A 57352-nucleotide genomic window follows, 5' to 3' on the forward strand; every position below is an offset into this window, starting at 1 on the left:
CGGTGCAGGGCGCGCAGGGGGCTTTCGCCGGGATCAATGCCGCCGCCCGGCAATTGCAGTTCGTTATGCGGGGCACCCTGAAACGTCATCAGGATCGCGCCATTGCGGGGCAAAATGACGTAAACGCCAGCCCGCAATCCGTATTGCTGCCCGGCTTTTGGCGTGCTGCCATACCGTCTGATCATGGCTCTCCCCTTGGACCAATGCTTGCGGTCCCTATATGGTGTCGGTATGCCAAATCCGACCCTGTAAGGAAAGCCCATGACCCTTGGCTCTCGTATCGCGTGGGACGACACCGTCCTGCCGTTCCAACTTGACGCATCTGACATTCGTGGCCGTGTGGCCCGTTTGGACGGCGTATTAGAAGACGTGCTTAAGCAGCACGACTACCCTGCCTTGATCGAAGGGCTGGTCGCTGAAATGTGCCTGTTGACCGCGCTGATCGGTGAAACGATGAAGTTGCGGTGGAAGCTATCGCTGCAGGTGCGGGGATCGGGTGGCCCGGTGCGCCTTATCGCGACCGACTATTATGGCCCGACAGAGGATGGCCAGCCGGGGCGCATTCGCGCGTATGCGGCCTATGACAAGGATACGCTGGACGAAAGCGCCGATGCGTTCGAACAGATCGGCAAAGGTTATTTCGCCATTCTGATTGACCAAGGTGAAGGCACGCAGCCCTATCAGGGCATCACGCCATTGGCTGGTGGATCACTGTCCGCCTGTGCGGAAACGTACTTTGCCCAGTCAGAGCAGATTCCGACCCGCTTTGCCCTGACCCATGGGCGCAGCACCCTGCCTGGCGAAGGCGAGCATTGGCGCGCTGGCGGTGTCATGCTGCAGCATATGCCAAAGGCATCGCCACTGATGCACAAGGACGGCCCCTCTGGCGAGGATGGTTTGCTGGCAGCAGAGGATATTCTGGACGCCGACGAAGGTGAAAACTGGCGCCGTGCGAATATGCTGTTGGATACCGTGGATGCGTTGGAACTGATCGGCCCGACCGTCCCGCCGACGGACCTGCTGGTTCGCCTGTTCCACGAAGAACAGCCACGCGTTTATGATGCGCAGCCTGTTACCTTTGGCTGCACCTGTTCGGCTGATCGTGTCCGGCAAAGTCTGTCCATCTATTCGGCCAAGGACATCAAAACGATGACGACGGAAGAGGGTATCGTGACCGCTGACTGCCAATTCTGCGGCGCACACTACGAGTTTCAGCCTGAAACCCTCGGGTTCGAGGCTGTATCCTCCGATGGCGCAGAGTGATCTGAAAAGCCGACTGCAAAAGGCGCTGGCCCGTCCGGGCCGGCCCTCGACTGACTTCGATCTGAACAAGGATCTTGCTGTCCCTGTCGGCCGCACATTGCGGGCGGCAGGGGTGCTGATCGCTGTTTCGCCTGTAGCAGAGACAATGTTTCTGACAATGCGGTCTGCCGCGCTTAAGCATCATCCGGGGCAAATCGCCTTTCCTGGCGGCAAACAGGACGCCGGCGATCCAACAACTGTCGATGCCGCTTTGCGTGAAGCCGAAGAAGAAATCGGCCTGCCGCGCGAGCAGGTCGAGGTACTAGGCACTATGCCGGGGCATGAAACAGTGACCGGATTTATGATGACGCCTGTCATAGGGCTGATCCGTGGCGACTTTACTCCCGTACCAGAGGCTGGCGAAGTCGCTGAGGTATTTCAGGTCCCCCTGGCTCATGTCACTGATCCCGCGCGTTTTTCAATTCAGGCCCGCCGCTGGCAAGGGCAGATGCGCCATTATTATACGGTACCACTTGGCCCCTATTATATCTGGGGTGCTACAGGCCGAATCTTGCGGGCTTTCGCAGACCGGATGCAACCATGAAGATTGCAGCAGACTGGCTGGTGGACCCAGATGCACAGCGCGTTTGTTCAATGCTGACGCAAGGCGGGCACCAAGCCTGGTTTGTCGGGGGATGCGTGCGAAACGCCTTAATCGGCGCAGCGGCCAGTGATCTGGATTTAACGACTGATGCGCAGCCCGAAACAGTCACTGAATTGGGCAAAGCTGCCGGTTTTAAAGTAATTCCGACCGGTATCGACCATGGCACTGTTACCGTGGTTGTCGGTGAAAATCCGTTTGAAATCACGACCTTTCGCCGCGATGTTGATACCGATGGGCGGCACGCTGTCGTTGCCTTTGCCGATACGCCGGGTGAAGATGCCCGCCGCCGCGATTTTACGATGAACGCCCTATATGCCGCGCCAGATGGTACGCTACACGATCCCTTAGGCGGAATTGCTGACGCTTTAGCGGGGCGCGTCCGGTTTATTGGCGATGCCGATTTGCGGATCCGGGAAGATTACCTGCGCATACTACGATTTTTCCGCTTTTATGCTTGGTATGGTGATCCGTCCGCCGGGATTGATGCGGACGGACTGGCCGCATGTGCAGGCAACGTCGATGGAATTGACGGGTTATCTGCGGAACGCATCGGGCAGGAAATGCGCAAACTTTTATCAGCGCCCGATCCGGCCCCCGCAATTGCAAGCATGGCTGCAACCGGTGCGCTGCTGCGGGTTCTTCCGGGGGCGGGGCCGAATGCGCTAACGGTGCTGATACATTTGGAACAAATGGCTGGATTAGAGCCTGATTATGTTCGTCGCCTCGCCGCGCTGGGCGGTGATCCGACAAGGTTAAGGCTGACGAAAGCCGAAGCGCGAACTCACGACATTTTACGAAATATGGAAGCGACAGCAGGCGAAGCTGGCTATCGCTACGGTGCCAAGATCGCGATCGACCGCGCACTCGTCCTATCGGCATCGCTGTCGCAGCCTCTGAGCGATAGTGATGTTGCTGCTGCGCACCGCGGTGCTAAACAAATCCTTCCCGTCAAGGCTGCCGATTTTATGCCCGCTTTGCATGGTCCTGCACTGGGTGCGGCGCTAAAACAGGCAGAAGCCCGCTGGATTGCATCCGGCTTTACGCTGACACGGAACGATCTGCTGGCATAAGGCTTTCCCTTCTGCAACTTGCGGCCTACATCAAAGGTCTGAGAGACAGAGGTCTTTTCGTGTTCAGATTTTTCGAGCGCCTTGTCGATCCCTATACGCCGTATGAGGAGACCGACACACCGCCCACGCGGCTTGCGCCGTTTTTGTGGGATTATACCCGGCCGTTTCACCGCATTTTTGTTGTAACGGCTGGCCTGTCGACGATTGTCGCCTTCATAGAGGTCGGCCTGATTGCCTATCTTGGCCGCTTGGTTGATCTGCTGGACAAGGATCCGGGCACCTTTTGGGAAGACCACGGTGTAGAACTGGTTGCGATGGCGGTGTTCTTTTTGACATTGCGGCCTGTGATCCAGACGGCGCATACCGCGCTACTGAATCAATCCATCATGCCGAACCTGACGGCACTGGGTCGCTGGCGCGCCCATCGACAGATCATGCGTCAATCCATTGGCTGGTTCGAAAACGACTTTGCCGGACGGATCGCCAATCGTGTCATGCAGACGCCGAACGCCGTCGCATCGGTAATGAACCAGTTCTTCGAGGCAGTCGCATTCGCTGCCGCCTATCTGATCGGTGCTTTCATCCTGCTTGCCGACGCGGATTTGCGGCTGGTGTTGCCATTGTTGGGCTGGTTTATTCCCTATCTGTTTCTGTTGTGCTGGGTGATCAGGCGGATCAAGCCCGCTTCGCAGGCGTCATCAGATGCGCGCAGCGTCGTAACCGGGCGGATTGTGGATGGTTACACCAATATTCACGCGGTCAAGATGTTCGCCCACCATGATGCCGAACTGACCTATGCCAAAGGCGCGATCGAGGAATCGCGCACCACGTTGATGCGCGAGATGCGGCTTTATACAATCATGGACCTTGCACTGGTCTTTCTGAACGGCGTGCTGGTGGTTGGCGTTGTCGGCTGGGCATTGTCGCTTTGGCTGGGCGGGCTGGCAAGCGTCGGTGTTGTCGCCTCTGCCGCGGCGCTGGTGCTGCGCTTGAACGGCATGAGCGGTTGGATCATGTGGGCTGTCAGCCAGTTGTTTCAGGAACTTGGCGTGGTGGCGGAGGGGCTGGAGACGATTGGCCAGCCTGTCACGCTAACCGATGCGCCCGGCGCTGTGCCCCTACGGGTTACATCAGGGGAGATAAAAGTAGCTTCGCTGTCTCATCATTATGGCAAAGCCAAAGGCGGCCTGGACCAAATCAGCCTATCCATTCCGGCGGGCCAGAAAGTCGGCCTAGTCGGTGCATCAGGTGCCGGCAAATCGACCCTGATTAAGCTGCTTTTGCGGTTTTACGATGCCGAAGGCGGCGCGATTTACATAGATGGTCAGGATATCGGTAGCGTGACCCAAGCATCGCTGCGGCAGGCTATCGGCATGGTGCAGCAAGACAGCGCGCTGCTGCATCGGTCTGTGCGGGAAAACATCCTGTATGGTGCTCCGGCTGCATGTGACGCTGCGATGATTGCCGCCGCTAAACAAGCGCAGGCTCATGATTTCATCAAAGTGCTTGCCGACGCCGAAGGCCGCAGCGGCTATGATGTGCGCGTCGGTGAACGCGGGGTAAAGCTGTCGGGTGGTCAGCGGCAGCGGATCGCGCTAGCGCGGGTGATCCTGAAAGACGCGCCAATTTTGCTGCTGGACGAAGCGACAAGTGCGCTGGATTCCGAAGTAGAGGCCGCAATTCAGGACACGTTAGAGACGCTGATGCAGGGTAAAACCGTGATCGCCATCGCGCACCGTTTGTCCACCATTGCCCGGATGGACCGGATCGTCGTCATGGACGATGGCCGCATCATAGAGGACGGCACACATGACGAACTGCTTGCGCTGAATGGTCGTTATGCGCGGTTCTGGGCACGGCAATCGGGTGGATTTTTAGGGGACGACATATGAGATTTTCTGACTGGATCGACCCCTTTTCCCGTGCCGAAGGTCCGCCGCCCGGCACTTTGATCGCCTTTCTGCGCTGGGCCCTGCGGGGCAGCTTTGGCGCGATGGGGGCAGGGGCTGTCGTCAGCACGATTGCTGGCGTGCTCGAAGTTTTGGCTGCGTTGATCCTTGGCCGTGTCATTGACTCGGCCTTGGCTAGCGATAGCACGACATATTTCGGTGAAAACGCGTGGCTGCTGATTGGCGTCGCGCTGTTTTTCGTCGTGTTCCGGCCGCTTGTGCTGGGTCTGTCGGGGATGATGCAATCCGTCGTGGTGGCACCCGCCGTCTATAATCTGGTGCTGTCACGGCTGCACCGCCACACGCTGGGGCAGGCTGTAACGTTCTTTGATAACGATTTTGCCGGGCGTATCAGCCAGAAACAAATGCAGGCGGCGCGGGCCACGACGGATTTGGGCGTCGATACGATCAACACCGTGTTTTACGCGCTGGCGTCGGTCGTTGGCTCGATCATTTTGCTGACTGATATCGACATCTGGTCTGCCGTCGTGCTGGCGATCTGGATGCTTGCCTATATCGGCCTGATCCGCGCCTTTATGCCCCGCATCCGCGAAACGTCAAAATTGCGCGCCGGATCGCGTGCGATGGTGACGGGGCAAGTCGTCGACACGATCACAAACATCAAAACCGTTAAGCTGTTCGCCCACGCCGATCATGAAGACCGCGCTGCCACCGATGCGATGGAAAAGTTCCGTCTGGATTCCCTTGGCTTTGGCTGGGTGTCAGCCGGATTTCGCTTTTGGCTGATGACGCTGGCAGGTGTCCTGCCCGTTCTGCTGGTCGGGATCACGCTTTACCTGTGGCAGCAAGGCGCGGCATCGGCGGGGGATATCGCAGTTGCCGGCACGATTGGTTTGCGGCTTGCACAAATGACAGGCTGGGTCAGTTTTACCCTGATGGGCATGTATTCAAATGTTGGAGAGGTCGAGGACGCTGTCAAAACCCTGTCCAAGCCCCACGCTTTGCCTGATGCGGACAATGCAATTGATCTGGACCTAAGCGCCGGACGTATCGCGCTGGATGACGTGACCTTTACCTATGGCGGTGGCACGGGCGGTTTGCGCGATGTGACGCTGCATATCGCCAGCGGCGAAAAGTTAGGGATCGTAGGCGGGTCTGGCGCAGGGAAATCAACGCTCGTGGCCTTGCTGCTGCGCCTTTATGACCCGGAAAAGGGTATGGTTTCCATCGACGGGCAAGACCTGCGCCGTGTGCGGCAGGAAAGTTTGCGGCGCAAAATCGGAATGGTCACGCAGGAAACAGCGATGTTCAATCGGTCAGCCCGGGACAACATCCGCTATGGTGCCCCGGATGCGACGGATGATCAAATCAAGACCGCCGCCGCTCGGGCAGAGGCCGAGGAATTCATCGCCAACATTCGCGACCACGCCGGGCGCAAAGGCTATGACGCGCATCTGGGCGAACGGGGGGTGAAACTGTCCGGCGGTCAGCGCCAGCGTATCGCCATCGCCCGCGCGATCCTGAAAGATGCACCAATCCTGATTCTGGACGAAGCAACAAGCGCGCTGGATTCCGAGGTGGAAGCAAGCATTCAAGGCGCGCTGGACGCCGTGATGGAAGGCAAAACCGTAATCGCCATCGCGCACCGCCTGTCCACCTTGCGCCAGATGGATCGCATAATCGTGCTGGATGGGGGCCGTATCGTCGAACAGGGCGATCATGATGACCTCTTGGCGCAAGAAGGGCTTTACGCGCGGTACTGGAACAGGCAATCGGGGGGCTTCATCAGCGTAGAGGACGACGCGTGAGCCTGATTATCGAAAGTCTGACCCATTTAGGCGCCGGCCGCGCCAATGACGGCACGCTCGTGCCCCGCACTTTGCCGGGTGAAGAGGTGGCCTTACGCCCCGATGGCACAGCGCAAATCCTGATGCCGTCAGCAAAGCGTGTCGCGGCACCTTGCCGCCACTTCAAGACCTGCGGCGGCTGCGCCTTGCAGCATGCGGCCGATGATTTTGTAGCCGATTGGAAGCAGACCGTTGTGGCGCGCGCCTTGTACGCGCACGGGCTGGAGCCGGAATTTCGCCCTATGCACACATCGCCTACGCAATCGCGGCGGCGGGCAAAGTTTTCAGGGCGGCGCACGAAGTCAGGCGCGATGGTTGGATTTCATGCCCGCGCATCCGATGTGTTGGTCGCGGTGCCGGAATGCCAGCTTGTCACACCGCGCCTTTTAGCCGGTATCCCGATGCTGGAGGCGCTGACTGTCATTGCCGCATCCCGCCGCGGTGAAATTGCACTGACGGTGACCGACAGTACCGCGGGGCTGGATGTGTTGGTGCAAACGGACCAACGCCTGACTGATCAGTTACGCATCGAATTGGCCGGGTTTGCCCAGCACCACAAACTCTCGCGGTTGACGTGGGTGGATGAAACCGTTGTTACCCTGCGCGATCCGGTGCAGATCTTTGGCCCCGGGGCCGTAACGCCGCCGCCCGGCGCATTCTTGCAAGCAACCGAGGATGGCGAGGCGACACTGCGTCGAGGTGTCATGGAGATCATCGGCGGCGCCCCCAAGGTGGTGGATTTGTTTGCCGGCTGCGGCACGTTCTCGCTTCCTTTGGCCCAAACGGCAGAGGTGACGGCGGTTGAAGGCGAGGCGACGATGATTGCCGCATTGGATCGCGGCTGGCGCAGTGCAAAAGGTGTCAAGCGCCTGACCGGCATCACCCGCGATCTGTTCCGCCGCCCGTTGGAACCAGACGAGTTGAACCGATTTGACGCTGCGGTCATTGACCCGCCGCGGGCCGGTGCTGCGGCGCAGATTGCGACCTTGGCTGATAGTCAGATCAGGACAGTAGCCATGGTTTCGTGCAATCCCGTTACCTTTGGCCGGGACGTCGCATCGCTGGTGGCTGCAGGCTTCACCTTAAACTGGGTTCACGTTGTTGATCAGTTTCGTTGGTCACCTCATGTCGAAATGGTTGCGTCGCTCACGCGGGCGTGATGATCGGTGCTGTCTTAACGCTTGGCCGCCGGGCAGATGCTGGTGTACCGAAGGGTGAAGGTTGACCGAAGATCAACCATGGACAAATTGCGGGCATGTTATGAATTTGAACCGACGTTTAATGATGGCCGCGGCCATGGGCGCTTTGCTGACGGCGTGTGGCAAGCCTGCTGTCAGCAAGTTTCGCCGCTACGATGGGCCGCCGGTGACGCGGGTTCAGGTGTTCAAGCGACAGCGCAAGTTGCAGCTGTTAAGCGGTAATCGTCTGCTTAAAGAATACAAAATGGAGATGGGATTTGCGCCAGAGGGGCACAAGCAAATCCAGAATGACGGCCGCACCCCCGAGGGCGCGTACCGCATTGACCGGCGTAATCCCAACAGCCGTTTTCATCTGTCGCTGGGCATTTCCTATCCGAATTCCGACGACATCGCGCGGGCAGAGGCGATGGGCAAGCGTCCGGGTGGCGATATCTTTATCCACGGTACGCCGACAAACTATATCGGTCAGGACGACTGGACCTGGGGCTGTATCGCCGTCACCAATGACGAGGTCGAAGAAATCTATGCCATGGTCAAGGATGGCACGCCGATCTTTATCTACCCCTAAAGTGCCGCGACCCTATTGGGTCAGCGGCGGCAGGGATGCAAAGGTGTCGGTCGTAAAGGCCGGTGCCTGAACCACAGGGCCGGTCCCCATCGTCATGACCCACCAGATCTTGCCGGCGGGTTCCTGAAACCAGGACAGGCCCATTTTGCGTGCCGCAGGGTCAAGCACCACGCGGCGCGTATCCGCCTGTTTCATCCAGGCTGCGAGCGTTTCAAGTTCTGTTTCATAGGATTCAGAGATGTTTTCGCCCAACACTTGGCCTTGAAAGCCAACCCGCTGTGCGCGTTCCAGCGGCGACGATCCGTCGGAGCCGAACAACCAGGGCCGGTTCTGGATCGACATATCGCGGGCATGGGTTGCATCGGCCGCATTCAACTGCGGATCAAGCTCGACCGCAGGAACACCAGCTGCAGCGCGCAATGTGTTTACGCTGTCCAGCATCCGGAACTGAATGTCATCTGTGTCATCGGGCCCGATGCGATAGACTTGCGGCAACGGCAACCCATCAGGGCCGATCTGACCCTTGGGTGCACCGCCGCAAGCGGCCAGGCCAAGGGCCATCATCCCATAGATCATTTGACGTCGTAGCATTTTCGTACCCTTTTGCTCGCGGTTGCGCTCTCTTACCCAAGACGCGCAGCCACTTCAAATGCCACATCGGTGAGGATGCGATTTCTCGTATAGGAATAGATTGCATGCCACATCAACGCTGCAGCGGTTTTGATCCAAGCGCCCCGGACAGCATGAAGCTGATGATGATAAGCGGAAGCCCGGCACCGAAAGTCCAGCGCAGCCCGGCATGTTCGGCGATGAACCCCAGCAGGGGCGGCCCAAGCAGAAAGATCACAAAGGAAAACTGCGCCAGTGCCGCGACGTTCAGCGCGGCAGACCGGTCACTGCGCTGGGCGGCCGCCGACATAGCCAGCGGAAAAATGACAGCTGTCCCCATGCCGAGAAGGGCAAATCCAAGCAAGGCGATCAGGGCAGAGGGTGCCAGAAAGACAACAATTGCACCAATAGCCATTGCCGCCTGCATGACTTGTGCGACCCGGTCGGGCGCAAAGCGATCCACAATCTTGTCAGCGTGATAGCGAGTAATAGCTTGGGACAGCGCGCTGGTAGCGACAGCAAGTCCGCCAAGGAACGGCAGGGCGTCAAACACGGACCGCATGTAAATGGCCGACCAGTCTATGCTCGCCCCTTCCAGCAGCATCGCAGAGAGCGATACTCCGACTAAGACCATGATGGCTTTGGTCGGGCGGGCAATCGCCGGCCCCGTATCGGCCGTTTCGGTTCCGCGCTTTAGCGCAGGTTGGAAATCGCCAAGTAGTAAATGGACGGCGGCAAAGGTAATTGGCAGAACAAGGGCCATGTGTACCGCAGGGGTCATGCCGATTTGCGCCATGGCTGCGCCGAACAATCCCGCGGCGAAGAAGCCAAAGCTCCAGAATGCATGGGCGCGATTCATCACACGGCGGCCCAAAGCGGCCTCTACCCGGTCAGCTTCGACGTTTACAATGATTTCGATGGCCCCCATCGTCAGGCCGGCCGGGATCAAAAGGAAATACAGCGCCAGCGGGCCTGTCGCATGAACAGCAATAGCAAAGCAAAGCGACATCAGCGGCAAAAGCGCGAACAACGCATTTCGATGCCCAAGGCGCGCAATGACCGGAGCGGCCAGCGTCAGGGCGATCAATGTCCCGGTAGAAATACCGATCAAGGCTAGCCCAAGCGCGCCCTCTTCGATCGCCATTGTGCGTTTGATGTCAGGCAGGCGCGGAAAAAGGTTGCCCAACGCAAAACTGTAGATCGCAAAGGCGGCGAAGACGCGTTGGTGCGGGGCAAGACGAGCGGAAATCGACATGGAAGGGTGCTTTCGGCGTTTGATCCGGCGCACTTAACCACGGTTATCTTTGCGGGCCAACGGGTGCCTGAAGTAGCGCTTCGCGCTACTGCCTTCGGCGAGAGTTTATTTTGCCAGATGAAGGACATCCCGGCCGGAGCTTTTTGAGCCCCGGCGTGAGCAATCACATCAGTTTGACCCGAATGTTTGGTCTTCTGTTTGCAGCCAGCCTTGCAGGTTCCGGTCAATCACACCGCAAAGTGCGTCGATGTGGGCCGGGTCGTCATTAAGGCAGGGAATATAGGTGAAGTGTTCACCGCCCGCCTCTTCGAAGCTTTCCTTAATCTCTTCGTTGATTTCTTCAAGCGTTTCGATGCAATCGGCGCTGAAGGCGGGGGCGCAGACGGCGATGCGCTTGATACCCTCTTCTTTGGCTAGCCGCGCAACTTCGTCAACAGTATAAGGCTTGAGCCATTCTTCAGGGCCAAAAACGGATTGGAAGGTGGTGCGAATTTCGGTTTTGTCCCAGCCGAGGCGTTCGCGCAGCAGGCGCGTCGTTTTTTGGCATTCGCAGTGATAGGGATCACCTTCTTTCAGGTAGCGTTCCGGCATGCCATGGTAGGAGCAGATCAGTACTTCGGGTCGCTGGTCGATGCTTGCATAGGCACGTTCGATGGATTGGGCCAACGCCTCTATGTAGGTGGGTTCTTCGAAGTAGGGGGCGACGACGCGGGCGATGGGCTGGCGTTTTTCCTGCATCAGGGCCTGGAAAAATTTGTCGTTTGCCGTGGCGGACGTTGCGCCGGCATAATGCGGGTAGAGCGGAAAAAAGAGGATTTTAGTGCACCCGGCTTCAACCATTTCGCGCACTTTGGACGGGGTCGAAGGGTTGCCGTAGCGCATACAGAAATCGACGCGCACGTCGTCGCCGTACTGCGCAACCATTTTGGCACGGATCGCGGCGGTCTGCTTTTTCGTGATGGTCAGCAGGGGGGATTCGTTTTCTGCCTCGTTCCAGATGGATTTGTAGTTTGCACCCGATGCGAAAGGGCGTTTCGACAGGATCACCAATTGCAATAGAGGCTGCCAAAGCCAGGCGGAGTAGTCGACGACGCGTTTGTCGGACAGGAATTCAGACAGATAGCGGCGCATGGACCAATAGTCGTAGCCATCTGGTGTCCCAAGGTTCGCGACAAGCACACCGACGCGCGCCGGCTTGATCGCCGGGTGATCGGGGCCCGCGTGCGCTGGGCAGGTGGCTGGGCGTTCGGGAGGTGTTTTGTCGAACATGCTGGCTTTCCTTATGGTCCCGCAATTGATGCCTAGATCAAGGGAGTTATCGCGAGGTCAATTTTTATCGGTTTTAAGTGGTGTTTCGTCGGTTCCCAATGCGTCAGCCAGTCGCGCCGTGGCAGAGCCAGGGCGCAGGGACTGCGGCTGGTTTGCTGCAGGGGCCCAGCCGGTCAGGGTCACGATTTCGAAGGTGGCTGTGATACGGCCATCCGGGTCTGCGAAATGTTCGGTATATATGTGCGCCGCATCTTGGAGGATGCGGGGACGCGTCGGGCGGCGCAGGCGGGCTTGCAGGGCGTTCGTCTCTCCCATGGCGCGCAGATCGCGCATGAGTGCGAAGGCGTCACTATAACTGATGTTGATCGTGTCACTGTCCGCAACCGGCAGTGCAAAGCCTGCGCGTTGCAGCAAACCACCAAGGTCGCGAATTTCGCCCATCGGCGCGATGCGCGGGGAAAGCCCGCCGGTCAGGCGGGACTCTGCCTCTGCCAGGCAGGTACGAAGCTGGTGCAGGGTTTGACCGCCGAACAGCGTTCCGATGAACAGCCCGTCGGGGGACAGTGCGCGGCGGGACTGCACAAGCTGGCCGACAAGGTCGTTCGCCCAGTGTAGGGATAGGTCGTGGATCAGTAGATCGTGCGCGGCTTCGGACACGGGTAGCGTTTCGGTCACCGGAATGGTCGGCGCGTCGGGCACGATGTGTGACCAAAGCGCTGGTGTCGGCGTTACGATCAAGGGGGATGTAAATGACCTGTTAACCTCTTCCAGTCTTTGCTGAACGTCATCGGCAACTCGTTCGCGCAGGAACATTTCTGTTGCGCGGGCGCGGTTGCGAGACAGGGCAAAGGTATCGGTCAGGATCTGCATCTGGCTGATCTAGGAGGATTGTGTGCGAATGCAAAGTGTCATCAAGGCAATCTATCCTTCACAGTGCGTGGCATGCGACACCCAAACGGCCGAAGACCACGGTTTGTGCGGGTCGTGTTGGCGCGAAACGCAGTTCATAAACGGGTTGATTTGCGACTCTTGTGGCACACCGCTGATGGGGCAGGGTGCCGGTCCCGTGCATTGCGATGATTGCATGACGATCCCGCGGCCTTGGGATCAGGGCCGGACCGCGCTTGTTTACGACGGCATCGGGCGGCGGATGGTGCTGAGCCTGAAACACGCAGACCGCACCGATCTGGCCGTGCCTGCGGCGAAATGGATGCTGCATGCGGGGCGGCAGATGATCCGGCCTGATATGGTTGTCGTGCCAGTGCCGCTACATTGGACGCGGCTGATCGCCCGGCGGTATAATCAGGCAGCCTTGCTGTCGCGGTTGGTGGCGCGCGGCTTGGGTGCACCGCATGTTCCTGACGCGCTGCGGCGGGTAAAGCGTATGGCCAAAATGGAAGCAGTCGGTCGCGATGCCCGCTTTGCTGCTTTGGCAGGCGCTATCGTGCACCATCCAGCGCGGGCGCATCTGATCGCGGGGCGTGATATTTTGTTGGTGGATGATGTGATGACGTCAGGGGCCACATTCGCTGCTGCGACGGAGTCGTTACAGGCTGCAGGCGCACAGCGTGTCTGTATCCTTGCACTGGCGCGGGTGGTGAAGGACACCTAAGTAAGCATCCAAGCCAAGGAGCCTGCAAATGAAAAACGTAGAGATTTACACTAAATCGACCTGTGGATATTGCCACGCCGCCAAGCGGCTTTTGACGTCCAAGGGCGTCAGCTTTTCCGAAGTATCCCTGTCGCAGAACCCCGACAAAAAAGCCGAGATGATCCAGCGTAGCAACGGCGGTCGTACCGTGCCGCAGATATTTATCGGTACGACCCATGTGGGCGGCTGCGACGATCTGTTTGCGCTGGAAAGCGCGGGCAAACTGGACGCGATGCTGGCGGCATGAAGGCGGCGTTGATCCAGATGACGGCGGGGGATGATCCCGCCGTTAATCTGGTCGCGACGCTGCAATATATCGGCGAAGCTGCCGCGCAGGGCGCAACCCTGATCTGCACGCCCGAGGTGACAAATTGTGTATCGCAAGACCGGTCGCGGCAGCAGGATGTCCTGCAGCTGGAGCAAGACGATATCACTTTGAAAGCCTTGCGCGATCAGGCTGCGCAGCTTGGTGTCTGGCTGTCTATTGGGTCGCTGGCGCTTAAGACAGGGGATGCGGACGGACGCTTTGCCAATCGTAGTTTTCTGGTCGGACCCGATGGCAGGATTGCTGCGCGCTACGACAAGATTCATATGTTCGATGTGACGGTGTCGGATACGGAAAGCTATCGTGAATCTGCCGGGTATCGGCCTGGCGATCGCGCTGTACTGGCGCGAACGCCGGGTGCCGCGCTGGGCCTGAGCATTTGCTACGATCTTCGCTTTGCGCAGTTGCACCGTGATCTGGCACAGGCCGGGGCGGAAATTTTGTTGGTGCCTTCCGCATTTTCGCCTGTGACCGGCGCAGCGCACTGGCACACATTGTTGCGCGCCCGCGCGATCGAGACGGGGTGTTTTGTACTGGCAGCGGCGCAAACTGGCATGCATGCCGCCGGCAGCGGGCGGGCGCGGCAGACCTATGGGCACAGCCTGGCCGTTGACCCTTGGGGTACGGTTCTGGCGGATGCAGGGATAGAACCCGGCGTCACGCTGGTTGATCTGGATTTAGCTTTGGTGGCACAGTCGCGGGGCCGCATTCCGTCGCTGCACCACGATCGCCCCTATCTGGACCCGAAATGACCGATCAGACCCAACACCTTGCCGTCACACTGTTCAGCGAATTGCTGGCGGTTGACCAACTGGCACGGGCGAGCATGGCGCGGGTGTTGCCCAAGGGGATGGAGTTGTCGCATTTTTCAGTGTTGAACCATCTGGCCCATATCGGCGCAGAGCGCACACCGGCCCAATTGGCCCAGACGTTCCACCTGACGCGTGGTGCGATTACCAATACGCTTAGCAAGCTGGAATGGGCCGGGTGGGTGCATGTCCGACCTGACTGGGACGATGCGCGGCGCAAGATGGTGTCGATCAGCCCGGCGGGTCTGTCAGCGCGGGACGCTGCAATAGCCGCGATAAGCCCCCTTGTCGCCGATGTCGTGGCCAAGGTCGGCGAGGATCGCGTGCGTGCGACCCTGCCGGTGCTGCGCCAATTACGGGCAAAACTGGCGGATCCGGCCTGAAGGCCGGTGCCTCCGGCGGGAGTTTATCTTGCCAGATGAAAGGGATCAGGCCGGTTTTGTTGCGGCGGTTACGTAGTTTACGGATAGATCGTCTGGCGACGTGGACCATGTGAAGGCCAGAAAGTTGAAGACATAGCCGGTGCGGTCGACAGGGGTCAGCCCGGCTTTTTTAAGCAAATCGAACAGCTCGTTCGGGGTGATGAACTTGTTCCAGTCGTGAGTGCCTTTGGGCAGCCAGCGCATGACCCATTCAGCACCCACAATCGCCATAGCAAAGGATTTGGGATTGCGATTGATGGTTGAACACAGATGCAAGCCGCCAAGTTTGAGAAGCTGCTGGCAGGCGGTCAAGTAGCCTAACGGGTCGGCAACGTGTTCGACGACTTCCATGTTCAAGACCACGTCAAATTGTTCGCCGGCTGCGGCCATCGCCTCGGCTGTGCCGTGACGATAGTCGATCGTCAGGCCGGACTGTTCGGCATGGATTTTTGCCACTGGAATGTTGCGCGGAGCGGCGTCGACGCCGACGACGTCTGCGCCTAGGCGCGCCATCGGTTCGCACAAAAGGCCGCCGCCACAACCGATATCAAGGATGCGTAGCCCAGCAAAAGGTTTGTCGGTGCCCAGGTCGCGATTGTATTCAGCAGCAATTTGCCGCGTGATATAATCCAAACGGACTGGATTCATCATATGCAGGGGCTTGAACTTGCCGGTCTCATCCCACCATTCTTCAGCCATGGCTTCGAATTTGGCGACTTCTTGATCGTCGATGGTGTTTGTGGTCATTTTGACCTCCGGCTTTGCAAGTGGCATCTGCAACGGGGCATGGTTGCGCCCGCTACTACCCTATATAGGTGATCTATGGAAAACGTCCCGAGCCAAAAGAGCGCAGTCGCGTATTTATACCCGCCGGTTGATCCATTCGATCAGCGCATTCTGGAGGTGGGCGACGGTCATAAAGTTTATGTCGAGCAATGCGGCAACCCTGCAGGTATTCCTGTGGTCGTACTGCACGGCGGTCCCGGTGGCGGATGTAGCCCGGCGATGCGGCGGTATTTCGACCCGGCCAAGTATCGTATCGTACTGTTTGACCAGCGCGGATGTGGGCGGTCGCGTCCCCATGCCAGTGTCGTGGCCAATACGACGTGGCACCTTGTTGCCGATATAGAGCTGATCCGCATCACGCTTGGCATCGATCGCTGGATCGTGTTCGGCGGTAGTTGGGGGGCAACGCTTGCGTTGATCTATGCGCAAAGCCATTCGGGCAGTGTGGCCGCTTTGGCGCTGCGCGGCGTGTTTTTAATGACGCAGGGCGAGCTTGACTGGTTTTATGGAGGCGGCGCTGGGCGGTTCTGGCCTGACCTGTGGCAGCGGTTTGTCCAACTGGTCCCAGAGGATGAGCGTGGCAATCTGGTCGAAGCCTATCACAGGCGTCTGTTTTCTGGCGATATGATGACAGAGACAAAATATGCACGTGCCTGGGCGCAGTGGGAAAATGCACTGGCCGCGATTGATAGCGATGGGCGGGTGGGAGAAAGCCCTGCGGATTATGCCCGCGCGTTTGCAAGGCTGGAAAATCATTACTTTTACCACAATGGCTGGCTGGACGCAGACCATCAGATTTTGGCGCGCACGGACCGTTTGGCGCGTATACCCGGCGTAATCGTACAGGGGCGTTACGACATGATATGCCCGCCCTTATCGGCCTATACCTTGGCGCAGCAGTGGCCGCTGGCCAAACTGACCTTTGTCGGGCGCGCTGGGCACGCTTTGTCAGAGCCGGGGATCAGCGCTGAACTGGTGCGCGCAATGGACGGATTCGCTGCTGACAGGACGCGGCTGGGGCTATAATCGACGCCGGCCTTGCAGCGGGCCGCATTTTGGTTTATCTGGTCTCTCAACAGCGGCGTGCTGGCCTCCACCCCCAGCGCCCAACCGGAATTCGCAACGGGCCGCGCGCCCGTTTTTTTGTGCTTGGAGATATCCATGAACGACCTGATCGCCAAAGCGGCCATCGACCGCCGGATCGCAGAGATTATCACCCCCGTCATCGAGGACATGGGGTTCGAGGTCGTACGCATCCGTCTGATGACTGGCAAGGAATCGACGCTTCAGATTATGGCCCAGAAGGCCGACGGCACGATCGAAGTGGATGAATGCGGCCAGATCAGCACCGCTGTCGGTGCTGTGCTGGACGTCGAGGACCCGATCCTTGATGAGTACACGCTAGAGGTCAGCAGCCCCGGCATTGACCGGCCACTGACCCGCTTGAAGGATTTCGATCAGTGGCAAGGGTTCGAGGCAAAGCTTGAAACCGATCAGCTGATCGACGGTCGTCGCCGCTTTAAGGGCGAGCTGGCCGGCGTTGAGGGCGACGAAGTTCTGATTACAATTCCGGCCGGCGATCACGGCAAGGAAGAAGTCACCATCGGTTTGAAATTTGACTGGTTGTCGGATGCAAAGCTGGTGCTGACAGATGATTTGATCCGCAATGTACTGCGCGGACGCAAAGACGCGGGCCAGATCGACGAGGCCCAATTCGACGAGATTGAAACCATCATTGATGGGGATGAGGAGAACACCTGATGGCCATTACGTCTGCAAACCAGCTGGAGCTGCTGCAAACCGCCGAGGCGGTTGCCCGCGAAAAGAATATCGACCCCGGTCTGGTGGTTGAGGCGATGGAAGAATCGCTCGCCCGGGCAGCCAAGTCGCGTTACGGCGCTGAGATGGACATCCGCGTCAGCATCGACCGCAAGACCGGCCGTGCAACCTTTACCCGCGTGCGGACCGTCGTCGAAGAAGACGAGTATGAGAATTACCAATCTCAGTTTACGCTGGAAACAGCGAAGGACTGGATCAAGGACGCAAAGATCGGCGATACGCTGGTCGAAGAAGTTCCGCCCGTTGAACTGGGCCGGATCGCGGCACAGTCGGCCAAGCAGGTTATTCTGCAAAAGGTCCGCGAAGCCGAACGCGACAAGCAGTACGAAGATTTCAAAGACCGCGCCGGCACCATTATCAACGCGCTGGTCAAGCGCGAGGAATACGGCAACGTTATCGTGGACGTAGGTTCTGGCGAAGCGATCCTGCGCCGCAATGAAAAGATCGGCCGCGAAGCTTACCGCCCGAACGACCGCATCCGTTGCTACATCAAGGACGTGCGCCGCGAACAGCGCGGGCCACAGATTTTCCTGTCGCGGACTGCGCCGGAATTCATGGCAGAGCTGTTTAAGATGGAGGTGCCGGAAATCTATGAGGGCATCATCGAGATCAAGGCCGTCGCCCGTGACCCCGGCTCGCGCGCAAAGATTGCCGTCATTTCCTATGATGGCAGCATTGATCCCGTCGGTGCCTGCGTTGGTATGCGCGGATCGCGCGTGCAGGCTGTCGTAAACGAACTGCAGGGCGAAAAGATCGACATCATCCCGTGGAACGAAGACATGCCGACGTTCCTTGTGAACGCGCTGCAACCTGCTGAAGTCAGTAAGGTCGTTCTGGACGAAGAGGCCGGCAAGATCGAAGTCGTGGTCCCCGAAGAGCAGCTGTCGCTGGCCATCGGCCGCCGTGGTCAGAACGTGCGTCTGGCATCTCAGCTGACCGGTCTGGATATCGATATCCTGACGGAAGAAGAGGAATCCAAGCGTCGTCAGGCCGAATTCGAACTGCGCACGAAGCTGTTCATGGATACGTTGGATCTGGACGAATTCTTTGCTCAGTTGCTGGTGTCCGAAGGGTTCACGAACCTTGAAGAAGTCGCCTACGTCGAGGCTGAAGAGCTGCTGGTCATCGAAGGTGTTGACGAAAGCACGGCTGGCGAATTGCAGGCGCGTGCCCGCGACTATCTGGAAGCGCAGAGCAAAAAGGCTCTGGATCACGCTCGCGAGCTGGGCGTCGAGGATTCGCTTATCAGCTTTGATGGCCTGACACCGCAGATGGTCGAGGCGCTGGGCGAGGATGGTGTGAAAACGCTGGAAGACTTTGCAACCTGCGCTGACTGGGAACTGGCTGGCGGCTGGACTGTTGTTGATGGACAGCGTCACAAGGACGAAGGCGTGCTGGAAAAATTCGATGTCAGCCTGGAAGAGGCACAGAACCTGGTGATGACCGCCCGCGTTATGCTGGGCTGGGTCGATCCGGCGGACCTTGTTTCCGACGAGGAAGACACCGATATGGAAGAGGAGGCAGAGGCGTAAGCGCCTCTGACTTTACCCTATGACCCGTGGTGGATTGAAAAAGAACCTGGATGACGGACCGGAACGCCGATGCATTGTCACCGGCGAGACGCAACCGAAGGTGGGGTTGATCCGCTTTGTTGTCGGACCCGACAATCAAGTCGTGCCTGATATCTTGGGCAAGCTGCCCGGACGTGGTATGTATGTTGCATCCACCCGCGACGCGCTGGACAAGGCCAAGAAAGGTCAGTTCAGCCGATCTGCAAAAGCGCAGGTTCAAGTCCCGGATGGATTAACGGAAGAAGTCGAACGCCAACTGGTCCGGCGCACGCTGGACTTGATCGCGATGGCCCGCAAGGCCGGGCTCGCGGTTTGCGGGTTCGAAAAGGTAAAGGGCTGGCTGGCCGGGGGCGAAAACGTGCGCGTCCTACTGCAAGCCGGTGACGGATCAGAGCGTGGCAAAGCCAAACTCTGGACGCCCGAAGGGGCAAGATATTACAGCTGTTTGACCGCAGCTGAATTGGGTTTGGCTTTCGGGCGGCAAAGTGTGATACATGGCGCGCTCGCGACTGGCGGACTCAGTGACCGTGTTGTAGAGGAAGCCGCAAGACTGCGCGGACTCCGCGAGATTGACGACGGCAATATGGCTGTCGGGAAGGATACATAGCTAGATGAGCGATACTGACGGCAAGAAACCATTGGGCCTTGGCGGGTCGCGTCCGAGCAACGTGAAGCAAAGCTTCAGCCACGGTCGCACGAAGAACGTTGTTGTGGAAACCAAGCGCAAGCGCGTTGTGGTGCCGAAACCTGGCACGCCTGCGCCTAAAACCGGCGTAGCCGCTGGCCTGCCCGCTGGCGGTGACCCGTCCAAGCGGCCCGCAGGCATTTCCGATGTGGAACTTGCCCGCCGCATGAAAGCGCTGGCGCTGGCCAAATCACGCGAGGCCGAAGAAGCAGCCAAGCGCGAAGCCGAGGAAAAAGAGCGCGCTGAAGAGCGCGAGCGTCGCCGTGCTGAGATTGAGGCCAAAGAAGCCGAAGATCGTATCCGCGAGGAGCGTGCAAAGGCGAAAGCCGAAGAAGAAGAAGAGAAGCGTCGCGCTGCCGAGGCGGCAAAGAACGCACCTGCACCGCAGGTTGCCGCACCTCCGGGTCAGGCCGAAGTCGATCGCCCCACATCCAGCGGACCGCGTAAGGCGACCGAGCGTGACCGCGAAGCGCAGACACGCGACACCACCAAAGCCAAACCTTCCCGTGAAGGCGATGGCCGCCGTGGCGGTAAGCTGACGCTGAATGATGCGCTGACTGGCCGCGAAGGTGGTCGACAGCGTTCGATGGCACAGATGAAGCGTAAGCAAGACCGTGCCCGCCAGAAGGCGATGGGTGGTCAGGTCGAGCGCGAAAAGATCGTCCGCGATGTACAGCTGCCCGAGGCAATCACCGTCGGCGAATTGGCGAACCGGATGGCCGAACGGACCTCTGACGTCGTCAAGGAACTGATGAAGATGGGTATGATGGTCACGCAGACCGAAACCATCGACGCCGATACTGCTGAACTGCTGATCGAAGAATTCGGCCACAAAGTTGTACGCGTGTCCGATTCCGACGTTGAGCAGGTCATTGAACAAGCCGAAGACAAGCCGGCTGACCTGAAGCCGCGTGCGCCGATCATCACGATCATGGGCCACGTTGACCACGGTAAAACCTCGCTTCTGGATGCGATTCGCAAAACGCGGGTTGTGGCTGGTGAAGCAGGTGGCATCACGCAGCACATCGGTGCCTATCAGGTGACGACGGACAATGGTTCCGTTTTGTCGTTCCTTGATACGCCGGGCCACGCCGCGTTTACTTCGATGCGTTCGCGCGGTGCTCATGTCACTGACATCGTGGTGCTGGTTGTTGCGGCTGACGACGCCGTGATGCCTCAGACCATTGAGGCGATTAACCACGCCAAGGCCGCAAAGGTCCCGATGATCGTGGCAATTAACAAGATGGACAAGCCGACCGCGAATCCAGACAAGGTTCGGACCGACTTGCTGCAGCACGAAGTCATCGTCGAAAAGATGTCCGGTGATGTTCAGGACGTCGAGGTTTCGGCCGCGACTGGTGCTGGTCTTGACAAATTGCTGGAAGCCATCGCGCTGCAGGCTGAAATTCTGGAACTTAAGGCGAACCCCGATCGCTCTGCCATGGGCGCAGTGATCGAGGCGCAGCTGGATGTTGGTCGCGGACCTGTTGCGACCGTTCTTGTGCAAAACGGTACCCTGCGTCAGGGCGACATCTTTGTCGTGGGCGAGCAGTGGGGCAAGGTGCGTGCGTTGATCGACGATAAAGGCGACCGCGTCAAAGAGGCAGGCCCGTCTGTGCCTGTCGAAGTTCTGGGCCTGAATGGGACACCAGAAGCCGGCGACGTGCTGAACGTGGTCGACACCGAGGCGCAAGCGCGTGAAATCGCTGATTACCGCATGAAGGCCGCGAAAGATAAGCGCGCCGCCATCGGTGCCGCGACGACACTGGAACAGCTGATGGCAAACGCCAAAGCCAACCAGAGCGTATCCGAGCTGCCAATCATCGTGAAAGCCGACGTGCAGGGTTCTGCCGAGGCGATTGTGCAAGCGATGGAAAAAATCGGCAACGACGAAGTCCGCGTCCGGGTGCTGCACTCTGGTGTAGGCGCGATTACGGAATCGGATATCGGTCTGGCAGAAGCGTCGGGTGCACCCGTGATTGGTTTCAACGTGCGTGCCAATGCGACGGCGCGGAACGTGGCCAACCAAAAAGGCGTGGAGATCCGTTACTACTCGGTCATCTATGCCCTTGTGGACGACATCAAAGCGGCGGCCTCTGGGCTGCTGTCGAATGAAATTCGCGAAAAGTTCATCGGCTACGCCAATATCAAAGAGGTCTTCAAGGTCTCTAATGTTGGTAACGTCGCGGGCTGTCTGGTCACCGAAGGTGTGGCGCGTCGTTCCGCAGGCGTGCGCCTGCTGCGTGATAACGTCGTGATCCACGAAGGCACACTGAAGACGCTGAAGCGCTTCAAGGACGAAGTATCCGAAGTGCAGTCGGGTCAGGAATGCGGCATGGCGTTCGAGAACCACGAAGATATGCGCCCTGGCGATGTGATCGAAATCTTTGAACGTGAATCGGTCGAGCGGAACCTGTAAGGGGCTCAAGTAGAAAATTGGAAAAGGCCCGTCAGCGCTGCTGACGGGCCTTTTTATTTGAGTTTATTTAGCCAGATGAATGGGATGCGTCAGTGCATTGAGTTAGCCGCCGAAAGTAAGGCTATGGGTAAAGGCAAGCTTGACCGCACGCGTCCTACAGCCAGTCGCGTAGGATCGGGATGAGCGGAATGTCTGCAGGCGGCATGGGGTATTGCGTCAAGTCGTTCGCGCGGACCCATTTGAGGGTCTGGCCTTCTCGGCCTTGCGGCGTGCCATTCCATTTTCGGCAAGCGTAAAGCGGCATCAACAGGTGAAAGTCGTCGTAGGTGTGACTGGCGAAGGTCAGCGGCGCGAGGCAAGAGGCCCAAGTATCTATCCCAAGCTCTTCTTGCAACTCGCGGATCAGGGCGATTTCCGGGGTCTCACCTGGGTCGACCTTGCCGCCTGGAAATTCCCACAGCCCTGCAAGTGATTTACCAGCAGGGCGTTGGGCCAGTAGAACCCGCCCGTCGACGTCGATCAGCGCGACAGCAGAGACGAGAAGAACCTTCACGAGCGATAGTCGGCGTTGATCGTGATATATTCGTGGGTCAGATCGCAGGTCCAGACGGTCGCTGCGCCGTGTCCAAGGCCAAGATCGACATTAATGTCGATATTCTGACCTTTCATATGCGCAGCGGCGGCTTCTTCGGAGTAGCTAGGCGCGCGCCACCCATTTTCAGCAAGCACCATATCGCCTAGCTTGATTGTCAGTTTGTCGCGATCTGCTGCAGCGCCGGATTTACCGACGGCCATGACGATCCGGCCCCAATTGGGGTCTTCACCCGCAATTGCGGTTTTGACCAGTGGGCTGTTGGCGGTCGCCATAGCAACAAGGCGGGCGTCTGCATCGGTTGCAGCACCGGTGACGGCGATGGTGACGAATTTGGTCGCGCCCTCGCCGTCGCGGACGACTTGGTGCGCAAGATCGAGCATGACAGTGTGCAGCGCGTCCTCGAAAGAGGCGTTGCCGGTGACGTCAACGTCAGAGGTGCCCGTCGCGGCAAGCATCAAGCTGTCAGAGGTCGAGGTATCGCTGTCGACGGTGATATTGTTAAAGGTCTTGTCAGTCAGGCGCCCCAGCATGTCCTGCAGCGGCTGATAGGCGATCCGGGCATCGGTGAAGATGTAGACCAGCATCGTCGCCATATCCGGGGCAATCATGCCCGACCCTTTGGCAATACCAGCGATCTGGACCGGCTTTCCGTCGATCATGACGGTTTGCGTGGACCCTTTCGGAAAGGTGTCTGTTGTCATGATTGCGCGTGCGGCGTCGGTCATGGCGGTCGCGGACTGGGCGGCTTTCAGGTCGTTGATTTTAGCAACAATGCGGTCATGGGGCAGGGGTTCGCCGATGACACCCGTCGACGCGGTAAATACGCGCGCAGCGTCAATGCCGGTGGCGGCGGCGACAGCTTGCGTAATGGCGGCGACGGATTCGAGGCCGGCCTTGCCGGTAAAGGCATTTGAGTTTCCGGAGTTCACCAGAATTGCGGCCGGACCCGTGTCGGGGCCTAGTTTTGCCTGGCAATCCAGAACCGGTGCGGAACGCGTGGCGGAACGTGTAAACACACCCGCAACGGTGCTGCCGGGGGCGAGCACCGCCAGCATCACGTCAGTCCGGTTTTTGTATTTCACCCCCGCTTGCGCCGCCGCGAAGGTGACGCCGTCAATGACGGGCAGGTCAGGAAAGGCGGCGGGGGCAAGCGGGGACAATGGCATGACTTACTTCTCCAGCAGGTCGAGATTGGTCAGAACAGCCGGATCAAAGGTATCCGGTTCGGCAAGCGTAACCTCGGCGGTGGCCTTCAGCTCTTCGATCTTGGACAGGATGACGGATTCCTGAATACCGCCGACGATTTCGGCGCGGACATCTTCCAAGGCCGCGACGGGCTTTTCCCGGGTTTCGTTCAGCTTGACGATGTGCCAGCCGAATTGCGTCTGCACGGGGTCAGACAGATCGCCGGCTTCCATGCCTTCGACGGTCTGTTCGAATTCGGCGACCATCTGGCCAGGACCGAACCAGCCCAACTCTCCTCCTGTGGGGCCGGAGGGGCCGGTAGATAGTTCCTTGGCGACTTCTGCGAAATCTTCGCCAGAGGTGATACGATCTTTGGCGGCCTGCGCTTCTTCTTCGGTTTCGACCAGCAGATGGCTGGCGTTCCATTCTGTGACGGGCTCTGCTTCTGCAGCGGCAACCATTTCGTCATAGGCGGCTTGGATCGCTTCGTCGGTCACGGCAGCAGCAGTAAGGTCGGTGATAACTTCACCAGCGCGCAGGGACCGCTCTTCGTTCGCGAGGGCCCAGCCAACGCGGGCCGGCACATCGGTCAGGCTATTGGACAACAGTTGCTGTTGCACGATCTGGTCCAGCACACCTTCAAAGATCACGTCGGCGGGGAACTGGTCGTACTGCTGGGGCAATTGCGATCGGGCAATGATCATCTGACCGAGCGTGATTTCAGTGCCATCCACTGTCGCCACAACGGCGGCTGGATCAGCAGCGGGAGCGGGAGTAGCTTCGGTGGTGGGCGCTTCGGCAGCGGGCGCTTCGGTTGTGGTATCCTGCGCCTGCACGGTGGTTGTCAGGGTCAGCGCCAGTGCGGCGGTGCCCAGCAAAAGGGTCATACGGGTCATTGAAACAGTCCTTACAAACAGTCCCCCGAAGGGGCGCAACGTTGACAGTAATCAGCCCGCCCCTTACATCGCAAGGAAGCCTTGAGGGGGCTGGTCTTGGGCCCTGTTTAGGGGCCTTGGCGCAAGCCGACAAGCGACCTCCTCTCAATTTGGTATCACAGGGGCGGCAAGAGTCCGCTTGGAGAGAACATGCTGGGTCTGTCATCTATTGCGAAAAAGGTCTTTGGGACCGCGAACGATCGTAAAGTTAAGGCCGTGCGGCCCCTGATCGAGAAGATCAACGCGCTGGAGCCGGAGTTTACGGCGCTGAGCGACGAGCAAATCAAGGAGCGGACGCGCACCCTGCAAGAGCGGGCGAAAGCAGGCGAAAGCCTAGATGCAATGCTGCCCGAAGCGTTCGCCAACTGCCGCGAGGGTGCGCGCCGCGCCTTGGGTCTGCGTGCATTCGATACGCAGCTGATGGGCGGTATTTTTCTGCATCAAGGTAACATTGCCGAGATGAAGACAGGCGAGGGGAAAACCCTTGTTGCGACTTTTCCGGCATATCTGAATGCGTTGTCCGGCAAGGGCGTGCATATCGTGACCGTGAACGATTATCTGGCCCGCCGCGACGCGGACTGGATGTCGAAGGTTTATAGCTTTCTAGGAATGACCACGGGTGTCGTCGTACCGCAGCAACCCGAGGCGGAAAAGAAAGTCGCCTATCAGTGCGACGTGACCTACGCGACGAACAACGAACTGGGCTTTGATTATCTGCGCGATAACATGAAGTCTGAACTAAGCCAGATGTACCAGCGGCCGCACAACTTTGCGATCGTTGACGAGGTCGACTCGATTCTGATCGACGAAGCGCGCACGCCGCTGATCATTTCCGGTCCAGCGCAGGACCGCAGCCAGATGTACCGCGACATTGATACTGTAGTGCCAGGTATCCTGCCGGAGCATTTCACGCTGGACGAAAAACAGCGGTCCGTTACCTTTACTGACGAAGGCAATGACTACCTCGAAGACGCCTTGACGCGTGCCGGTCTGCTGCCTGAAGGCCAGACGCTTTATGATCCCGAAAGCGTCACGCTTGTGCATCACACAAGCCAAGCGCTGAAGGCACACAAGCTATTTGCCAAGGACAAGGATTACATCGTCCGCGGTGATGAAATCGTCCTGATTGATGAATTTACGGGCCGTATGATGACCGGTCGCCGGCTTGCAGATGGTCTGCATCAGGCCATTGAGGCGAAAGAAGGCGTTTCCATTCGCCCCGAAAACGTCACGCTGGCCTCTGTTACCTTTCAAAACTACTTCCGCCTGTATAGCAAATTGGGCGGCATGACCGGCACGGCCTTGACCGAAGCCGACGAATTCATGGAAATCTATGGCTTGGGCGTGGTCGAAGTTCCGACCAACCGGCCCATCCAACGCCAAGATGAGCATGATCAGGTTTACCGGACCGCCCGCGAAAAGTTCGAAGGCGTGGTCAAAGAGATCAAAGAAGCGAATGCCAAGGCGCAGCCTATCCTTGTCGGCACGACCAGCATCGAAAAGTCCGAGTTTCTGTCGCAGCTGCTGACTGCAGAGGGGATAAAGCATAACGTCCTGAATGCGCGCCAGCATGAACAGGAAGCGCAGATTATTGCCGACGCAGGTAAGCTGGGTGCTGTAACCATCGCCACCAACATGGCGGGCCGTGGTACCGACATTCAGCTGGGTGGTAATGTCGAGTTGAAGGTGATCGAGGCGCTGGACGCCGATCCCGAAGCTAACCCCGACGAAATCCGCGCCCGGATCGAAGCAGAACATGCTGGCGAAAAGGAAAAGGTTCTGGCAGCTGGCGGCCTGTTCGTTCTGGCGACAGAACGTCACGAATCGCGCCGGATCGACAACCAGCTGCGCGGTCGCTCTGGCCGACAGGGTGATCCTGGCCGATCGTCTTTCTTTTTGTCGCTCGAAGACGATCTGATGCGGATTTTCGGCTCTGAACGTCTGGACAAGGTTTTGTCGACGCTGGGCATGAAAGAAGGTGAAGCGATTGTGCACCCGTGGGTGAACAAATCGCTGGAACGGGCGCAGGCAAAAGTCGAAGGCCGAAACTTTGACATTCGCAAGCAACTGCTCAAGTTCGACGACGTGATGAACGAGCAACGAAAAGTGATCTTTGGCCAACGCCGAGAGATCATGGAGGCGACTGATCTATCCGAAATCGTCAAGGACATGCGCCACCAGGTGATCGAAGATATGGTCGACGAGCATATGCCACCACGCAGCTATGCCGATCAGTGGACAACTGAGGCGCTTTATGCCGACGTCATCCAGAACCTTGGCATGGACGAGCCGGTCATGGCTTGGGCGCAAGAAGAAGGCGTCGATGCCGATGAGATGCGTGAACGGCTGGAAGCCGCGTCAGATGCGCATATGGCCAAAAAAGAAGAAGCCTTTGGCGCGGCGGCCATTCGCAACATCGAAAAGCAGGTTTTGCTACAAACGATCGACGCCAAATGGCGCGAGCATCTGGTGACTTTGGAACATCTGCGCTCTGTTGTCGGTTTCCGTGGGTATGCGCAGCGTGACCCGCTGAATGAATACAAGACCGAAGGCTTCCAGCTGTTTGAGCGGCTTCTGGATGGGCTGCGTCTGGACGTGACCCAAAAGCTGGGTCAGATCCAGCCAATGACGCAGGAACAACAGGATCAGATGATCGCGCAACTGCGCCAACAGCAGGCCGCAGCGGCCGGCGCGGATGCTGCGCCGCAGCCCGATGCACAGCCAGAGCCGGAAAAGATGATCGAACGCGCTACCTCTGCACTAAGCGCCGGAGACGCGACTGCCCGCACAGGCTTTGATGAAAACGACCCGGCGACTTGGGGAAACCCGACACGTAATGATGCTTGCCCTTGTGGGTCGGGTAAGAAGTTCAAGCACTGCCACGGCGCATTGTGATAAAAATGGTTGCAGGGGCGGGCCAATGGTCCGCCCCTGCCACATTCACGACACGTTAATTCCTTGCGCCGGTCCCGACGACGACATTTGCGCTGTGCATAACTTGTCCCATCCCCTAACGGGCAAGGAGACGAGTCATGAAACCAGCAACCCGTAAGATCGTCACAGCCGTCACGACATTTTCTGTCGCGCTGAGCATTGGCTTTGTCATGCAATATGGCGATGCGGTTGCCGCGCGGCTTGGAATTGATGAACCCATCGGCGGACCAGATGGCCGTACTCAAGTCAGCATTCCTGCTTCGGCTGTGACCACCAACAATGTAGCTGTCGTACCTCCTCTTATGGCACCTCGCGCGACAAGCGATACGATGCAGACCGCGAACATTCCCCAAGAACTGGCGACGCCAACCCTGCAAATGCCCGAGTTGACCGCCGCATTGGATCTGGGCGCTGCATCGACGATGATTCAACCGCCCGAAATGCAAAGCCCAAAAGTGACGGTTTGTAATCCGTCGATGACGGCGACCGCCCTTCCTATGGCGATGGTTCAGCTGCAACTGGCCGGTGACTGTCACAAGAGTGCACCGGTTTCGATCCACCACCAGGGCATGATTTTCAGCGCAATGACCGACGCGGACGGCAAGCTGTCGGTTGATGTTCCAGCGCTTTCCCGTGACGCATTATTCATTGCCGATTTCAATTCGGGCAAGGCGGCAGCTGCTTCTGTTACTGTGCCTGACCTAGATAAGGTGGACCGGGCCGTGCTGCAGTGGCAAGGCGATGACGGTGTCCAGCTTCACGCGCTGGAATTCGGCGCAGGCTATAATGACGCCGGACATATCTGGTCGGCATCGACCGGGACGTTTGATCAGGCTCAGGACGGCCAAGGCGGATTTTTTGTGTCGCTGGGCGATGTTGCTGTCAGTGATACTCTGCGGGCAGAGGTCTATACATTCCCCAGCGGGACATCCGCACGCGACGGGCAGGTCATCCTGAATGTCGAGGCAGAGGTCACAAGCCGCAATTGCGGGCGCGATGTTTCGGCGCAAAGCATCCAGATCGGTCCGAACAATTCGGTTGGTGCGATTGATTTGACGATGACCATGCCGGGTTGTGATGCAATTGGCGAATTTCTGGTGTTGAAAAATATGTTTGCGGACCTGACACTCGCGGCGAAATGAAATCGCAGCAACGTTCCAGATGGTATTCAGTTTTGCGCAGTGCGGCAGGGGGACTTGCCGCACTGTTGCTGTTTGCCCAAAGCGCCGGCGCGGACGATGTCACAATTACCTCTGCGCAGGGCAACCTGGTGCTGACCGGTCGCATCGCCGGCTTTGACGGTACATATCTGGATATCGAATCCCCACATGGGCCACTGACGCTGGCTTATGCTGGCGTCACTTGCGCTGGTGCCGACTGCCCGGACCGGAACGACTACACGCCGCATTTGCGTATGTCCGGCGAGCCGCGATTGACCAGTTTGCTTTTGCCGGCCCTGTTTAACGGGTTCGCCCGCGATCGCGGTTTGGGGCTGACCCAGAATGCTGACAACACCGGCCTGACGGATATTTCCCTGCACGATGATGCTGGGCCGGTTCTGAAAATTACCTTGCAAAACAATCAAAGTGCCGAAGCATTTGCAGATTTATTGACATATGACAGCGACATAGCCCTAACCTTTCGCAGCCCGCTGCCAGATGAACAAGCGCGCGCCGCAGAGGTTGGGATCGCGCTACCCGGCTTGGACGGCGGTAGCATTGTGCTGGGTGGGGAGGCGTTGGTGCCTGTGGTTTCCCCGGCCAATCCCATTCGAACTATTGACCCGGCGGATGTGATTGCTGCTTTCGCCGGTGATGTCACTGATTGGGAACAGTTGGGGCAACCCCCAATGCCAATAACGCTCCACTTGGGGGCAGATGGTGATGGGCAGGCTGACGCCTTTCTGGCTATGCTTCCGGTATCGGCCAGCACGGCTTTGGTCAGACATGCCGATCCGGATGCGCTGGCACAAGCCGTTGCTGCAGACCCGGGCGCATTGGGAATCGCGGCTCTTGGCAACTCTGGCATCGCGCAGCCGCTGGGGTTTAGCGATGCCTGTGGGTTGACTGCACCGCCAGTGCTGCGCGGGATCAAAACGCAGGATTACCCATTGGCAACACAGGCTTATGCGTTTGTCAGATCGCAGCGCCAGCCAGAAATCGTTCGGTCTTTTTTAAAGTGGCTTGGCAGCCCGACAGCCGAACTGATTGTCCGGCGGGCCGGTTTCACTGACCGCGGGGTCATTCCGATCACGCTGGATGACCAGGGCGAGCGGTTTGCCCATGCCATTACAATAGCCGGGCCTGATACATCGCTGCAGGATTTGCAGGGTATGGTGGCGATGATGCATGCGCGGGTGCGTATATCGCTGACCTTCCGATTTGCGAACGGAACGACAGCGCTGGATGCGGCTTCTGCCGCAAACCTGCGCGATCTGGCGCACGACATAAGGGATGGTGCCTATGACGGCCGCGAAGTGATGTTGATTGGCTTTAGCGACAGCGAAGGCGACGCCGCATCGAACCGCGATCTATCTGCGGCGCGGGCGCTGGCCGTGGAAAGTGCGCTCTTGTCGTTGTTGGGCACACTTCCAGACAATATTCGCCTTGGTACCGCCGGCTTTGGAGAGGCATTGCCGATCGGCTGTGACGATACAGCATGGGGCCGCCAGATGAACCGCAGGGTGGAAGTCTGGGTCGGCAATTAAAGCAATCCTTCAGCGCGAAAAGACAGTTCCCTGGATTTTCCGATGATAAGGTGATCATGAACTGCAATGCCTAGGGCCATTGCCGCCGCTTCAATCTGTGCAGTCATGGAAATGTCGGCCTGTGACGGCGTTGGATCCCCAGATGGATGATTGTGGACCAAGATCAGCGATGCGGCGTTCAGTTCCAGCGCACGTTTGACCACTTCTCTGGGATAGACGGGAACGTGGTCGATCGTTCCGCGTGCCTGTTCTTCGTCCGCAATAAGCGTATTTTTTGTGTCCAAAAACAGGATGCGAAACTGTTCCGTATCACGATGCGCCATTACGGTGTGGCAATAATCTAAAAGGGCGTCCCAGCTACTTACGACATGACGCGCCATAACCTTACTGCGCGCCATACGGTGCGCGGCGGCCTCGACAATTTTGAGTTCGGTTATAACCGCCTCACCCACCCCTTTCACCTGTTTCAGCGCTGTTACTGGGGCAGAGATGACACGGTTAAAATCGCCAAACTGATCAATCAGTGTACGTGCCAGCGGTTTGACATCCTGCCGCGGAATGGCACGGAAAAGCACAAGTTCCACCAATTCATAATCAGGCATCGCTGCTGCGCCGCCCGTCAAAAAACGTTCGCGTAAACGCGCGCGGTGATCCCGAATGTAGGACGGCAGTCGACCGGACACCTGAACACCTGTCGCCTCGTCAGAGGCGGCAGGAGTAAAGAAGGGTAGGGCTTCTTGAAATGATTGCGTCATAACCGCAGATTGCTCTGACGCGGTAAAAAAGTGGTTAAAGCGGTAGGGTTGCCCAACAAAAAGGGGCCGCGGTCAACCGGGGCCCCTTAATGATATGTTGTCATGTTGCCGATTAATCGGGATGGCGGCAGCGCGCGCTAGCCTTTCATTGAATCCCAAAAGCCTTTGACAGACTTAAAGAAACTTGATCCCTGCGGATTGTTTTCCTTGGACAAGGTATCAAATTCCTTCAGGATTTCGCGCTGCCGAGACGTCAGATTGACAGGCGTTTCGACTTGCAGTTCGATAAACATGTCACCGGCGGCCCCGCCGCGCAACGATGGCATACCTTTGCCACGTAGTCGCATTTGGCGGCCAGACTGGCTGCCTTCGGGTATCTTGACCCGCGACCGGCCACCGTCAATTGTTGGCACTTCAATCTCTCCGCCCAAGGCGGCAGATGCGATGCTGACAGGGACACGGCAGAACAGATTGCTGGATTCGCGTTCGAACAATGCGTGATCTGCAACTTCGATAAAGATATACAGATCGCCCGCAGGTCCACCGCGCATGCCGGCCTCGCCCTCGCCTGCAAGGCGGATGCGTGTACCCGTTTCAACGCCAGCCGGGATATTGACCGACAGCGCCTTTTCCTTTTCGACGCGGCCGGCGCCGTGACAGACATGGCAAGGGTTCTTGATCGTCTGGCCTGCGCCATTACAGGTGGGGCAGGTCCGTTCGACCGTAAAGAAGCCCTGCTGCGCGCGCACTTTGCCCATACCAGAACAAGTGGGGCAGATCACAGGTTCAGAGCCGTCATCTGCGCCCGTACCGCTGCAATTGCCGCACTGCACGGCCGTGGGTACGTTGATCGTCTTGGTCAGGCCTGCATAGGCCTCTTCCAGTTTGATCCGCAGATTATAGCGCAGGTCATTGCCGCGTGCCGCGCGGCTACGTCCACCGCCACCGCGCTGACCGCCCATAAAGTCGCCGAACAAATCATCGAAAACATCCGAAAAGGCAGAGGCGAAATCGCCATTGCCTTGGTGGCCGGGGTGCCGCCCGCCGCCGCCCATTCCGCCTTCGAACGCGGCATGACCATAGCGGTCGTAGGCCGCTTTTTTGTCGCCGTCCTTCAGGACTTCATAGGCTTCGTTTGCTTCTTTGAATTGCTCTTCAGCCTTTGGATTGTCGGAGTTGCGGTCCGGGTGCAATTCCTTCGCCTTTTGGCGATAGGCCTTTTTGATCTCATCCGCGCCGGCGCCCTTTTTGAGCCCGAGCGTTTCGTAATAGTCGCGTTTAGCCATTGTGCAGTTCCCCCTTGGGAATGGAAAAAGACCGGCCCGGATCAGGGGCCGGTCTATCCCGTCAGGCGGTTGCCTTACTTGTTGCGCTTGTCGTCGTCGAGGTCTTCGAAGTCCGCGTCGAGGATGTCATCCTCATCCGCGCCTTTGGGCTCCGGCTCCGCACCGTCCTCGGCGTCCTGGCTTGCCTTGTAGATGGCTTCGCCAAGCTTCATCGCGGATTCGGTAACGTTCTGGATGCCCGACTTGATCTTTTCGACGTTGTCGTTTTCCAGTTCGTCCTTCAGCGCGGCGATAGCCAGTTCGATGGCTTCGATCGTCGTCGGGTCGACCTTGTCGTTGTGCTCTTCCATCGACTTTTCGGTCGAGTGGATCAGGCTTTCTGCCTGGTTTTTAGCTTCGACCAGGGCGCGACGTTCCTTGTCGGCATCGGCGTTTGCCTCTGCGTCGCGGACCATTGCTTCGATATCCTCATCCGACAGACCGCCAGAGGCTTGGATCGTAATGGTCTGTTCCTTACCGGTGCCCTTATCCTTGGCCCCGACGGACACGATGCCGTTGGCGTCGATATCAAACGTCACTTCGATCTGCGGCATGCCGCGCGGTGCTGGCGCGATACCTTCTAGGTTGAACTGGCCCAGCATCTTGTTGTCCGCTGCCATTTCACGCTCGCCCTGGAAGACACGCAGGGTCACTGCATTCTGATTGTCTTCTGCGGTCGAGAAAGTCTGCGACTTTTTCGTCGGGATCGTCGTGTTCCGGTCGATCAGGCGTGTAAAAACGCCGCCCAATGTTTCGATGCCCAGCGACAGCGGCGTCACGTCCAGCAGAACCACGTCTTTGACGTCGCCCTGCAGAACACCAGCCTGAATGGCAGCGCCCAATGCTACAACTTCATCCGGGTTCACGCCCTGATGCGGCTCTTTGCCAAAGTACTTGGCAACTTCCTCCTTGACGCGGGGCATGCGGGTCATGCCGCCGACCAGAACGACCTCGTCAATGTCACCAACAGACAGGCCAGCGTCTTTCAGCGCGGCTTGGCAAGGCTTGATCGACGCTTTGATCAGGTCGGACACCAGCGATTCCAGCTTGGCGCGGGTCAGCTTCATGACCATGTGCAGCGGCTGGCCGTTCGAGCCCATCGAAATGAACGGCTGGTTAATCTCGGTCGAGGAGGAAGACGACAACTCGATCTTGGCTTTTTCTGCAGCTTCTTTCAGACGCTGCAGCGCCATCTTGTCTTTCGTCAGGTCAACTTGGTTTTCCTTTTTGAACTCTTCAGCAAGGTAGTTGACGATGCGCATGTCAAAGTCTTCACCGCCAAGGAACGTATCGCCGTTGGTGGATTTCACTTCGAACAGGCCGTCGTCGATTTCCAGGATGGTGACGTCGAAGGTACCGCCGCCAAGGTCATAGACCGCGATGGTTTTGGTGTCTTTCTTGTCCAGACCGTAGGCCAATGCAGCTGCTGTCGGTTCGTTGATAATGCGCAGAACTTCAAGGCCGGCAATCTTGCCTGCGTCCTTGGTTGCCTGACGCTGGGCGTCGTTGAAGTAGGCAGGCACAGTGATGACAGCCTGAGTGACTTCTTCGCCAAGGTAGGATTCTGCAGTCTCTTTCATCTTGCCCAGGATGAAGGCCGAGATTTGCGAGGGGGAATACTTTTCACCCTTTGCCTGAACCCAGGCATCGCCATTGCCGCCGTTGACCACGTCAAAAGGCATGTTCTTTTTATCTTTTGCCAGAAGCGGATCGTCAAAACGACGGCCGATCAAACGCTTGACTGCAAAGATGGTGTTTTCAGGGTTGGTGACGGCCTGACGCTTGGCGGGCTGGCCAACCAGACGTTCGTCATCCGTAAACGCAACGATCGACGGCGTAGTGCGCGCACCTTCGCTGTTTTCGATCACGCGGGGCTTGCTGCCATCCATGATGGCAACGCAAGAGTTTGTTGTACCGAGGTCGATACCAATGATTTTAGCCATTTTCAGATCCCTTATACTTCAGGCGATGTGAGAGGCGCAGACCCATTGCGGCACCTGCGCCCGTTTTCATGATTGCGGCGCAGAAATGACCTGCCCCGACTGTCTGGCGTATATAGGGAGGCGTTTTGGCCCCTGCAACAGGGGGTGACCATACAGCTTGCCAATTTTTGGCTCAATCGGGCAGGGCGGGCAGCGTGGTACGGGCAGCGTGGTACGGGGCGGCGGCGGCGGCCAAAGCCTAGCGCGAAGCGTTCCAGCTGATTGATGCGCGGCGGCGTGTATAGAATTCGCCAAGCAGTCCAAGCATCAGCAGAACAATTGCCACATAGACCGGATAGGTAGGAGAGCTGAAGTGTGGGTTATAATTCAAAAAAATGTCGCCGCGGATCTGGTCGATGCAGTGAAACAAGGGGTTCCAGTCGAAAATCGCCAGCATCGATGCAGGCAGGGTATTGGCCAGAAACATCTTGCCCGATGCGATCATGTTGACGCGGCCATAAACCGAACTGCCGATGCGGGTAAATTCCGGGGCCCATGGCTTGATCGACAAAAAGATCGTTCCCACGGCCACACCGGAAAACCAAGCGATCATCATCATTTCTAGCGCGCCGATCGGATTGTCGATTTCGACCGGTTTGTAGGCGACATGGTAGATGAACAGGACGACAACAATCGAAAGAAACTGCAAGTAAAGCGATGAAAGAGCTGCGGCAGAGATCGAAATCGCCGTCGTCATCGGTGCGTGATTCATCATGGGGGATGCCGGCCCCTCTGATGCGACGACCGCGCTCATCGCTTTGGTGTGCGTCATGTAAAGAAAAATGCCGGACATGATGTAAAGCAGGTAGTCGCCGCGCACAGCCGAACCGCGCATGCCAAGTAGCCAGAACATCGCATAGAACGATGCAATCATCAGGACCGACTGAAAGATATTCAAGATCAGCCCGACAAGGGGGTTACGATGGTTTTTACGGATATCGCGTACGGCGCTGTGGTATATCAGATCAGCCATCCCCAAGGCAGAGCGCGTACGCGATTTTGGGGCCTGCACCTGAAACATCTGACGTTGCCTTTTTCATTCGATACGCATCGGCGCTGCATGTCTGATGCCATGAATTTCTTGCCGTTCGCTTTATGCCGCAGCATAAGAGCGAAAAGGGCAAGTTTTCAATCAATTCACTGTGTGCCCCGCAAATACGGAGAAAATGTGACCATGGATTTTAACAAGCTGTCCGATGTGATGCGGCGATTGTCGCTGGAAGCGGGCGATAAGATCATGGAAATCTATAATTCGCCCGACTTCGATGTACGTACCAAAAGCGACGCAAGCCCCGTCACGGCAGCGGACGAAGCTGCGGATGCGATCATCAGCGCCGGCCTGCGTGAAGCTTTTCCCGATGTGGCGCTTGTGACAGAAGAACAGGCCGCGTCCCATAAAGTGCAGGCCAGCACGTTCCTTATCGTGGACCCACTGGATGGCACCAAGGAATTCATCAAGCGCCGGGGCGATTTCACCGTAAACATCGCCTACGTCGTTGACGGCGTGCCGGTGCGTGGCGTGGTCTATGCCCCTGCCAAGGGGCGCCTGTTCTATACTGATGCCTCTGGCCAATCGGTCGAGGAGACCGGCCCTTTTGCAAAAGATACGGTTGGCGAAGTCGAGCCGATGTCTGTTACAACCAACCCTGACAATAATGCGCTTATGGTTGTCGCGTCCAAATCACACCGCGATCAGGCAACCGACGACTACATCGACCTGTATCTGGTCAAAGACATGAAAAGCGCAGGCTCATCCCTGAAATTCTGCCTGATCGCGACGGGTGAGGCCGATATCTATCCGCGCCTCGGGCGCACGATGGAATGGGACACCGCCGCAGGCCATGCCGTGCTGACAGGTGCTGGTGGAGAGGTTGTGCGTTTCGACAACCATAAGCCGCTGATGTATGGCAAAGACGGCTATGCGAACCCGTATTTCATTGCCCATGCCCCCGGCGTCACGTTGCTGAAATCCTGATGGCGGTTCTAATTGTAATCCCCGCCCGCTATGCCTCTACCCGGTATCCGGGCAAGCCGCTTGTCGATCTGCGTGGTGCTGACGGCGTTGCGAAATCGTTGATCCGCCGCAGTTGGGATGCGGCGATGCAGGTGGACGGCGTCGACCGTGTCGTTGTTGCCACCGATGATGACCGGATCAAGCAGGCCGCAGAGGCATTCGGCGCAGAGGTTGTCATGACGCCAGAGTCCTGCCGCAACGGGACAGAGCGATGCGCCGCTGCAATCGCCGCGATGGACGAAAGCTACGACATCGTGGTCAACCTGCAAGGCGACGCGCCACTGACACCTGCGTGGTTTATCAGCGATCTGGTCGCAGGCCTTCAGGCGCGGCCTGATGTGGATGTGGCAACGCCTGTGCTTCGTACCGAAGGTCGCGCACTTAACGGCTTTCTGGAAGACCGCCGCGCGGGCCGGGTTGGCGGCACGACAGCCGTGTTCGGCGCAACCATGAATGCGCTTTATTTCTCGAAAGAGGTCATCCCCTATACTGGGCAAACCTATGCCGACGATGCGGATACGCCCGTTTTTCATCATGTTGGCGTCTACGCTTACCGCCCTGATGCGCTTCGCTCTTATGGTACGTGGCCCATCGGTCCGCTTGAAACCCTAGAGGGGCTAGAGCAGCTTCGCTTTCTGGAACAGGCCCGCCCTGTTCTGTGTGTCGAAGTCGATGCAAAGGGCCGCCAGTTTTGGGAATTGAACAATCCCGAAGACGTTCCGCGTATCGAGGCGATGTTGAAAGAGATGGGGGCAGACTGACGTGCAGCATAGCGTCAGTGTGATCGTTGTCAGCAACGGCCGCCCTGACGCTTTGCGCCGTTGTCTGCTTGGCCTGTCCCAAATTGATCACCCCAAGTGCGAGGTCATTGTTGTCGCCGACAGCGCCTCTTGGCCTGCGATGGCGCAAACCGGCTTGGGTGACCGGATCAAGGCAGCGCGTTGCGATGTGCCGAATATATCGGTTGCACGCAATGCGGGGCTTGCATTGGCTGCGGGGGATATCGTCGCCTTCATCGATGATGATGCTGTGCCGGAACCGACATGGCTGTCATATCTGACTGCGCCCTTTGCCAGTGAAACCGTCATGGCGGCCGGCGGTTTTGTCCGGGGGCGTAATGGAATCGACTTTCAGTGGCGCGCCCGCCTCGCCTTTGGCGATGCTGAAACCACGTCAATTCAGGTTGATGGCGCTCGTCCGACGCTGATGACCGCAGGGCCGGGCCGTGCTGTGAAAACCGAAGGCACGAATATGGCCATTCGCCGCGCCACCTTGATCGGAATGGGCGGTTTTGACGAGGCTTTTGCCTTTTATCTGGACGAAACGGATATCAACCTGCGTCTGGCCCAAAGGTCTGCGGTGACCGCGATTGTCCCCATGGCGCAGGTCCATCACGGCTTCGCCCCCAGCGTTCGACGCAGCAAAGATCGCGTTCCGCGCACGTTGTTTCAAATCGGGGCCAGCCTTGCTGTTTTCCTTCGCAAACATGGCGGTACGCCTCATCCCACCCCGCATGTTCCCCGCGCCGCACAGCGCCGACGGCTTCTGTCGCATATGGTCGCCGGTCGTCTGATGCCAGGCGATGTAAGGCGTTTGCTGCAAACCTTTGATGCCGGTTGGGCGGATGGGCTGAAACGGGACCTTTGTCAGCATCCGCGCTTTTCCACGCCGCCTCCATTCCTGGCCTTTGATACGCGGCGCCGGACACATAAGAAGGTATTCGCCCGATCTTGGCGCAAGGCGGAGGCGATGTCGGCTGCGAAAGGTGCCGTCGACAGCGGGCAGATCGTTTCCCTTTATCTGATGTCACCGACAGGCCTTTTCCATCGGCGTTATTTTGACGAATCAGGCGTTTGGATCCAGACTGGCGGGCAGTTTGGTAAATCCGACAGAACTGATTCATGGTGGTCACCGTGGCGGGCGCAGCGGCGGTCTGACCACGAGGCGAAAAAGATCACGGCACTGCGTGACCCACAATCGGCGGATTACAACAACCTTCTTGGAATTCGATAACTGATGACTTGGTTTAGTCACAAACAAGGCGTAGGACGGCGCAAATTGAACGCCACGAATTTTATGATCGAGGAAACGCATGCGTAGCAAAGTCACCAAAGCCGTATTTCCGGTCGCTGGATTGGGAACGCGTTTCCTGCCGGCAACAAAGGCTGTCCCGAAAGAAATCATGACGCTGGTGGATCGCCCATTGATCCAATACGCCATTGATGAAGCGCGCGCCGCCGGCATTACGGAATTTATCTTTGTGACGGCACGGGGCAAGAACGCGCTTGAGGACTACTTTGATCATGCGCCCGATCTTGAACACACACTGCGCAAGGCGGGCAAAACTGAACTGCTCGATATTCTGAAATCAACCAATATGGACAGCGGCGCAATTGCCTACATCCGCCAACATAAGGCGATGGGTCTTGGTCATGCCGTCTGGTGTGCGCGTCGTCTGATCGGAAACGAGCCCTTTGCCGTCATGCTGCCCGACGATGTGATTGCCGGCGAAAAATCATGCCTGCAGCAAATGGTCGAAGCCTACGAGGAAACGGGCGGCTCTATGGTTGCCGCAATGGAGGTCGCGCCCGAACGGACATCGTCCTATGGCGTGCTTGATGTGGAATCGGTAAACGGTCCCATCGTCAAGGCAAAAGGCATGGTCGAAAAGCCCGCCGCCGGCACAGCCCCGTCGAATCTGGCCGTTATTGGCCGTTACATTCTGACGCCAAAGGTGCTGCAGAACCTGAACAAGATTGACCGCGGCGCAGGCGGTGAAGTGCAATTGACCGATGCAATCGCGATGGAAATTACACAGGATCGCGACGTGTTTGGCTATAAGTTTGACGGCCAACGTTACGATTGTGGGTCCAAGGCTGGCTATTTGCAGGCGACCGTAGCCTTTGCATTGGATCGACCAGAGCTGAGCGACGAATTTGCCGACTATCTGCAGGATCTGTTGGCCCGGCGCGCGGCTGCAAAATAAGGTCTGTGACCAACGCGCGGCTTCTTGATGTAACCAGACTCGCCTCTCGGGCTGGTCTGGTTGCGACCGGCGTTGACCGCGTCGAACTGGCTTATCTTCAGGCTTTTACGCAGGATGCGGATGTGCCCGTTTTCGGGTTGTGCCGTACCGCTCTTGGATTCGTACTGCTTGACCGGGCCGGGCTTATTGCGCTGGGGGAAGCTTATAAATCCCGCAAGTTTTCGAAACCGGATTTGCTGTCGCGCATGAACCGGCGGTTGTCGGACGCGGCCCGCCTTGGACAAAGCTTTGTCCGTCGCCATGCCGTCGCGCGTGCCCGGCGGGCGAAGTTGAAGCGTTTGTTAAAGCACGTTCCGGTGCCGTTCACCTATTTCAATGTGGGTCACAGCAATCTGGTGCGGCCGGTCTGTCGTGCGATAAAATCCCGGCAGGGTGCGGAAATTGCGGTCTTGATCCACGATACAATCCCGCTGGATTGGCCTGATCTGCAACGGCCCGCGACAGTGGCTGATTTCAGATCAAAGTTGATCGTTGCGGGAAAATTTGCGGACCGCATCATTTGTAGTTCGGCTGCGTGTGCTTTGGATGTGCGCCGCCATCTGGCTGCATTAGGTTCAGTGCCACCCGTGATAGTCGCACATCTTGGGGTGGAGCCTTCCACACCCGTGCCAGAAGATATCCCTCTTGTCGTGATGCCGCTGCGCCCCTATTTCGTCGTTCTTGGCACGATAGAGCCGCGCAAGAACCATGCGCTGCTTCTGGATATCTGGGATGATTGGGGGCCTGGTGCCCCAGAACTGCTGATCTGCGGGCGGCGTGGCTGGCTTAACAAGGAAGTCTTTGATCGCCTTGACGCAGGGGTCTCCCATGTCAGGGAAGTGCCAGACTTGCCAGACGGCGCAATCGCGGCCCTTTTGCTTGGTGCGCAAGGCTTGCTGTTTCCATCGCTTTCTGAAGGGTTCGGATTGCCTCCGATCGAGGCGGCGGCGCTCGGGGTTCCCGTTTTATGTGCCGATTTGCCACCTTGCCGCGAATTGCTGGGCGACTGGGCCGTTTACGTGGATGCACAAGACCGCTATTCATGGACAAAAGAAATTTCGAGGTTCCTGCAGACAGCGCCGCAGGACCGCGCTGGCAGGTTGTCACCCCCGACGTGGTCCGCACATTTTAGGAAGGTATTAGGCGAAGCCTGATAACGACCGACGCAAGCTGCAATGACAGTTAGGAAAATGCGTGGGCATTTTACGGTCCTACCGGCTACGGGTGCAGCGTCAACGCTGGTTGGTGCGCGCCATTCGTAAGCGGCGCGAACTGAAAGCTGTGGTGGACCGGACCGCACAGATCAAACCTGACGATATTCTCGTCTTTTCGACCTTTCGCAATGAGGACCTGCGGCTTCCTCATTTTATCCAGTATTATCGCGGGCTAGGCGTCAACCATTTCATCATGGTCGATAATGATAGCACGGATGGCGGTGCCGCGTTTTTAAAAGACCAGCCCGATGTCACCCTGTTTCATGCGCAGGCCAGCTATAAGCGCGCGCGCTTTGGCGTTGATTGGCTGAATTGGTTGCAGCGCAAATATGGCCACGGTCATTGGACCCTGGTCGTCGATCCGGATGAATTGCTGGTATACCCATTCTGCGATACGCGACCTCTGCGAGCTTTGACCGATTGGCTGGATGCATCGTCGATCAAGTCTTTCGGCGCGATGCTATTGGACATGTATCCCAAAGGGCGCATCAATGATGTGCCCTATCGCCGGGGAGCCGACCCGCTACAGGTCGCCGAATGGTTTGATAGTGGAAACTACAATATTCAACGCAATCCAAAGTTTGGAAATCTCTGGATTCAAGGTGGCCCGCGTGCCCGCACCTTTTTCCCGACAGAGCCTGCCCGCGCGCCCGCTTTGAACAAGATCCCATTGGTGAAATGGGATAAACGATACGCCTATGTCAGCAGTACCCATATGCTGCTGCCGCGCGGGCTTAATCTGGTGTATGACGAATGGGGCGGCGAAAAGGCCAGTGGCGCATTGCTGCACACAAAATTCCTGTCGAACTTTAACGAAAAGGCGAAGGAGGAGATGGAGCGCGGGCAACACTATGCCAATAGCCACGAATATCGCGCCTATGCAGCCTCGGGCGACGAAAACCCCGATTTGTGGTGCAAGTGGAGCGAACGTTATATCAACTGGCGCCAGCTCGAAATTCTTGGGATCATGTCTAAAGGAAACTGGGCATGACTGTTGGCGTCGTCATGTTGGTGCACACGGCTTTTGACCGAGCCGAACAGTTGGCTAGGCATTGGGTCGACGGCGGCTGCCCTGTGGTTATCCATGTCGACCAGACTGTGCCGGACGATAAGTTCGAACAATTCAAGGCGGCACTTGCTGATCTGGATCAGGTCAAGTTCAGTCGACGGCATCGCTGTGAATGGGGTACGTGGGGGATTGTCGCTGGCACGCAGTCCGCGTCAGAAGTCATGTTGCGGTCTTTTCCAAAAGTACGCCACGTATTTTTAGCCTCTGGATCGTGCATGCCGCTGCGGCCGGTGCGCGAATTGCGCCGGTACCTCGACAGTCGTCCGCGTACCGACTTTATCGAAAGCGCGACAACATCAGATGTGCCGTGGACGGTCGGCGGGCTTGACCGTGAACGATTTACGCTGCGATTTCCATTTTCTTGGCGAAAGAACAGATACCTTTTCGATCGCTATGTTGCACTTCAACGTCGCTTTCGGTTTCGGCGCAAAATTCCAGAAGGAATCGTGCCTCATATGGGGTCGCAATGGTGGTGTCTGACACGGCAGACTTTGTCCGCAATTCTTCAGGACCCGGATCGGCCGCTTTATGATAAATATTTTTCCAGGGTCTGGATTCCTGATGAAAGCTATTTTCAGACTCTTGCGCGCCTATATTCTGCTAACATTGAAAGCCGATCTTTGACGCTGTCAAAGTTCGATTTTCAGGGCAAGCCACATATTTTCTACGACGACCATTTGCAACTGCTTCGGCGGTCCGACTGTTTTGTCGCCCGAAAAATCTGGCCGCGTGCGGATCTTCTTTATCAAGCGTTTCTTGTTGAAGATGCGGCTACCATGAAAGGTGCAGAGCCGAATCCTGGCAAAATTGACCGCATCTTTTCAAAGGCAGTCGAACGGCGCACCAAAGGGCGCCCAGGCCTTTATATGCAAAGCCGCTGGCCCAATCGGGATTGGGAAAACGGTATGACATCAGCGCCCTATTCCGTCTTTGGCGGCTTTAGCCAGCTGTTCGAAAACTTTGAGCCGTGGCTGGCGCGGATGACCGGCGCGCGCGTACACGGGCACCTTTACGCACGCGACCGTGTGCAGTTCGATGGGCGGCAAAAGTTTTTCAATGGCGCACTGTCTGATGCGCCTGAATTGCGTGACCACAATCCCCAAATGTTTTTGACCAACTTGATTTGGAATACACGGGGCGAACGTCAGGCCTTTCAATTTGGTCCATCGGATGTGCAGAGTATAAGCTGGATGATCGCAAAGGATCCGAATGCGCAGATCAGCGTCATTTCCGGAAGCTGGGCGGTGCCGCTTTTCCAATCCAATCGCGATTTCGCTGATCTTAGGCACGAAGCTGCGTTGCTACAGCGCGTTGAAAACGAACATTTGGCGGCACTGCGTTCGCCTTGGGCAAAGGCCCGCATTCACATCTGGACGATGGCCGATTTCATCGAGTCGCCGATGGAGGCCCTGCAGCTAGTCATTGATGAAATGACCGGTGAAAAAACCCGCCTGATTGCCGAAGCACCGCGGATGCATGACCTGTCCGGCTTTGGACAGTTTTTGCAAAACCTAAAGAACCAAGGAATGCACCCTTACCTTATGGGTGACTTTCCAGTCGATTCCGCCCCGCTTCATCAAGCGCCAAAGGCGCGCAAACCCTATTTGGTGAAATAACGTGTCAAAATTCGATTACTTCGTCGTTTTCGCTGAAATGCGCACCGGCTCTAATTTTCTGGAAGCCAATTTAAACACATTCGATGGCATCACCTGTCTGGGTGAGGCGTTCAATCCTCATTTCATCGGATTCCCGAATACGCCTGAAGTTTTGGGAATGACGCAGGGCGAACGGGAGTCCAACCCGCAGGCACTTATTGAGCGGGTTAAAAACGCGGACGGGCTGAATGGCTTTCGATTTTTCAACGATCACGACTCACGCGTCCTGGATATCGCGCTGACCGATCCCCGGTGCGCTAAGATCGTGCTGACCCGCAATCCCGTTGACAGCTTCGTTAGCTGGAAAATTGCCACCGCGACTGGGCAGTGGAAACTAACGAATGTCACCCACGCAAAGACGCAGCAGATCGATTTTGACGGCACTGAATTCGAAACACACCTCGCGGCTTTGCAAGCTTTTCAAACACGTATCCTGAATAGTCTGCAGCGTAGCGGTCAAACGGCGTTTTATGTCGCTTACGAAGACTTGCAAGACGTCGAGGTCATGAATGGTATGGTGCGCTGGCTTGGCGTCGACAGCCAGATTGCATCGCTGAACAAGACACTTAAAAAGCAAAACCCTGACCCCATGGCCAACAAGGTTGCAAACTTTGCACACATGGAAAGTGCCTTGGCTCGCATGGATCGTTTCAATCTGACGCGCACGCCGAATTTTGAACCTCGTCGTGGGCCGATGATTCCGGCTTACATCGCCGCGCCGCACAGCCCGCTACTTTATATGCCATTAAAGTCCGGACCGAATACGGTCGTACAGGACTGGCTGGCTGCGGTAGATGAAGCAACTGTCCAGGGTTTAAAAACCGGCTTCAGCCAGAAAAGCCTGCGGGATTGGCTGCGCGCCCATCCCGGTCATCGCAAGTTTTCTGTCGTGCGTCATCCGGTTGTCTGGGCGCATACGGCATTTTGCGAACGAATTGTATCAAACGGACCGGGAAGCTTTGGCGAAATTCGGGCGACCCTGCGCAAGGTTCACGGAGTAGAAGTGCCCGATGGCGGTGCGGTGCCTGAAACGGATGTCGTCTATAATATGCAGGCTCATCGCAAGGCGTTTCTGGCTTTCCTGAAATTCCTGCGCAGCAATCTGTCCGCACAAACGGCTGTGCGGACCGATGCGGCCTGGGCGTCGCAACAGTCACTTTTACAGGGCATGGCGGAGTTTGGCGTTCCTGATTTGATTGCTCGTGAAGATAGCCTGCGGGCTGACATGGCGCGGCTGGCCGGGCAGATCGGCCGCACCAGCATGCCTGACTTACCCGAGCTGACAGACCCCCATGCCGCCCGTTTGGCTGCGATCTATGATGATGTAGTGGAAACAGCCGCGCGCGATGCCTATGCCCGCGATTACGAGGCGTTCGGCTTTCGCGATTGGCGCTAAGCCGCCTGCGTCGCCTGATTTTCGGTCAAGATTGCATAAAGGGTGGCAGGATCGCTGTTAGCACGCAGCTTGGCGCAGACTTCCGGATTGCGCATGGTGCGCGACACCAAAGCCAGTGCACGCAGGTGTTCAACGCCTGCCTCTTCCGGTGCCAGCAAGGCAAAAACCAAATCGACAGGCTGGCGATCAACGGAATCAAAGTTCAGCGGCTTTTCCAGACGCAGGAAAAGTCCCCGCACACGATCAACATCGGCCAGGCGTGCGTGGGGCAGGGCGATGCCGTGTCCCACGCCGGTCGGGCCTAAACCTTCGCGTTCAATCAAGGCGTCGATCACCTCGGTGGATGACATATGATATGACTGTTCCGCCATCGCGCCGAGATCGTGAAAAAGGCGTTTTTTGCTGGTACAACCGCCCAACACCTTGACGGCACCTTGTTGCAGGATGTCAGCCAGTTGCATCAATTCGCCCCTTGGTGCGGATCCGGCTGTTCAGCCCGCGTCGTGCGGATCGATCCAGCCGATATTACCATCTTCACGCTTGTAGACCACATTGATGCGGCCCTGCTTTTCGTTTCGAAAGACCATGACGTTCGCATGGGACAGTTCCATCTGCATCACAGCTTCACCAACAGAAAGAGAGGGGATCTTTGCCTCTGTCTCTGCGACGATGACCGGTGCGTCGCTGGACTGCTCATCCTCGTCGCTATCATCCTTCGTTGCGGCGAGGATATACGACCCGCCGCCCGAAACTTCAACAGGGTCAGGGCGATCGCGGTGGTGATCCTTCAGTCTGCGCTTATACCTGCGCAACTGTTTGTCCATTTTCTCGGCGCAGGCATCAAAAGCAGCGTATATCTCAGAATCCTTGCCAGAGGCCTGGACCGTCAGGCCGGTCGACAGATGAACGACGGATTCGGCCACATACTCGTGCCCGGTTTTGGAGAAGACGACGTAAGCCTCGGTCGGGCGACCGGCATACTTCGCCAGCGTTTCGCCCAGTTCAGTTTCAACGTGGGTCTGAAGGGCCGCGCCAATGTCGATCTGTTTTCCGCTGATCTGATACCGCATGATCTCTCCTGTTCTGCTGGTATTAACGCACAAGGAACCAAGGCCGCAGGCGGCCGAAAGTTCCCAAGCTGTGCGTTTGAAAGGATGATGCCGCGAAGGTTTCCAAAGGGTTAAGGTTTCCACCCAGCGCAGGCGCTACGGTGGAAAAGCGATGGAAAATCTTTTGCATCATCCCTGACATTCAGCGCCACAACGCAGCGTCTGTCAATGGTTGCTCAATTCACGCGAAAGCTGGAGCCGAGGTAGACGCGCTGCACGTTTTCGTCACGCACGACTTCATCCGTGGTGCCGCTCATAAGCACTTTGCCGTCATGCAAGATATAGGCCCGGTCCACAATTTGCAGCGTTTCCTGCACGTTATGGTCCGTAATCAATACACCGATACCGCGGTTTTTCAAGTCCGCAACCAAGCTGCGGATTTCAGCAACTGCGATCGGATCCACCCCTGCAAAGGGTTCGTCAAGCAGGACATACTTTGGTCCGGCGGCCAGACACCGCGCAATTTCGGCGCGCCGCCGCTCACCCCCTGACAGAGCAACGGCGGGGGCTCGCCGCAGGTGTTCAATCGAAAACTCCGAAAGCAGCTTTTCCAGCTTCTCGCGTCGGCGCTTTTTGTCGGGTTCGGCGATTTCCAAAACGGCCTTAATGTTGTCTTCGACGGTTAGGCCGCGAAAAATCGACATTTCCTGTGGCAAATAACCGATGCCGACGTTCGCGCGGCGATACATTGGCAGGGTAGTCACGTCTTCGCCATCGACGCTGACCTGACCGCCTTCCAATGTGATAAGGCCTGCGATCAGGTAAAAGCAGGTGGTTTTGCCCGATCCGTTCGGACCAAGCAAAGCGACGACTTCACCCTTACCCAAGTGTAGGCTGACATCACGGATGACAGGGCGCTTGCGGTAGCTTTTGCGCAAGTTTGTAACGCGCAGTCCGTCGCCAGAGGGTCGAGGCACGTCGCGGGGCATCAGTTGTTGCCGTCCTGCTGAAACACAGTCCGCACACGGCCATTCATCTGCGCGGTGCCAGCGTTCAGGTCCAGCACCATGCTGTCTGCGGACAAGGCGCTTTGCCCCTGGGTCAACAGCACATCGCCGTTCAAGGTCAGCAGGCCGCTGGACAGATTGTAGTCCGCGCTTTGCGCCTCAGCTGCTTCCGTTGCCGTGGCAAACGTGACGCCCCCGTTCGCTTGCAGGCGCGTAATATCCCCGGATTCGGCAGCATAGGTGACTTGCACAGACGGGGCCGACAGGCGCAATTCGCCCTGACCGATGACGACATTCCCGCTAAATACCGCAGATCCGGTATCCTGATCGACGTTCAAATTGTCGGCGGTGACTTCGACCGGCGCAGACGGATCAGCCGCAATTCCGCCAAGGTTGATATTTGTCTGAGCCGTCGCAGGAACGGCAAACACCAAAGCAATCAGAGCGGCTAAAAATCGCGTCACGTTATTCGTCCTTTGGTGCGGCGGTTGCGGGTGTATACACCAGCTTTACGCCTTTGGTAAAATTCATCTGTTGGCCGGCCCCGTCGTTGCCTGCTTCAAATGTCACCTGACCGGCATTCAACTGGCCAAAAGGTGCTTGAATTTCAAGAGCGCCATCAGAGGTGACAGTGCCAGTCGTCAAGTCAGCCTGCAGGCCGGCTGTTTCCATAACGTAGCCCGACGATGTTTCCAGCCTGGCAAGACCGCCAAGGTGGGCCGTGTTTGCCGAGGTGTCGACCTGTCCGGTGCCAGCAGTAATCCGCAACGTCGTGCCGTCGGTGGCATCCAGCGACAGGCGGGGCATGTCAATCGTGATATCTGTTCCGCCGCTCGTATCAGGGCGCGCCGCTTCTGCGCTGATTGAAAGAATGTCACCTGCGTTTGTCAGTCCGGAAAAGCGCGGCGCAGCGATGCGCTGTTCGGCTGCGGCTGCATCAATCTCTGCGAAGGGGATTTCAGAAGAGGTGCCGGTATTGCGGGCAAACAAAAACAGCGTCGATAACAGCATCAGCGCGGCCAATGGCAGCAGTATTTTTAGCCAACCCACCAATTGCGAATGAAAGTTCGTGGCGGCTGCCATCGTTCAGACCACACCAGCGCGCAGGCAATCATGAATATGCAAAATCCCGGCAACCTTGTCTGCGTCATCGACAGCGAAAAGGCAGGTGATTTTGCGTTCGTTCATGATCGCAACGGCACGTTCTGCAAGCGCGCCGCTTTTCACGGTTGTAGGATTGCGGGTCATAACTTCGCCTGCGGTGTGATCCAGCAGGCCTTGCATGTGACGGCGCAAGTCGCCGTCGGTAATCACACCCGCAAGCGTGCCATCGTCAGCCACAATGCCCGCGACGCCAAATCCCCGTTGCGAAATGACCAAAAGAACATCGCCCATCGGCGTATCGGCACCAACAACGGGTAGTTCGGTACCGGTGTGCATCAGGTTCGCGACAGTCGAAAGCCGCGCTCCTAGCTTGCCACCGGGGTGCACGTCGCGAAAGTTTTCAGGTGTGAATTTGCGGTGTTCCATTAGCGCAATAGCCAGCGCGTCACCCAAGGCCAGCGTCATCGTGGTGGATATGGTGGGCACAACGCCTGTACCGCATGCCTCGCCGAGTTGCGGCAGAACAAGGGCGATATCGGATTGGCTCAAAAGCGTGCTGTTTGGTCGGCTGGCGACGCCGATTAAGGAAATGCCAAACCGGCGGGTATAGGCGACCAGATCGGCCAGTTCTGGCGTTTCGCCTGAATTGGACAAAACGACTACCACGTCGCCGGGCGTCAGCATGCCCAGATCACCATGACTTGCCTCGGCGGGGTGGACGAAATGCGCTGGCGTGCCGGTGCTGGCAAATGTTGCCGCAATTTTTCGGGCAATGTGGCCGGATTTGCCCATGCCGGACAGGATCACACGGCCGCGCACGTCCAGCAGCATTTGCACCGCAGCAGCAAAGCTGTCGTCAAGGGACAGACCCAGCGCCGCAAGTGCTGCAGCTTCGGCATCGATGACGCGGCGACCGGCGTCGCAAAAAATTTTGTTCTGTTCCATCAATGGGCAAACACATCCGGGTCGGCCCACCCGGCCAGATCAAGCTGGGCGCGGGTTGGCAGAAAATCAAAGCAGGATTGCGCGAGCGCTGTACGTCCCTCGCGGGCAAGGCGGCTTTCCAGCTCTGCCTTCAGTCTGTGAAGGTGCAAAACGTCAGAGGCGGCATAGTCAAGCTGTGCCTCGGTTAGATCGGGTGCGCCCCAATCGCTTTGCTGTTGCTGTTTCGAAATATCCGTGCCGACCATTTCGCGGACCAACTCTCGCAGGCCGTGGCGGTCCGTGAAGGTGCGGACAAGCTTGGACGCAATCTTTGTGCACCACACCGGTTGGCACAACACGCCGTAAGCGTTGAACAAGGCAGCGATGTCGAAGCGACCGTAATGAAACAGCTTTGTCACAGTGGGATCGGCCAGCATACGGCACAGATTTGGTGCCGGCGCGATGTCCGGTGATACCTGCACCAGATGGCAATGGCCGTCACCGCTGGACATCTGGATCAGGCATAACCGATCCCGCCGCGGGATCAGCCCCATGGTTTCGCAGTCGATGGCGACAACGGGCCCAAGGTCCAGTCCATCGGGCAAATCGCCGTGATAAAGATGATTGGCCATGAATGGTCCGCCTGCCTAAGGTTGCCATCAGATAGGCCCCCAGAGCCATCCGCTCAAGCCCTAACCGGGGATAAGCCGGCCCGGTGCACTGATAGCGATGCCTAAGGCCTGCGGCGCATGGCGATTTTCGCGCTTAACGGCAGGTGGTCAGAGGCCATGCGGCTTAGGTCCGTGTCGATCATGTCCAGATCGTCCATTTCAAAGTGATCCGACATGCCGATCCGGTCCAAGGGCGCAAGACGCCAGCGCGCATGAAAGGAATGCCCTGGAGAGCGTAAACCAAATTTGCGTGTCAGTGGCCCCAGTCCGCGCCGCGCCGACCATTCGTTCAGATCGCCTGCAATGATCGTGGGGTGGTCAACCTGATCGGCCATCCAATCCAAAACGGCATGTTGCTGCCCAAGTCTGGAACGCCGCAGCAGTCCCAGATGCAGACCGACAATACGCAATGGCCCAAATGACGAATCGACGACAGCAGCGACGGCACCACGCGGCTCTAGCCCCGGTAGGACGATCCGGTCGATGGAAAGCACTGGCCAATCGGGCCGGATCAAAATGGCATTGCCGTGCCAGCCCAGGCTGACGGTATTCTCTGCCAAGGCGGCAGGAACAAATCCTGCATCCTCAATGGCGTCACGGGGCAGGGCGGTTGGTCGCTGGCCCAGACGCAGGTCTGCTTCTTGCAAAATTGCGATATCGGGCGCGGTTTCTCGCAGGATTGTCAGAATGCGATGCGGGTCACGGCGCCGGTCGGTGCCCATCGCCTTGCGGATATTGTAACTGACAACGTGCAGCAAATCGGACTGGTCGGTCATAAAATAGGGGCCCCGACGCGGAATAGTCCCTCACCGATACGCCGCAGGGAACTGGCCTGTGCAATTCCGACCTCACAATCTGGCAAAAGGTTTTCGAACCAGTTTGCGACGGCTTGCACGCTATCGGTATCATGCACGAAAAGCGCGTCTTCGAAGTTCAGCAACATACTGCGCACATCCATATTGTTCGATCCGACATATGCAGTGTTATCAATAATCCCAGCCTTCGCATGCATCATACCGGGCGTATACAGCTGGATCTGGCACCCGGCGGCCTGCAAATCGCGCAAATATGCCCCGCGGGCAAAGTCAGCAATTTTCTGGTTGGACGTTTTTGGCAAAAGAAGGCGAATATCGACGCCGCGGCGGCCGGCAACGTTGAGCGCCTCGCTTAATCCATCAGTCGGCAGGAAATAAGGGGTCGCGATCCAAACGCGACGATCTGCGCAATGTATCGCATTCAGCAGCACATCATGTAGCGCATCGTGCCGCAAATCAGGGCCGGACGGGACCAGTTGAACACACGCGCTGCCATCAGTCTGTTGCGGCCGCGCGGGCAAATCATCGCCGCCGCCGCCGCCAGCAGCCTGCCAATCAGAGGCGAAAAGCTGAGAAAAGGACGTGATGGCCGGTCCGCGCAGTTCAAAAGCAAGATCAACCCAGGTGTGGTTCCCTTCGCTCAGGTATTCCTCGCCAACGTTCATGCCGCCGGCAAACACATCCTTCTGATCAACGATCATAAGCTTACGATGGTTGCGCAGATTCAGGTGCCCCCGCATCAACCCCTGGGTCAAAGGAGAGAAGAACCGCATCTGCCCGCCGGCCGCTTTAAATTTGCGCATTGCGGCGCTGGGCGCGTTCAGGCTGCCAAGGCGATCGACCAGCAGGCGCACCCGGACTCCTTGTTGCGCCTTGGTTGTCAGGGCTGCAATGAAATCGTGACCGATGCTGTCGTTCGCGACGATATAGAACAGCGCATCAATGCGGTCTTCGGCATCGGTGATCATGCGAAACAAGGATTCGCGCGCGGTGCCCGGTGTGTCCAATAGTTTAAAGGTGTGTCCGTCAGATGCGCCGGGCAGGCGATAGCTGCGCAGCATCGTGTCTACTTTTGATGCATGTGTTTCGTCGCCGTTATCCTGAAGCTTGAGGGAATCTGTCCCGCGTGGCCGCTTTCGGACCCCGAGTGTCACGAAAACAGGAACCGCGATGTAGGGAGCAAAGACAAGAAACAAGAGCCATGCCGCCGTTGATTGCGGCGATCTACGTTGCTGCAGCAAAAATGCCGCGGCAATCAAAACAAGCGCGCTTAACAGGACTATTTCGGCGTGGGTGACCAACCAGTTGAACGGCACATTATCCTCCTGCGATCAGGGCTAAGTTACGCCTGTCGACAGGTCAATCGATGATAGTGCTGCAAGGGGGGGTGGTGAAAATTTGCTTTGCTGAGCAAAGCGCTCCGACTGGTGCCCAGGAGAGGACTCGAACCTCCACGTCCTTGCGAACACTAGCACCTGAAGCTAGCGCGTCTACCATTCCGCCACCTGGGCAGGTGTCGTGAGGGGGATTTACGAGCAGGGCGAGGGAGTGTCAACGCGAATTTTATACCAAATCGATAATTCCTCAAAACAAAGCATAAGGCGTTTCGGCTTGTCTGATGAGGGGTGCGGGTTTAAACCGCGTTTAGCAGCGAAAGAGGCTTTGAATGACCAAGCTTGTCACTATTTTCGGCGGTTCCGGTTTTGTCGGACGGTATATCGCGCGGCGTCTGGCAAAGGACGGCTGGCGCATTCGTGTCGCATGTCGCACCCCGAACGAGGCGATGTTCGTGCGCACCTATGGTGCTGTCGGTCAGGTAGAGCCTGTATTTTGCAATATCCGCGACGACGAAAGCGTGCGTGCCGTCACGCGCGGTGCCACTGCCGTGGTAAATTGCGTTGGCGTTTTGGCGGAAAGTGGCAAAAACACCTTCAAAGCCGTTCAAGCCGAAGCGCCCGGCCGTATTGCCCAGATCGCTCGCGCTGAAGGGGTGGCGCAAATGGTGCAGATTTCTGCAATTGGCGCAGATTCTGATGCTGATAGCGCATACGCCCGCACAAAGGCCGCAGGCGAAGCTGCGGTGCTGGAACATATGCCGGATGCAGTCATCTTGCGCCCGTCCATCGTGTTCGGACCAGAAGACGACTTCTTCAATCGCTTTGCCGGCATGTCTCGCATGGGACCTGTGTTGCCCGTTGTTGGCGCAGATACAAAATTCCAGCCTGTTTTTGTCGATGACGTCGCTGCAGCCGTCGCGGCCGTTCTGAACGATTCGTCCAAGCACGGCGTTTTCGAACTTGGCGGGCCAGACGTCGCCAGCTTTCGCGAGCTGATGCAAACAATGCTGACGGTTGTTCAGCGCAAGCGGATCATCGCAAATATCCCGTTCCCGGCTGCCCGTGCGATGGCAGCTGGATTTGGGGTGGCGAAAACCCTGTCACTTGGCCTGTTCACGCCGCCGCTGACCACGGATCAGGTGCGCAATCTGGCCGTCGACAACGTTGTCGCGGGGGATGCTCGCGGTTTTGCCGATCTTGGCCTGACCCCGCGTTCGATGGTATCGGTGCTGCCTGATTATCTGTGGCGGTTCCGTCCCTCTGGCCAATACGCCGAGATCAAGAACAGCGCGAAAAACCTGAAGCAGTCTTAAGTCATGGAATCGCACACAACCCTCATCGCCGCATTTCTGGGTTTGATCGAGGGGCTGACAGAGTTCATTCCTGTTTCATCCACGGGACATCTGCTGTTGGCTGGCCACTTTCTGGGGTTCGAAAGTGCGGGCAAAACCTTCGAGGTTGTGATTCAGCTGGGTGCCGTTCTGGCTTTGTTGACCATTTATTTTGGTAAGCTGTGGCAGGTGTTCCGAGATGCCCCGCACGATCCGGCGGCGCGCCGTTTCATCCTGTCGGTTCTGGTTGCGTTTCTTCCCGCGGTTTTCATCGGGGTCCTAGCGCATGACTTTATCAAAAATGTCCTGTTTGAAACGCCGCGTCTGATTGCGGTGATGCTTGTGCTGGGCGGGGTCGTGTTGCTGTTCGTCGATAAGATCGCCCCAAAGGCGCGCCATGACGACGCAACCGAATTCCCCGTCAAAATGTCGATCTATATCGGCTTTATTCAGTGCTTGGCCATGATCCCCGGTGTATCAAGGTCCGGCGCGACCATCGTGGGGGCATTGATGCTTGGCGCAAGCAAGCGCGCCGCTGCAGAATTCAGCTTCTTTTTGTCTTTGCCGACCATGGCAGGCGCATTCGCTTATGACATTTTCAAGAACCGTGATGTTCTGGACGCCGGAGCCGTGAACGAGATTGCGGTGGGGCTGATCTGTGCCTTCGTCAGCGCTGTTCTTGTCGTAAAGTGGTTGCTGGGTTTCGTAAGTCGCCATGGATATGCCCTGTTTGGTTGGTGGCGAATCATCGTCGGTACGGTCGCGTTTGTGGCCCTGTCCTTGGGTTATTAGGCCATTAGGTAAGTTTTGCTTACCTAATGCTGGCGATAAATCGCGTAGTTTTGTCGAAAGACCGCAAAATTCCGCAATATAGGTCAGCATGGCTGCCTTTTCTTTCTTTGCCGGTCGTCATAGAACCTCCTTAACGCGAGGATGGAGAAGACTATGGCCGGCCAAAAGATGCTCAAGTTCACGACCGTCAGCCGGGATATGCCCGAAAAGCGGTCTGCTGATGACCGCACCGAAGATTTCGGCGAAATCTATCGCGAATATGCCACCGCCAAGGCGGAGGAGCAGGCTAGCCGTTGCAGCCAGTGCGGTGTGCCCTACTGCCAGTCCCACTGCCCGCTGCATAACAACATCCCCGACTGGCTTCGCCTGACTGCCGAAGGCCGCTTGCAAGAAGCCTATGAAGTCAGCCAGGCCACCAACACCTTTCCGGAAATCTGTGGTCGTATCTGCCCGCAGGACCGTCTGTGCGAGGGCAACTGTGTCATCGAACAATCCGGTCATGGCACGGTGACCATCGGCGCAGTCGAAAAATACATTACCGATACTGCTTTCGACGAAGGCTGGGTGAAGCCGATCCGCCCGCATGCAGAGCGGACAGAATCCGTTGGTATTATCGGCGCGGGTCCGGGCGGGCTGGCCGCAGCTGACATGCTGCGCCGTCAGGGTATTCAGGTCACGGTTTATGACCGTTATGATCGCGGGGGCGGTTTGCTGACCTATGGTATCCCCGGCTTCAAGCTGGAAAAAGATGTGGTCATGAAGCGGATGGCCCAGCTTGAGGATGGCGGCGTCGAATTCGTTCTGAACTGTAATGTCGGCGAAGATCTGTCGTTTGATGCGATCCGTGGCAAGCACGACGCCGTCTTGATCGCAACGGGCGTCTACAAGACGCGTGACCTCGATAATCCCGGTGCAGAGGCAGACGGCATCGTGCGGGCGATTGACTATTTGACCGCATCCAACCGCGTCAGCTTTGGCGACGACGTTGCGGAATACAATTCTGGCGAACTGAATGCCGCCGGCAAGAAGGTTGTCGTCATTGGTGGTGGTGATACGGCCATGGACTGCGTTCGCACGGCGATCCGTCAAGGTGCGACGTCTGTAAAGTGCCTGTATCGCCGCGACCGCAACAACATGCCCGGCTCTCAGCGTGAAGTGCAAAACGCCGAAGAGGAAGGTGTCGAATTTGTCTGGCTGTCCGCACCCAAGATGTTCGTGGACGATGCGGCCAATCTGAATGACGACCGTGCTATCAGCGGCCCGCTGCGCGGCGTTGTTGTAGACAAGATGCGCCTTGGCCAGCCAGATGCGACAGGCCGCCAAAGTCCTGAACTGATCGACGGTGCGCATTACGTTGAAGAGGCTGACCTTGTAGTCAAGGCGCTCGGGTTCGAACCCGAAGACTTGCCCACGCTTTGGGGTGTTGAAGGTTTGGAAGTTACCCGTTGGGGAACGGTCAAGGCTGATTTCACCACGGGTCGCACCTCTTTAGACGGCGTTTTTGCAGCTGGCGACATTGTGCGCGGCGCAAGCCTTGTGGTCTGGGCAATCAAGGATGGCCGCGATTGCGCGGCTGCGATCCTGGATTATTTGTCACAGGCCGGTGCGGTGGCCGCAGAATGATGCGCGGGGCGCTGTCCCCATCGGTCGCTCTTGCGATCCTGACCTGCGGCCCTGCCTTGGCCGCGGACACATTTGCTCTGCCGCAGGGTTGCGATGCCTTTGTCACGATTCAAAGCCATAGCTGCGCGGTCGAACACTATTTTACATGCGAAGGTGACGCCGACGGTATCAAGCGGCGGGTCAGCCTAGACGAAAATGGGTTGGCCTTTGTCGGCAGCACTGATGAAGAGGCGCAGTGGCTTAGCAGCTATTACCCCTTTACCAACCACCGCGAAGAGCTGGAGGCGGCACCCGCCGATCCCGCATCCCTGTCAGAGCTTTTGGCCAAAGGTGTCGATACCTACGATTTTGAAACCCAGTCAGAAGAGATTGGCACCACACGCTATGTCGGAGAGGACCGTTTGACGGGCCGCACCGTCACAATTGACGACGTCGTCTTGCAGCAGACCGATTACAATATCACTGCTTACGGTCCTGACGGGACAAAGCTTTGGTCGTCTGCCGGTAATGAGTTCGTCAACGCCAAATGGCGCAGTTTTATCGGTGGCACGACAACGGTCACAGCGCCCGATGAAACTTTCGATACGGATGATCGCCCCGTGCAGTTCATCTTTCCAGGAGAGCCCGGTTTCCTGTCCGCCAACCCGAAATTCGATTGCGGCGCGGTCCTGTCGTCCGCCCCCGCCCTGACACCCAAGGAGATTTCCAATGACCACCTATGATGAAAATTGGGTTGCCGCGACCGAAGCCAAGCGTAAGTGGATGGCCGAAAATAGCCTTTACCGCGAAGAAGAAGAACACAGCTCTTGCGGTGTTGGTCTTGTGGTTTCGATCAAGGGCGAGGCATCGCGCGACGTTGTCGAGAAGGGCATCAATGCGCTAAAGGCGATCTGGCACCGCGGTGCAGTCGACGCCGATGGCAAAACCGGCGACGGCGCGGGTATCCACGTCCAGATCCCGCAGGCGTTCTTTCACGACCAAATCCGCCGCACCGGGCACGAACATGCCGAAGGTGAGCGTATCGCCGTTGGTCAGATCTTTTTACCGCGCACCGATTTTGCTGCGCAGGAACGCTGCCGCACCATCGTAGAAGCCGAAGTGCTGCGGATGGGTCACTGGATCTATGGCTGGCGCCATGTGCCGGTGAACAACGAAGTGCTGGGCGAAAAAGCCAACGCCACGCGGCCAGAGATCGAACAGATCCTGATCCGCTGTACCGGCGATATTGACGAAGAACAGTTCGAGCGCGAGCTGTACATCATTCGCCGCCGCATCGAAAAAGCCGTGACCGCAGCTGGCGTTGCTGGCTTTTACATCTGTTCGCTGTCCACGCGTTCGATCATTTACAAGGGTATGATGCTGGCCGAACAGGTTGCTGTATTCTATCCCGATCTTCTGGATGCACGTTTCGAATCCGCATTCGCCATTTATCACCAGCGTTATTCCACCAACACCTTTCCGCAGTGGTCGTTGGCTCAGCCCTTCCGCATGCTCGCCCACAACGGCGAGATCAACACGCTCAAGGGCAACGTCAACTGGATGCGCAGCCACGAAATCCGCATGGCGTCTTCTGCCTTTGGCGAGGCGGCTGGCGATATCAAGCCGATCATCCCGTCGGGAGCGTCTGACTCTGCCGCGCTGGACTCTGTGTTCGAGGTGCTGGTGCGCGCTGGACGGAATGCGCCGATGGCCAAGACAATGATGGTGCCAGAGGCGTGGTCCAAGCAGCAGGCCGAAATGCCGCAAAGCTGGCAGGATATGTACGGCT

54 protein-coding genes and 1 tRNA gene (2 of these 55 running past the window's edge) are annotated in these 57352 nt (G+C 57.6%); 32 read left to right on the plus strand and 23 right to left on the minus strand.

Annotated elements, in window-relative coordinates:
• Positions 1-185, minus strand: partial view of an NUDIX hydrolase gene (locus tag SJY10_RS02155; RefSeq protein WP_386679381.1) — the 5' end (the start) only. It extends 259 nt beyond the left edge of the window; 185 of the gene's 444 nt are visible here — the first part of the coding sequence; the start codon lies at positions 183-185; its stop codon lies beyond the left edge, outside the window.
• A 76-nt stretch (positions 186-261) separates the two neighbouring features.
• On the opposite strand from SJY10_RS02155, the gene SJY10_RS02160 reads away from it, so the two are divergent.
• From SJY10_RS02160 to SJY10_RS02190, 7 genes are all read left to right on the plus strand, one after another.
• Complete coding sequence (locus SJY10_RS02160) at positions 262-1263, plus strand: Hsp33 family molecular chaperone HslO (protein WP_386679383.1); 1002 nt, start codon at positions 262-264, stop codon at positions 1261-1263.
• Positions 1250-1846 carry a CoA pyrophosphatase gene (locus SJY10_RS02165; protein WP_386679385.1) on the plus strand — a complete coding sequence of 199 codons (597 nt, stop codon included), beginning with the start codon at positions 1250-1252 and terminating at the stop codon, positions 1844-1846. Before SJY10_RS02160 ends, SJY10_RS02165 begins: the two co-directional genes overlap by 14 nt.
• Positions 1843-2976, plus strand: coding sequence for a CCA tRNA nucleotidyltransferase (locus tag SJY10_RS02170; RefSeq protein ID WP_386679386.1), 1134 nt, complete (start codon positions 1843-1845; stop codon positions 2974-2976). The genes SJY10_RS02165 and SJY10_RS02170 overlap by 4 nt, the downstream gene beginning before the upstream one ends.
• A gap of 59 nt (positions 2977-3035) precedes the next feature.
• Complete coding sequence (locus SJY10_RS02175; protein ID WP_386679387.1) at positions 3036-4868, plus strand: ABC transporter ATP-binding protein; 1833 nt, start codon at positions 3036-3038, stop codon at positions 4866-4868.
• Positions 4865-6694, plus strand: a complete 1830-nt coding sequence (locus SJY10_RS02180; protein ID WP_386679388.1) for an ABC transporter ATP-binding protein — start codon at positions 4865-4867, stop codon at positions 6692-6694. Before SJY10_RS02175 ends, SJY10_RS02180 begins: the two co-directional genes overlap by 4 nt.
• Positions 6691-7893 carry a class I SAM-dependent RNA methyltransferase gene (locus SJY10_RS02185; protein ID WP_386679390.1) on the plus strand — a complete coding sequence of 401 codons (1203 nt, stop codon included), beginning with the start codon at positions 6691-6693 and terminating at the stop codon, positions 7891-7893. The genes SJY10_RS02180 and SJY10_RS02185 overlap by 4 nt, the downstream gene beginning before the upstream one ends.
• A 100-nt stretch (positions 7894-7993) precedes the next feature.
• The gene (locus tag SJY10_RS02190) at positions 7994-8500 is read left to right on the plus strand and encodes a murein L,D-transpeptidase family protein (RefSeq protein ID WP_386679392.1); all 507 of its coding nucleotides are present in this window, start codon (positions 7994-7996) and stop codon (positions 8498-8500) included.
• Positions 8501-8512: 12 nt separating this feature from the next.
• Here the strand turns inward: SJY10_RS02190 and SJY10_RS02195 are convergent, their stop codons facing one another.
• The 4 genes from SJY10_RS02195 to SJY10_RS02210 all read right to left on the minus strand — a co-directional run bounded on the left by SJY10_RS02195 (position 8513) and on the right by SJY10_RS02210 (position 12503).
• Positions 8513-9091: a CAP domain-containing protein gene (locus SJY10_RS02195; protein WP_386679393.1), complete on the minus strand. Its 579-nt coding sequence runs from the start codon at positions 9089-9091 to the stop codon at positions 8513-8515.
• A 112-nt stretch (positions 9092-9203) separates the two neighbouring features.
• On the minus strand, positions 9204-10364 hold the full coding sequence (locus SJY10_RS02200) for an MFS transporter (RefSeq protein ID WP_386679394.1): 1161 nt from the start codon (positions 10362-10364) through the stop codon (positions 9204-9206).
• 168 nt (positions 10365-10532) lie between these two features.
• Positions 10533-11633, minus strand: coding sequence for a ferrochelatase (hemH, locus tag SJY10_RS02205; protein ID WP_386679396.1), 1101 nt, complete (start codon positions 11631-11633; stop codon positions 10533-10535).
• 57 nt (positions 11634-11690) lie between these two features.
• Positions 11691-12503, minus strand: a complete 813-nt coding sequence (locus SJY10_RS02210; RefSeq protein ID WP_386679398.1) for an SAM-dependent methyltransferase — start codon at positions 12501-12503, stop codon at positions 11691-11693.
• A 22-nt stretch (positions 12504-12525) separates the two neighbouring features.
• On the opposite strand from SJY10_RS02210, the gene SJY10_RS02215 reads away from it, so the two are divergent.
• Genes SJY10_RS02215 through SJY10_RS02230 form a run of 4 tightly spaced genes read left to right on the plus strand, consistent with a single transcriptional unit; the run spans position 12526 to position 14801 of the window.
• A complete protein-coding gene (locus SJY10_RS02215; RefSeq protein WP_386679400.1) occupies positions 12526-13245 on the plus strand; it encodes a ComF family protein in 720 nt (239 codons plus the stop codon).
• A 28-nt stretch (positions 13246-13273) separates the two neighbouring features.
• Positions 13274-13531 carry a glutaredoxin 3 gene (grxC, locus tag SJY10_RS02220; RefSeq protein WP_386679402.1) on the plus strand — a complete coding sequence of 86 codons (258 nt, stop codon included), beginning with the start codon at positions 13274-13276 and terminating at the stop codon, positions 13529-13531.
• Entirely contained in the window at positions 13528-14361 is an 834-nt protein-coding gene (locus SJY10_RS02225; RefSeq protein ID WP_386679404.1) for a carbon-nitrogen hydrolase family protein, read from the plus strand. Before grxC ends, SJY10_RS02225 begins: the two co-directional genes overlap by 4 nt.
• Positions 14358-14801 (plus strand): MarR family winged helix-turn-helix transcriptional regulator, encoded by a 444-nt coding sequence (locus SJY10_RS02230; protein ID WP_386679406.1) that lies wholly within the window; start codon positions 14358-14360, stop codon positions 14799-14801. Before SJY10_RS02225 ends, SJY10_RS02230 begins: the two co-directional genes overlap by 4 nt.
• Before the next feature lie 45 nt (positions 14802-14846).
• Here SJY10_RS02230 and ubiG read toward each other — a convergent pair whose 3' ends face one another.
• Positions 14847-15587, minus strand: a complete 741-nt coding sequence (gene ubiG / locus SJY10_RS02235) for a bifunctional 2-polyprenyl-6-hydroxyphenol methylase/3-demethylubiquinol 3-O-methyltransferase UbiG (RefSeq protein ID WP_386679408.1) — start codon at positions 15585-15587, stop codon at positions 14847-14849.
• Between the two features lie 75 nt (positions 15588-15662).
• Here ubiG and pip point away from each other — a divergent pair, with 75 nt between their 5' ends.
• The 5 genes from pip to infB all read left to right on the plus strand — a co-directional run bounded on the left by pip (position 15663) and on the right by infB (position 22140).
• On the plus strand, positions 15663-16652 hold the full coding sequence (pip, locus tag SJY10_RS02240) for a prolyl aminopeptidase (protein WP_386679409.1): 990 nt from the start codon (positions 15663-15665) through the stop codon (positions 16650-16652).
• Positions 16653-16787: 135 nt separating this feature from the next.
• On the plus strand, positions 16788-17387 hold the full coding sequence (rimP, locus tag SJY10_RS02245; RefSeq protein ID WP_386679411.1) for a ribosome maturation factor RimP: 600 nt from the start codon (positions 16788-16790) through the stop codon (positions 17385-17387).
• Entirely contained in the window at positions 17387-18997 is a 1611-nt protein-coding gene (gene nusA, locus SJY10_RS02250; RefSeq protein ID WP_386679412.1) for a transcription termination factor NusA, read from the plus strand. The genes rimP and nusA overlap by 1 nt, the downstream gene beginning before the upstream one ends.
• A gap of 19 nt (positions 18998-19016) precedes the next feature.
• On the plus strand, positions 19017-19643 hold the full coding sequence (locus SJY10_RS02255) for an RNA-binding protein (RefSeq protein ID WP_386679414.1): 627 nt from the start codon (positions 19017-19019) through the stop codon (positions 19641-19643).
• Positions 19644-19647: 4 nt separating this feature from the next.
• Entirely contained in the window at positions 19648-22140 is a 2493-nt protein-coding gene (gene infB / locus SJY10_RS02260; protein WP_386679416.1) for a translation initiation factor IF-2, read from the plus strand.
• Positions 22141-22294: 154 nt separating this feature from the next.
• On the opposite strand, the gene mutT is transcribed toward infB, so the two are convergent.
• From mutT to SJY10_RS02275, 3 genes are read right to left on the minus strand one after another with little or no spacing between them, the layout of a single operon-like run.
• Entirely contained in the window at positions 22295-22693 is a 399-nt protein-coding gene (gene mutT, locus SJY10_RS02265; protein WP_386679417.1) for an 8-oxo-dGTP diphosphatase MutT, read from the minus strand.
• Complete coding sequence (argJ, locus tag SJY10_RS02270) at positions 22690-23901, minus strand: bifunctional glutamate N-acetyltransferase/amino-acid acetyltransferase ArgJ (RefSeq protein ID WP_386679418.1); 1212 nt, start codon at positions 23899-23901, stop codon at positions 22690-22692. The genes mutT and argJ overlap by 4 nt, the downstream gene beginning before the upstream one ends.
• Before the next feature lie 3 nt (positions 23902-23904).
• Entirely contained in the window at positions 23905-24816 is a 912-nt protein-coding gene (locus SJY10_RS02275) for a peptidylprolyl isomerase (RefSeq protein ID WP_386679419.1), read from the minus strand.
• Positions 24817-25005: 189 nt separating this feature from the next.
• On the opposite strand from SJY10_RS02275, the gene secA reads away from it, so the two are divergent.
• From secA to SJY10_RS02290, 3 genes are all read left to right on the plus strand, one after another.
• The gene (gene secA, locus SJY10_RS02280; protein WP_386679421.1) at positions 25006-27750 is read left to right on the plus strand and encodes a preprotein translocase subunit SecA; all 2745 of its coding nucleotides are present in this window, start codon (positions 25006-25008) and stop codon (positions 27748-27750) included.
• A 137-nt stretch (positions 27751-27887) separates the two neighbouring features.
• Complete coding sequence (locus SJY10_RS02285; protein ID WP_386679424.1) at positions 27888-28931, plus strand: translocase; 1044 nt, start codon at positions 27888-27890, stop codon at positions 28929-28931.
• 32 nt (positions 28932-28963) lie between these two features.
• Entirely contained in the window at positions 28964-30496 is a 1533-nt protein-coding gene (locus SJY10_RS02290; protein ID WP_386679425.1) for a phosphate ABC transporter substrate-binding/OmpA family protein, read from the plus strand.
• Here SJY10_RS02290 and radC read toward each other — a convergent pair.
• The 4 genes from radC to SJY10_RS02310 form a co-directional block, all read right to left on the minus strand.
• On the minus strand, positions 30493-31251 hold the full coding sequence (gene radC, locus SJY10_RS02295; RefSeq protein WP_386679426.1) for a DNA repair protein RadC: 759 nt from the start codon (positions 31249-31251) through the stop codon (positions 30493-30495). The two genes, SJY10_RS02290 and radC, sit on opposite strands and share 4 nt — an antisense overlap.
• 137 nt (positions 31252-31388) lie before the next feature.
• Complete coding sequence (gene dnaJ, locus SJY10_RS02300; protein WP_386679427.1) at positions 31389-32537, minus strand: molecular chaperone DnaJ; 1149 nt, start codon at positions 32535-32537, stop codon at positions 31389-31391.
• A gap of 74 nt (positions 32538-32611) precedes the next feature.
• Positions 32612-34519, minus strand: a complete 1908-nt coding sequence (gene dnaK, locus SJY10_RS02305; protein ID WP_386679428.1) for a molecular chaperone DnaK — start codon at positions 34517-34519, stop codon at positions 32612-32614.
• A gap of 238 nt (positions 34520-34757) precedes the next feature.
• The gene (locus SJY10_RS02310) at positions 34758-35579 is read right to left on the minus strand and encodes an ABC transporter permease (protein ID WP_386679430.1); all 822 of its coding nucleotides are present in this window, start codon (positions 35577-35579) and stop codon (positions 34758-34760) included.
• Positions 35580-35732: 153 nt separating this feature from the next.
• Between SJY10_RS02310 and cysQ the strand changes: the two genes are divergently transcribed.
• From cysQ to SJY10_RS02350, 8 genes are all read left to right on the plus strand, one after another.
• Positions 35733-36533, plus strand: a complete 801-nt coding sequence (gene cysQ, locus SJY10_RS02315; protein ID WP_386684455.1) for a 3'(2'),5'-bisphosphate nucleotidase CysQ — start codon at positions 35733-35735, stop codon at positions 36531-36533.
• Positions 36533-37333 carry a 3-deoxy-manno-octulosonate cytidylyltransferase gene (locus SJY10_RS02320; protein WP_386679432.1) on the plus strand — a complete coding sequence of 267 codons (801 nt, stop codon included), beginning with the start codon at positions 36533-36535 and terminating at the stop codon, positions 37331-37333. The genes cysQ and SJY10_RS02320 overlap by 1 nt, the downstream gene beginning before the upstream one ends.
• 1 nt (position 37334) lies before the next feature.
• Positions 37335-38585, plus strand: a complete 1251-nt coding sequence (locus tag SJY10_RS02325) for a glycosyltransferase family 2 protein (protein ID WP_386679433.1) — start codon at positions 37335-37337, stop codon at positions 38583-38585.
• A gap of 79 nt (positions 38586-38664) precedes the next feature.
• Positions 38665-39558, plus strand: coding sequence for a UTP--glucose-1-phosphate uridylyltransferase GalU (gene galU, locus SJY10_RS02330; RefSeq protein WP_386679434.1), 894 nt, complete (start codon positions 38665-38667; stop codon positions 39556-39558).
• A 5-nt stretch (positions 39559-39563) separates the two neighbouring features.
• Positions 39564-40751, plus strand: a complete 1188-nt coding sequence (locus SJY10_RS02335) for a glycosyltransferase (RefSeq protein WP_386679435.1) — start codon at positions 39564-39566, stop codon at positions 40749-40751.
• A 40-nt stretch (positions 40752-40791) separates the two neighbouring features.
• Entirely contained in the window at positions 40792-41802 is a 1011-nt protein-coding gene (locus SJY10_RS02340) for a glycosyltransferase family 2 protein (protein WP_386679437.1), read from the plus strand.
• A complete protein-coding gene (locus tag SJY10_RS02345) occupies positions 41799-43496 on the plus strand; it encodes a beta-1,6-N-acetylglucosaminyltransferase (protein WP_386679438.1) in 1698 nt (565 codons plus the stop codon). The genes SJY10_RS02340 and SJY10_RS02345 overlap by 4 nt, the downstream gene beginning before the upstream one ends.
• Before the next feature lies 1 nt (position 43497).
• Entirely contained in the window at positions 43498-44931 is a 1434-nt protein-coding gene (locus SJY10_RS02350; protein WP_386679439.1) for a nodulation protein NodH, read from the plus strand.
• On the opposite strand, the gene SJY10_RS02355 is transcribed toward SJY10_RS02350, so the two are convergent.
• The 10 genes from SJY10_RS02355 to SJY10_RS02400 form a co-directional block, all read right to left on the minus strand.
• A complete protein-coding gene (locus tag SJY10_RS02355; RefSeq protein WP_386679440.1) occupies positions 44928-45392 on the minus strand; it encodes a PTS sugar transporter subunit IIA in 465 nt (154 codons plus the stop codon). The two genes, SJY10_RS02350 and SJY10_RS02355, sit on opposite strands and share 4 nt — an antisense overlap.
• A 30-nt stretch (positions 45393-45422) precedes the next feature.
• The gene (hpf, locus tag SJY10_RS02360; RefSeq protein ID WP_386679441.1) at positions 45423-46001 is read right to left on the minus strand and encodes a ribosome hibernation-promoting factor, HPF/YfiA family; all 579 of its coding nucleotides are present in this window, start codon (positions 45999-46001) and stop codon (positions 45423-45425) included.
• A 215-nt stretch (positions 46002-46216) separates the two neighbouring features.
• Positions 46217-46969, minus strand: a complete 753-nt coding sequence (lptB, locus tag SJY10_RS02365; RefSeq protein WP_386679442.1) for an LPS export ABC transporter ATP-binding protein — start codon at positions 46967-46969, stop codon at positions 46217-46219.
• Positions 46969-47451: a lipopolysaccharide transport periplasmic protein LptA gene (gene lptA / locus SJY10_RS02370; protein WP_386679443.1), complete on the minus strand. Its 483-nt coding sequence runs from the start codon at positions 47449-47451 to the stop codon at positions 46969-46971. The genes lptB and lptA overlap by 1 nt, the downstream gene beginning before the upstream one ends.
• 1 nt (position 47452) lies before the next feature.
• Positions 47453-48070, minus strand: a complete 618-nt coding sequence (locus tag SJY10_RS02375; RefSeq protein WP_386679444.1) for a hypothetical protein — start codon at positions 48068-48070, stop codon at positions 47453-47455.
• Positions 48071-48073: 3 nt separating this feature from the next.
• The gene (locus SJY10_RS02380; protein WP_386679445.1) at positions 48074-49036 is read right to left on the minus strand and encodes an SIS domain-containing protein; all 963 of its coding nucleotides are present in this window, start codon (positions 49034-49036) and stop codon (positions 48074-48076) included.
• Positions 49036-49647: a ribonuclease D gene (locus tag SJY10_RS02385; RefSeq protein WP_386679446.1), complete on the minus strand. Its 612-nt coding sequence runs from the start codon at positions 49645-49647 to the stop codon at positions 49036-49038. The genes SJY10_RS02380 and SJY10_RS02385 overlap by 1 nt, the downstream gene beginning before the upstream one ends.
• 101 nt (positions 49648-49748) lie before the next feature.
• Positions 49749-50462, minus strand: a complete 714-nt coding sequence (locus SJY10_RS02390; RefSeq protein ID WP_386679447.1) for an endonuclease/exonuclease/phosphatase family protein — start codon at positions 50460-50462, stop codon at positions 49749-49751.
• Positions 50459-51562: a phosphatidylserine/phosphatidylglycerophosphate/cardiolipin synthase family protein gene (locus tag SJY10_RS02395; RefSeq protein WP_386679448.1), complete on the minus strand. Its 1104-nt coding sequence runs from the start codon at positions 51560-51562 to the stop codon at positions 50459-50461. The genes SJY10_RS02390 and SJY10_RS02395 overlap by 4 nt, the downstream gene beginning before the upstream one ends.
• Before the next feature lie 364 nt (positions 51563-51926).
• A tRNA-Leu gene (locus SJY10_RS02400) sits at positions 51927-52012 on the minus strand.
• A 155-nt stretch (positions 52013-52167) separates the two neighbouring features.
• On the opposite strand from SJY10_RS02400, the gene SJY10_RS02405 reads away from it, so the two are divergent.
• The 5 genes from SJY10_RS02405 to gltB all read left to right on the plus strand — a co-directional run.
• A complete protein-coding gene (locus SJY10_RS02405) occupies positions 52168-53151 on the plus strand; it encodes a complex I NDUFA9 subunit family protein (RefSeq protein ID WP_386679449.1) in 984 nt (327 codons plus the stop codon).
• A gap of 3 nt (positions 53152-53154) precedes the next feature.
• Entirely contained in the window at positions 53155-53961 is an 807-nt protein-coding gene (locus tag SJY10_RS02410) for an undecaprenyl-diphosphate phosphatase (protein WP_386679450.1), read from the plus strand.
• A gap of 153 nt (positions 53962-54114) precedes the next feature.
• Positions 54115-55584 carry an NAD(P)-dependent oxidoreductase gene (locus tag SJY10_RS02415; protein WP_386679451.1) on the plus strand — a complete coding sequence of 490 codons (1470 nt, stop codon included), beginning with the start codon at positions 54115-54117 and terminating at the stop codon, positions 55582-55584.
• Positions 55581-56306 carry a hypothetical protein gene (locus SJY10_RS02420; RefSeq protein WP_386679452.1) on the plus strand — a complete coding sequence of 242 codons (726 nt, stop codon included), beginning with the start codon at positions 55581-55583 and terminating at the stop codon, positions 56304-56306. Before SJY10_RS02415 ends, SJY10_RS02420 begins: the two co-directional genes overlap by 4 nt.
• Positions 56293-57352, plus strand: the 5' portion of a protein-coding gene (gene gltB, locus SJY10_RS02425; protein ID WP_386679453.1) for a glutamate synthase large subunit. It continues 3473 nt past the right edge of the window; only the first 1060 of its 4533 coding nucleotides appear in the window; the start codon lies at positions 56293-56295; the stop codon falls past the right edge of the window. The genes SJY10_RS02420 and gltB overlap by 14 nt, the downstream gene beginning before the upstream one ends.

This window comes from Loktanella sp. R86503 (assembly GCF_042466455.1).
GTDB lineage: Bacteria > Pseudomonadota > Alphaproteobacteria > Rhodobacterales > Rhodobacteraceae > Loktanella.

Excerpts from the sequence above, each read along its gene's own strand:
- SJY10_RS02230 (WP_386679406.1), top strand. The coding sequence starts at position 14,358 with ATGACCGATCAGACCCAACACCTTGCCGTCACACTGTTCAGCGAATTG.
- SJY10_RS02170 (WP_386679386.1), top strand. The coding sequence starts at position 1,843 with ATGAAGATTGCAGCAGACTGGCTGGTGGACCCAGATGCACAGCGCGTT.
- SJY10_RS02255 (WP_386679414.1), top strand. The coding sequence starts at position 19,017 with ATGACCCGTGGTGGATTGAAAAAGAACCTGGATGACGGACCGGAACGC.
- SJY10_RS02275 (WP_386679419.1), bottom strand. The coding sequence starts at position 24,816 with ATGACCCGTATGACCCTTTTGCTGGGCACCGCCGCACTGGCGCTGACC.
- radC (WP_386679426.1), bottom strand. The coding sequence starts at position 31,251 with ATGACGCAATCATTTCAAGAAGCCCTACCCTTCTTTACTCCTGCCGCC.
- SJY10_RS02420 (WP_386679452.1), top strand. The coding sequence starts at position 55,581 with ATGATGCGCGGGGCGCTGTCCCCATCGGTCGCTCTTGCGATCCTGACC.
- SJY10_RS02345 (WP_386679438.1), top strand. The coding sequence starts at position 41,799 with ATGACTGTTGGCGTCGTCATGTTGGTGCACACGGCTTTTGACCGAGCC.
- dnaJ (WP_386679427.1), bottom strand. The coding sequence starts at position 32,537 with ATGGCTAAACGCGACTATTACGAAACGCTCGGGCTCAAAAAGGGCGCC.
- lptB (WP_386679442.1), bottom strand. The coding sequence starts at position 46,969 with ATGCCCCGCGACGTGCCTCGACCCTCTGGCGACGGACTGCGCGTTACA.
- grxC (WP_386679402.1), top strand. The coding sequence starts at position 13,274 with ATGAAAAACGTAGAGATTTACACTAAATCGACCTGTGGATATTGCCAC.
- SJY10_RS02355 (WP_386679440.1), bottom strand. The coding sequence starts at position 45,392 with ATGCAACTGGCTGACATCCTGCAACAAGGTGCCGTCAAGGTGTTGGGC.
- pip (WP_386679409.1), top strand. The coding sequence starts at position 15,663 with ATGGAAAACGTCCCGAGCCAAAAGAGCGCAGTCGCGTATTTATACCCG.
- SJY10_RS02200 (WP_386679394.1), bottom strand. The coding sequence starts at position 10,364 with ATGTCGATTTCCGCTCGTCTTGCCCCGCACCAACGCGTCTTCGCCGCC.
- SJY10_RS02180 (WP_386679388.1), top strand. The coding sequence starts at position 4,865 with ATGAGATTTTCTGACTGGATCGACCCCTTTTCCCGTGCCGAAGGTCCG.
- SJY10_RS02160 (WP_386679383.1), top strand. The coding sequence starts at position 262 with ATGACCCTTGGCTCTCGTATCGCGTGGGACGACACCGTCCTGCCGTTC.
- secA (WP_386679421.1), top strand. The coding sequence starts at position 25,006 with ATGCTGGGTCTGTCATCTATTGCGAAAAAGGTCTTTGGGACCGCGAAC.
- SJY10_RS02375 (WP_386679444.1), bottom strand. The coding sequence starts at position 48,070 with ATGGCAGCCGCCACGAACTTTCATTCGCAATTGGTGGGTTGGCTAAAA.
- infB (WP_386679416.1), top strand. The coding sequence starts at position 19,648 with ATGAGCGATACTGACGGCAAGAAACCATTGGGCCTTGGCGGGTCGCGT.
- SJY10_RS02225 (WP_386679404.1), top strand. The coding sequence starts at position 13,528 with ATGAAGGCGGCGTTGATCCAGATGACGGCGGGGGATGATCCCGCCGTT.
- SJY10_RS02395 (WP_386679448.1), bottom strand. The coding sequence starts at position 51,562 with ATGCTGCGCAGCTATCGCCTGCCCGGCGCATCTGACGGACACACCTTT.
- ubiG (WP_386679408.1), bottom strand. The coding sequence starts at position 15,587 with ATGACCACAAACACCATCGACGATCAAGAAGTCGCCAAATTCGAAGCC.
- SJY10_RS02165 (WP_386679385.1), top strand. The coding sequence starts at position 1,250 with ATGGCGCAGAGTGATCTGAAAAGCCGACTGCAAAAGGCGCTGGCCCGT.
- SJY10_RS02410 (WP_386679450.1), top strand. The coding sequence starts at position 53,155 with ATGGAATCGCACACAACCCTCATCGCCGCATTTCTGGGTTTGATCGAG.
- rimP (WP_386679411.1), top strand. The coding sequence starts at position 16,788 with ATGAACGACCTGATCGCCAAAGCGGCCATCGACCGCCGGATCGCAGAG.
- SJY10_RS02405 (WP_386679449.1), top strand. The coding sequence starts at position 52,168 with ATGACCAAGCTTGTCACTATTTTCGGCGGTTCCGGTTTTGTCGGACGG.
- hpf (WP_386679441.1), bottom strand. The coding sequence starts at position 46,001 with ATGCGGTATCAGATCAGCGGAAAACAGATCGACATTGGCGCGGCCCTT.
- SJY10_RS02390 (WP_386679447.1), bottom strand. The coding sequence starts at position 50,462 with ATGACCGACCAGTCCGATTTGCTGCACGTTGTCAGTTACAATATCCGC.
- SJY10_RS02195 (WP_386679393.1), bottom strand. The coding sequence starts at position 9,091 with ATGCTACGACGTCAAATGATCTATGGGATGATGGCCCTTGGCCTGGCC.
- hemH (WP_386679396.1), bottom strand. The coding sequence starts at position 11,633 with ATGTTCGACAAAACACCTCCCGAACGCCCAGCCACCTGCCCAGCGCAC.
- SJY10_RS02285 (WP_386679424.1), top strand. The coding sequence starts at position 27,888 with ATGAAACCAGCAACCCGTAAGATCGTCACAGCCGTCACGACATTTTCT.
- galU (WP_386679434.1), top strand. The coding sequence starts at position 38,665 with ATGCGTAGCAAAGTCACCAAAGCCGTATTTCCGGTCGCTGGATTGGGA.
- SJY10_RS02310 (WP_386679430.1), bottom strand. The coding sequence starts at position 35,579 with ATGTTTCAGGTGCAGGCCCCAAAATCGCGTACGCGCTCTGCCTTGGGG.
- argJ (WP_386679418.1), bottom strand. The coding sequence starts at position 23,901 with ATGCCATTGTCCCCGCTTGCCCCCGCCGCCTTTCCTGACCTGCCCGTC.
- nusA (WP_386679412.1), top strand. The coding sequence starts at position 17,387 with ATGGCCATTACGTCTGCAAACCAGCTGGAGCTGCTGCAAACCGCCGAG.
- SJY10_RS02320 (WP_386679432.1), top strand. The coding sequence starts at position 36,533 with ATGGCGGTTCTAATTGTAATCCCCGCCCGCTATGCCTCTACCCGGTAT.
- cysQ (WP_386684455.1), top strand. The coding sequence starts at position 35,733 with ATGGATTTTAACAAGCTGTCCGATGTGATGCGGCGATTGTCGCTGGAA.
- SJY10_RS02415 (WP_386679451.1), top strand. The coding sequence starts at position 54,115 with ATGGCCGGCCAAAAGATGCTCAAGTTCACGACCGTCAGCCGGGATATG.
- SJY10_RS02385 (WP_386679446.1), bottom strand. The coding sequence starts at position 49,647 with ATGGCCAATCATCTTTATCACGGCGATTTGCCCGATGGACTGGACCTT.
- SJY10_RS02210 (WP_386679398.1), bottom strand. The coding sequence starts at position 12,503 with ATGCAGATCCTGACCGATACCTTTGCCCTGTCTCGCAACCGCGCCCGC.
- SJY10_RS02380 (WP_386679445.1), bottom strand. The coding sequence starts at position 49,036 with ATGGAACAGAACAAAATTTTTTGCGACGCCGGTCGCCGCGTCATCGAT.
- dnaK (WP_386679428.1), bottom strand. The coding sequence starts at position 34,519 with ATGGCTAAAATCATTGGTATCGACCTCGGTACAACAAACTCTTGCGTT.
- SJY10_RS02190 (WP_386679392.1), top strand. The coding sequence starts at position 7,994 with ATGAATTTGAACCGACGTTTAATGATGGCCGCGGCCATGGGCGCTTTG.